We start from the raw sequence: 44,484 nt of genomic DNA, 5'->3' as shown, positions 1-44,484 counted from the left end.
GTGCGCAGCGTGATGTGCGGCGGCTCCACGCTCCGGCGCGAGCTGGGACTGTTCTTCACCGGCGCCGGCCTCCAGCTGTACGAGGGCTACGGGTTCCCGCGGCCTCAGCCGCAGAGGGCGGCCTCGACGGCGTCGGACATCCGCTGCCCGACGTCGGCGGACACGGTGGCGGTCACCGCGACGTCGGCGGCCCGGCCGTCCTCGGTGACGCCGCCACGGGTGGCGCAGCCCGGGAGGGAACCGCCCGGGCGCCCTGGAGGCGGCCCGGACGGCGCTCGACCGTGCACACCGCCCAGGGCATCACGCGCGGCCCGGGACGGTCGTCGGCGCGGAGGAGGAGAGGCCGCCGGGCGCCTGGTTCTGGCGGTGCACCACCGGCCCAGAGGGAACCCCGACGAGGCCTCCGGCCGGGGCCCGCCCGTGGTCGACGCCCAGCGGGTGCCGTCCGGTGTCAGCAGCTGATGTACTGCATGCTGAGGCCGGTGAAGCGGGCGCCCGAGGGGGCGCGGAGGGTGATGGCGCGGGACTTGCCCTTGCCGCCGGCCCAGTCGCTGTCGGCGTAGCCGCCGTTGGAGAGCCTGCCGCGCACGTAGGGACAGCGGCCGTCCGCCTTGGTGTCGTGCACCGTGCCGACGACCTTGGTGTCGTAGTTGCACCACTTCCCGTTCGCGTAGCCCTCACCGGAGTCGATGCTCCAGTTGTTGGTGCAGGAGTCGGCGGGCGGCGCGGCCTGGGCGCCGGCGGCCGGGAGGAAGAGGGCGGCGAGGGTCAGAGCGGCGACGGCGGCTCCGGGGACGGCGAGACGGCGCTTGGACATGGCGGTACCTCCATACGGGTGCGCAGTGGACATCCGGGCCGGTGCGGCGTGCGGCGTGCGGCGTGCGACACGCGCGGCTCGTCGGGCCGCCCGCCCCGGCGGTCCGACGAGCGTGACCCGGCCGAACGAGCTTCGTCAACGGCGGAGTGGGGCAGGGGCGTTGACATCCCTCACCGGGGGCACCGGGGCGGCACAGCCGCCCCAGGGACACGCCCAGCACCGCGGAGGCGAGGCCCGGCGGTCGCCCGCGCGCGCGAGCCCCGGCCCGGAGTTCGACAGCGGGGGTCCCGGGCCGGCCGTTGGTCGGAGCACCCGAACACATGCCGGTCGGGGCTCAGGGCCGCTCCTCCTTCCGCCCCCGGTGGGCGGCGACGCGGACGCGGGTGGCGCAGCGCGGACTGCGGAAGCGCTGGGGGGTGCGGCGACCGGTGTCGATGGAGAAGCGCTCGCAGCCCGGCGCCGCGTACTGTCCACTGTCCACGGAGGAGGGGGCGCTCCCCTCGGCGTAGTGCGAGGGCCCGTCTCCCGGGGCTGCCCTCGTACGGTGGTGGGCCTCAGAACCGGGCGTGCCGGATCTTCAGCCGGCCGAGGCCCGAGGTCCCGGTGATCCGGATCGTCGGGGTGCCCGCGGAGGCGCGGCGGGGCGGGGTGTAGCGCACGTCCTTCCAGCCGCCCTGGAAGCCGTCGATGTCGACGACGGCCCCGTGCGGGACGGTGATCCTGGCACTGCCCGTACCGAGCCCCAACTCGATCTCGATCACCGGGTGTTCGATGACCGCCTTCGACAGGTCCAGGCGCACCCGGCCGAAGGCGGACATCACCTTGAAGCTGCGCGGAACCCGCCACGCGCCCCGGCGCACCAGCCGCCCGCCGACGGCGGCGATGGTGGGGACGGTGTCCGGGGCGGGTTCGGGGAGCGAGGCCAGGGACGGTGCGAGGTCGGCGCGCGTCTTCGCGGTGAGCACCCCGTGGAGGCGGTCGTCCATCTCCTCGGAGGAGAGGAGCCCTTCGGTGAACGCCTCCTGCAGGCGTGCCACGGCCTCGTCGCGTTCGGCGTCGGTGATCGGTGACTCTTGCGGCGCGGCGGTCATTGCCTCACTCTAACGGCGCTCCGGGGACGGGTCACGGCGCGGCAGGAACTGCCCTCCGGCGGAAGACGTTTCGGCAATCGGCAATCGGCAGTCGGCAGTCGGCAGTCGGCAATCGGCAATCGGCGGCCGGCAGTCGGCGGAGAGCCGTCAGCGGCCGGTGGTGACGACCATGCGGAAGCGGGCCCGGCCGCTCGCCATCCTGGCCACCGCGGCGGCGGTCTCCTCCAGCGGCACCTCCTCGATCCACGCCCGCACGCCGGTGCGGGCCGCGAAGCGCAGGGTGTCCTCGGTGTCCACGGCAGTGCCCGAGGAGTGGCCGTAGACCCGACGGTCGTTGGTGATCAGTTGCAACGGGCTGATCGCCAGCGCGTCGACGGAGACGCCGATGACGACGAGCTCACCGCGCCGGCCGATCCCGTCGACGGTCGCGGACATGGCGTCGGCGTTGGTGACGGTCGACAGGACCACCTTGGCCCCGCCGAGCGCCCGCAGGGCCTGGGCGACGTCGACGGCGGTGCTGTCGACGTAGTGCTCGGCGCCGAGCTCGCGCGCCAGCGGCTCCTTCTCCGCGCCGCGGGCGATGGCCACGGTACGGAAACCCATCGCGCGGGCGAACTGGACCCCCAGATGGCCCAACCCGCCCAGCCCCAGGACGGCGACGGTGTCACCGGGCCCGGCGGCCGAACGGCGCAGGGCGTTGAAGACGGTGATCCCGGCGCAGGCCAGCGGGGCGGCCTCGGCGGCGGTCAGCTCGTCGGGGATCGCGGCCAGGGCCATGGCGGGGACGACGACGCTGTCGGCGTAGCCGCCCGGGTAGGCCGCGCCGGGCACCCGCAGCTCGGGGCAGTGGATGCCGTCACCCGACCGGCAGGCGTCGCAGCGCCCGCAGCTTCCGCCGTACCAGCCGACCGCGACCCGGTCGCCGGCCTTCCAGCCGTCCACCCCCTCGCCGAGGGCGTCGATGCGGCCGGCGATCTCGTGACCGGGGGTGACCGGGAAGGTCGTGCCCGGCAGGGCACCGCCGGCGATCAGCAGGTCCGAGTGGCAGACGCCGCACGCCTCCACGGCGATCCGCACCTCCCCCGGCCCCGGCTCGCGGGCCGGGACCTCCTCCAGCTCGGGCGCCGCGCCCGGGGCGGCGATCCGCACGGCGCGCTGCGGACCGCCGGAGGACGGGGACGGGGTGGCTGCCATGGCGGAACCCTTCTGTACGGACTACTGCCGGGTACGGACCTCTTCCGGCTGCGGCCTACTGCACGGGGCGGTGGCGGGACCGCGCCCGCCGCTCCCCCACCAGCTTGGTACGTCCGCCGCCGTTTGTCCTCGCACCGCCGGACCGAGGCTGCCGCGCCGCGGCAGCCTCGCGGCACCGGCCCGCCCCCGTTGGCGCCCGCATCCGCCGGCCGCTCCCCACATCCGCCGGTCGGTGCACGCCCGCGTCGGCCCGCGTCAGCCGGCGTCGGTCGCGCTGCTGACATGGAAGAGCGCGGCGCGCAGGTCGTGCACCGCCTGCTCCATGTCCACCAGGGCGTGCAGGGACAGCACGATGTCGTCGGGCACGCCCATCAGCCGGGCCGCCCGGAGGACCTGGGCCCGTTCCTCCGCCGCGTAGACACCGTCCGCACCGGACATCTTGATGGCGTGGTAGACGAGGTGCGGGGCGGCCTGCCAGGTCTCCACGTCGGTGCGGATGGCCGGGAGCAGGTCGTTGAGGTCGGCCGTGCGGAAGTCGAACTCCCGGTAGGCCTGGATGACGTCCTCCGGCGCGCCCATCCGCCGCTGGTGGTCGAGCAGCCAGTCGAGTTCCGGCGCGCTGACCTCGCCGTCGGCTCCGGCGATCACCATCAGGGCCTTGCCGTAGTTGAGGAAGGCCTCCCGGGTGGCGCCCGACAGGCCGTACAGCTCCTGGCACAGGTCGCTCATCGGCAGCAGTTCCGCTGGGTCCACGTCGTGTCCTCCCGATTCCGGCCGGTCCGGCCTCCGACGGCGTCCGGCTCACGGCACCCGATCCTCGGCGCTCCCGCGGTGCGCGGGCGGCCGAGTCCGGGCAGGTTCACTCCGTCAGGCGATGGGGCCCCGGCCGGAAGCCGGAACCACCCCGACCGGGCCGGCCCCGGGCGCTGCCGCACTGGTGGGCGGGCGCACCCCGGAGGGCGCCGGGGCCCAGCCTCCGGGGGCCGTCGGGGTCGGGCCCGTGCGCAGGTCGTAGCCGTTCGGCCGGACGGCTACGACCTGGTGGGGAGACGAGGTCGGCCCAGAGTCCGACGATCCGCCACCGGAACGCTGGGATGGTTTCAACCACCAGACCACGAACGGAAGTTGAGGACGACTTCCGGTGGAGATCACGGAGGTTGCCATGGTGAGGACGTCGACGAGCAGAGCCGTTCGGATGGCGGCGGTCGTGCTGGCGGGAGCGGGTCTGGTGGCCGGGGTGATCCCGGCCGCGAGCGCGCGGGACGCCGGCGGTGGGAGCGCCCGCGGTGGGAGCACCGGCGACGCGGCGGCGGCCACGGGGCGTCGGGTCGACCGGACGGCGCTGGACGCCGGACTGCGCGCCGTGGTGGCGCCGGGCGGTGCCACCGCCGCGATCGGCCGGGTCAGCGAGGACGGCCGCACCCTGTGGAAGGGCGCGGCCGGCACCGCCGACCTCACCACCGGCGAGCCCGCCGCGGCCCGCGACCGCTTCCGGATCGGCAGCGCCGTCAAGACCTTCGTGGCGACCGTCGTCCTCCAACTCGTCGCGGAACACCGGATCGGCCTGGACGACCCCGTCGAGCGGCACCTTCCCGGCGTCGTGCGCGGCGGCGCCGGCATCAGCGTCCGCCAACTGCTCAACCACACCAGCGGCATCTACAACTACACCTCGGACCCGGCCTTCGCCTACGCCGACGAGGCCTCGTTCCGGACCTGGCTCAGCACCGACCGCTGGAAGTCGTGGACGAAGGCGGAACTCGTCGCCGTCGCCGAGAGCCACCCCGAGTACTTCCCGCCGGGCCAGGACTGGCATTACTCCAACACCGGCTACATCCTGCTCGGCATGGTCGTCGAGAAGACCACCGGCCGCAGCTGGCAGCAGGAGGTCGACCGCCGGATCATCCGGCCCCTCGGCCTGAACGGGACCACCCTGCCGGAGAACGACCCCACCGTCCCCGGCCGTCACACCCGCGCCTACACCCCCCTGCCCGGCGGCCCGGCGGACATCACGCTGTTCGACCCGAGCGTCGCCGGTCCGTCCGGCACCGGCATCTCCACCACCGCCGACCTGGCCGCCTTCCTGTCCGCACTGCTCGGAGGGCGGCTGCTCGGGCCCGCCGAGCTCGCCGAGATGAAGCACACCACCGGCCTCGGCCGCGGCGCCGACTACGGCCTCGGCCTGGAGCGCACGCCCACCCCGTGCGGGGACTTCTGGGGCCACCGCGGCGACAGCATCGGCTACAGCAGCATCATGCTCAGCGACGACACCGGGCGCCGCCAGGTCGTCCTCTCCCGCAACCCGTACGACCCCGCCGGGATGCACGCCTCCGAAGCCGCCTTCACCGACCTGGTCACCGCCGCGGCCTGCGCCGGCCGACCCGCCTGACGCCGGCCCGGCCGCAACGCTCCCGGCGGCCGACGCCCGGGCGGCGATGTGTCCGGTCGGTCGTCCGTCGGCAGGCCCGCGCCCGCCGTGCTCGGGGTGAGCGCGGCGGGCGGGGGTCGGCCGCTCAGTGGCGGTGGTGGTTGTCGGGTTGGGCGGGGTCTCCGGGGTGCTCCAACCCCTCTACCAGGGTGAGGCGTTGGAAACGTTCATGGTCGAGCCAGCGGACGAAGGCCGCTCGGCGGGTGGCGTCCCGCAGGGCGGGGGTGGGGTCGTCGTCCGCAGGAGTCGTCGTGGTGGCGAGGAGGGCGGCTGTCCAGGGGCCGGCGGTGACCCACTCGCCCGGCGGCGCCGCGCGGAGGGCCTCGGCGAGGGCGACGGGGAGAGTGTCGGGGCCGGCCTCCAGCGCGCCGTCGGGGAGGGCGAGTCTCCAGCGTTCGGCCGCCGGGCGGGTGGTCATGGTGCGGTAGTGGGCGACGTCGGCGGGTGAGGGCTCGGTGTCGGCCGTCACCGACGCGTAGACGGCGCGGACGGCCGGGTTGCCCTCGTAGGCGGCCGCGGTGATCGAGCCGAGTTCGACGGCGGCCCGGTGGTCGAGCCGGGCGAGGCCGTCAGGGCCCGCGGGCAGGTCGCGTTCGGCGGCCACCGCCTCGCACAGGGCCTCGGTCAGCAGCACCTGGGCGACCCAGCGGGTGAGCTGGCGGTCCTCCGAACTCCCGGGCCGTGGAAGGGCGGTGGCGCGCGGGCCGGCGCGGAGGGCGGCGAGGCGGTGGTCGAGGGCCGTCCTGGGGACCGGGCGTCCGTCGAGCAGTCCGAGCGCGGTCATGCCTCCACCACCAGGGCCACGGTCGGGGCGTACTGGCAGCGGCCGAACCACATCACCTTGGCGAGGGCCCAGGACGAGCCGGGGTCGGCGGATTCGGGGACGGTGATGGGGAATTCGACCACCAGCGCACCACCGGCGGGGACGGTGAAGCCGCGCAGCGGGTCGGCGACGGCCTCCCACGCACCCCACGGGGAGACCAGCTGCAGCTCGCCGCGGATCTCGCCCCGGGTGCGGTTGGTCAGGGTGACGGCGAGGGCGGCCCGGCCGCCGGGGGCGATTCGCAGGGTCTCCTGCGCGACCTCGACGTCCAGGCCGGTGTCGCGGCCGGTGCCGGCCTTGGTGCCCTGGGCGATCGTCCAGTCCTCGGGGGCGTCACCGGGGACAGGAAGGAGGCCGGGCAGGTCGCCGACGGCGACGGTCACCACGTCCTCGATCCGCTGCCCGTCGTGCTCGATCCGGACGGCCGCGAAGTACAGCCCGGGCTCGGTTCCGGCCGGCGGAGTGAGGGTGACCGGGAAGCGCAGGTGCGCTCCGGCTTCGAGCCGGTACGGGCGGCTGCCGAGGCTGGTCGCCCAGCCCTCGGGCGGCAGCACCGCGGCGGTGCCCTCGACGGCGGTGTCCCGCAGCTGGGAGGAGAGGGCGACCGAGAGCTCCACCGGCTCGCCCGCCGTCCGCAGCAGTCCGGGCGAGGCGCCGACGGACACCGGCAGGTAGCCCAGTGGTGCGGGGCCCCGGTTGTGGAGCCAGTAGCGGGCGTGGACGGGCTGGGCGACCTCCGCCGTCGGGCCGAGTTCCGCCTCGCCCGGCGAAGCGGTGACGGCCGGGGTCGCGAGCAGGGTGGCGATCCGTGAACCGGCGAGGTCGAGGGCCGGCTCATCGGCGGGGAGCGGGCGTTCCAGCAGGTCGGCAGCCCGGAAGGAGTCGAGCCCGAGGGCGCCGCTGAGCCGCGCCGACCGTCCGAGGCCGGTCGCCTCGACCAGCCGGACGGTGAGTTCGGGGCCGACCGGAGCCGCCGAGCCCTGGGCGATCGGGTTGCCGGCCGGCTTGAGCGTCCCCAGCAGCACCTCGCGCTGCGGCTCGACCCGCAGCCAGGACAGCGCGGCCGGCAGCGGCCTCTCCTGCGCCGGGGTGATCCGGGCGTACAGCGGGTGGTTGAACTCCTGCCCCTGGGCGGGCAGTGCCTGGTCCCGCCAGTCGCCGTCACCGGCCACCAGGGCGTAGTCGAACTCATGGGTCCAGTGCTGGAGTTGGAAGGACGCCCCGTCGGGCAGGGTGCGCCGGGGCGGGTCGATCCAGACGCCCGAGGGCCAGCCGGTGCAGGAGCGCATCAGGGACAGGTGCAGCGCGCCGGTGGCGTCGACCGCGAAGCCGGGCAGGCCGAAGCTCAGCAACGCCACGGTGTGGTCGGCGAGTTGCTCCGACGGGGGGACGGCCGACGAGGGGACGGCCGACGGGCAGACGGCGGTGACACGCGCGTCGGCCAGGTCGTCGACCAGCGCCGCCACGTCGGTGACGACGAGGGCGGGCAGGGCCCGCAGGTCGCGCAGGTCGGCGTCCGGGCGCCAGACCTCGGCGAGCGGGGTCAGGGCGGGCACCCACACCGCGCCCCGCTCCTTCAGGACGGCCGCGTGCTCCGCCCCTGCCGAGGCGAGCAACTCCCGTGCGGCCTCGTTGACTTCCGGCCCTCCGACCACGACCCGGAAGTCCGGCAGGTTGGAGTCCACGTCCAGCCAGCCGTACCGCGCCCAGTCCGCCCCCGAGGTGGTGGCGGTGACCCCGACCCGGGCGAGGGCGACGACCAGCGGACGGGCGTCGGCCGCGTCGTCCAGGGCGGGGACGACGACCTCGGCCACACCGAGGGCACGCGAGCCGAGGGCCGTACCCGTGGGGTCGGTGAGGTCGACGCGCGCGGTGGCGCCGAGCCCGAACCAGGTGTTGGCCGGGTTGTCGAGGGTCCACGGCGCCTCCGCCGCGTCCACGTCCGGCATCGCGAAGCCGCGTCCGACGACCGCGCCCGCGACCTCGCTGACCGGCAGCCCGCCGGGGACGTCCACCGGGAAGCGCAGCCGCAGCAGCCGGTCGGCGCCGGAGTAGTCCAGCACCCGGGTGCGGCAGTCCACCCGGTCCAGGCCGCGCCAGAGCGTGACGGTCTGCTCGTAGCGGACGGAGTCGACGGTGCCCTCGATCACCAGGCGCTCACCGAGCGGCCCGGTCTCCCGGCGGACCGCCGCCCCGCCGGTTCCGGAGCCGACCACCGGGCCGCTGGGCACCAGGTGCCACGGGCCCTCGCCGAAGTCGGGGTGCTGCGGGTACTCCTCGTACACCCGCAGCTCGTTGCCGATCCGGCCGTCCTGGATCAACTCCCTTCCGTTCAGCAGGTCGTGGACGGAGGTGAGGCCGCCGCCGCGGGCCGGGTCGGCGGTGACCCGGTACCGCTCGCCCTCGATCGTGAAACCGTCGGCGGCCGTCCACGGCCGCTCCGCGACGCCGTCCACCAGCCGCCAGGTGCGCCAGCCGAGCGCCGGCACGTCGGCGGCCAGGAAGCGCAGCGTTCCCCGGTCGACGGCGCTGGGCACCGGCTCGCCCCGGTCGTCCAGCACCCGCACCGACCGTTCGCCGTCGGGAAGTTCGACCGTGACGAGGCCGGTCCGGTCGAAGGAGAGCGTGTTGGTCACCACGAGGGCCCGGCCCGCGCCCGTCGTGGAGATCTGTGCGCAGAGCGCGTCCAGTGCCGCGTCCCGCACGCCGGAGGCGAGGTCGTAGGCCTCCCGCCAGCCGCCGAGGAGGTCCAGGTACACCTGGTCGGACTCGGAGCCGGTGATCGCGTCGTGGTGCGCGCCGTAGGCGAGTTGGCGCCAGACCTTGTCCAGCGCGGCGGTCGGGTAGCGGCCGAGGCCGTGCACGGAGGCGAGCGTGGCGAGCTTCTCTGCGTCCACGGCCGCGACCTCACCGGCGCGTTGGGCCTGCTTGGTGTCGATGTACGACACGTCCTTGCCGGTGTACACCGGGTTCATGTCGCGGGTCTGCGGGCTGGGCCGACGACCGGTGGCGGCGAGTTCGGCGCGGACGGCGTCGAGGAAGTCGCGCGGGGTGGCGCAGACGAACCGGGGCCAGAGGTACTTGGCGGCCCAGGAGCGGTGGATCTCGGTGACCCACTTGTTCGGCGGGGTGTAGTCCGTCCCCACCGGCAGCAGCAGGTTCTTCGTCGCGCCGACCGGCTTGAGCTTGCGGAAGAGCTCGTGGACGGCCTGTTCGGCGGTGGCGAGGTCGGCCGAGGAGTCCATCCACCAGCCGGCCGAGTAGTGGTGCGGCATGTAGTGGGTGAGGACGCCCTCGCCGCCGGGGGCGATCCACTCGAACTCGCTCGGGAACTGCATCACCCGGGCGTCGTCCTTGGCCTCGCGGAAGTTCTTCTGGATCGGGCCCCACTGGTGGAACGGGCCGCGCGCCCAGGCGCTGCCGGTGAGGCCGGCCGCGGCGAGGTGGCCGGGGAACTGCGGGTCGTGCCCGAACACGTCGAGCTGCCAGGCCGTCCTGGGGTCGCCGCCGAGGATGTCCCGCTGGTAGCCGATGCCGTGGACGATGTTGCGGATGGTGGTCTCGGCGCCGGTGAGGTTGGTGTTCGGCTCGTTGTAGGTGCCGCCGACGAGTTCGACCTGGCCGCGGTCCAGCAGCTGCCGCAGGGTCTCGCGGCGCTCCGGGTGCTGGTCGAAGTAGGGCTTCAGGTAGTCGACTTCGGCGAGCACGAACTTGTACACCGGGTCCCGCAGGGCGAGGTCCAGGTGCGCGTCGACGAGGGCGAAGCCGTTGCGCTCCCACAGCGGCCGGGTGGTGGCGTCGGCGGAGAGCAGCTCCCAGGGGGAGGTGTAGGCGGCCTGGGTGTTCCACCAGACCGGGTCGTAGTGGAAGTGGGAGACCATGAACATCGTCCAGCCGGGCTCGGCGACCTCCAGGAGGGCGTCGGCGGTCGCGCCCTCGGCGCTGACGGTGACGGGCAGTTCGTCCCCGGGAGAGGCCCCGTCGATCTCCAGCGGGACGTCGACCGGCCCCGTGCCGGTCGCCTCGCCGCGGACGCCCGGGCCGCGGACGGTGATCCGGGCGGCCGGGCCCTCCAGCCGCACCCGCAGCACTTGGCGCGGGGCGTCCTCGGGGCCGACGAACAGGTCGGTGCTCTCGACGGCGGTGATGGTGACCGGCACGGGGGTTCCTTTCCTCTGGCACGGCGAGTGGCGCGGCGGGGCTCGGGCCCGGTCCTCGGGCTGCGCGCGGCGGGCCCGGGGCCCGGGCCCCGGCTCGTCGGGTTACGCGCCCCAGGCCTCGAACTCGTAGACGCGGGCGGCCGGATCGGTGGTCTGGGCGGGCGTGTCGACCACCAGCCGGACGTAGCGGGCGGTGGCGTTCACCGGGTGGCTCGTCGTGCCGGCCGTGTTGCCGGTGACGTCGGCGACGGTGGTCCAGGGATCGCCCGTGCCCGACCGGACCTGGATGGTGAAGTCGCGGGTGTTGTAGGAGGCGCTCTCGCCGCCGGCCGCGGCGTGCTTGACCACGAACTTCGACAGCTGCTTCGCCGAACCGAGGTCCACTTCGAGCCACTTGGCGGAGCTCAGGGTGCACCACTTGTCGCTCGTCCCGCCGCCGACGCTGCCGTTGACGGCCTTGGCCGGGCCCTCGTCGGCGTTGCACTGGCCGGAGGCGGTGGCCGGGCGGTTCAGCGCCAGGTTGGTGGAGGTCGGCGGGGTGCCGGTCCAACTCACGGTCGTGGAGGCGGCGGTGGAGCGCCCGTAGGTGGTGGACACCGCCTCGACGTCCACCGTGGTGGCGTTCTCGCCGCCCGCCCGGTCGAGCCGCCCGACGAAGTACGCGTCGTTGGGGGTGGCGCCGAGGAAGGTGCGGCTGCCGTCCGCGTTGCGCCGGTAGACCTCGTAGTGGTGCACGTTGCCGCCGGGCGCCGCCGTCCAGGACAGCCGCAGCGACTGGCTGGAGCCGGGCGTCACGTCGCTCGCGCCGAGGACGGTGAGGCCGGGCGGTGCCGCCGGGGTCTCCACCGAGCCGTCGTAGAGGGCGATCTGGCCGACGCGCAGGTCGTACGCCGGGTCGCTGCCCTCGACCCGCAGGGCGATCTGGGCGACGGTGCGGCCCGCGTACGGGGAGAGGTCGAGGGTGTGCCGCTCCCAGCCGGTGCCGGAGTCGGGGCCGACGTCGATCGTGGTGAAGCTGCCCGGGGCGTCGGTGAAGGAGAGCGCGGCCTTGAGCCTGGTGGGCCCGGCGGCCGGGGTCTTGACCACCACGTCCAGCTTGGTGTTCGCGGCGACCGCGAGCTTCGTCTGGTACAGCCGCACCGTGTTGGCGGCGTCCAGCTTTCCGCTCAGCCGCAGCGAGGAGCCGCCCTGGTAGGCGTCGGTGAAGTCGACGGACGGGGTGAGCCTGCTGCCGGCCGACTCGACGACCCAACGGTAGGTGGGCGGGACGTCCTGGAGCGAGAGGTTGTTCCAGCCGCCGGTGGCGACCCGGGTGCCGGCCGCGTTGTAGAAGTCGCCCTGCCCGGTGTCGAAGGTGGTGACGAAGGGCTTGGCGGTGATCGGCGAGGACTCGGCGACGTAGCCGGCCAGGCCGGGCCAGCTCGCCGAGAGGTCGATCCGGGAGGGGTCGTTGTTCGCGCCGATCCAGTAGCGGGCGTCCTTGGCGTAGAAGTCGGCGCGGTCGGTGGCGGACTTCCAGGTCCACTCCGGGCGGTAGAGGCCGAGCGAGGTGGTGTGCGGCTTCCCGGTCGGGAAGAGGGAGTTCCAGTCCACGCCGGTGTTGTAGCCGTTGGCCTCGGTGTCGATGCCGGTGTAGAGCTCGTACTCGCTGCGGCCGAGCCGGCGGGCCAGCGTCCGGGAGGAGTCCAGGCCGTTCGCCGACCAGCCGAAGTTCAGGAACATCGAGTCCGAGGTGCGCTTCGAACCATCCTGCAGGAACGGCGAGTTGGCGGAGGTGAGGGCGTTCTGCCAGTTCACCGCGCCGGAGGTGGTCATCGCGTCGTACCACATGAACTCGGTGCCGCTCTGCGCCTTGGTGTACTGCATCAGGTTGCGCACCTCGCCGGCCAGGGCCGAGTCCCCGCCGCCGGTCTCCTGGTTGATGAACCAGCCGTCGAAACCGTAGTACTGCGCGGCCTGGACGAGCTTGTCCGCGACGGGGTAGCGGCTGCCGGACTTCTGGACGAAGTCGCGCACCCACTGGAGTTGGCCGCCGTACGCGCCGGGCGGGAAGAAGACCGTGCCGTACACCTTGACGCCGTTGCGGTGGGCGGCGTCGATCACGGTCGGGTTGGGGGCGAGGATCAGGCCCTCGCCGGCCGAGCCGCCCCAGAAGACCAGCTTGTCGACGTACTGCCAGTAGCCGAAGGCGTAGTAGTTCGGGTCGGCGGACCCCTGGGAGGGGTTGTCGGAGGTGGGGCCGAAGGAGACCAGCGAGGCGATCTTTCCTTCGCCGGTGCGGGCGTTGGGGTTGGCCCGCAGGGCCGGGTCGCTGGTGCGCGGCTGGAGCGGGACGCGGGAGCGGTTGAAGCGGGCGTCCGGGTCGGTGGCCGGGTCCCAGGTCAGGATGCTGTTGGGGTACCAGTACGAGGCGAAGGGCTGGGTGCCCGGGCCGGCGGTGGCCGCGGGTCCGGGGGCGGGTGCCCCGGCGGGTATCGGGTCGGCCCGGGCCGCGGGGGTGGCGGTCAGGGCGGCCGTCGCGAGGACGGCGCTGAGCAGCAGGGGGAGGCGTCGTGACATGCGGTGGCTCCGATCGAGCGGAGGAGGGTGGGGGCGGGCCCGCCGTCGTGGACGGGGGCCGGCCGCATGCGGGCGTGCCGGTGCTGGGTCGGGTGGGGCGGCACCGCCGCCGGGTTCCCCCGGCGCGCACGGGAGCGGCGGGGAACGGAGGGGCGCGGCGGTGGGAGCGGCGGGACCGGCAGCGGGAGCCGGACGGGTGCGGCGGAGCGCGCCGAGCGGTGGCCGCTCGGCGCTGCGAGGCTAAACCGGTTCAGAACCGCTGTCAACGATGTGCGCAGCATCCACCCCGGAGCGGGAAACCGCGGCGAAAGCCGCCGAGGAGGCCGCGGAGGAAACCGCGGGGGGAACGGCCGGCCCGGCCCCCGGCGGCGAGGTGGACTCCCGCACCGTCAGCCGCGGCGTGGGCATCTGGAGGTCCCGCCCCGGCTCGGCGCCGTCCAGCGCTTCCAGCAGGCTGCGCGCGACCTGCTCCCCGAGCGCGAAGGTGTCGCGGCTGAGCGCGGTCAGCGGCGGGTGGACGATCCGGGCGAGCACCGAGTCGTCGAAGGAGACGATGGACAGCTCGCCCGGGACGGCGACGCCCATCTCCCCCGCCACGCCGAGCCCGGCGACGGCCATCACGTCACTGTCGTAGACGATCGCGGTGGGCCGCCGGGCCCGGGACAGCAGGGTCCTGGTGGCGGCCGCGCCCTCGGCGTCGCTGAAGTCGGTGGGCACCGACACCGCCTCCTCCAGCCCGAGCCGGCGCGAGGCGTCGCGCAGCGCGCGGATCCGCCGCTGGGTGTGCTGGAAGTGCGGCAGCCCGGCGAGGTGGGCGATCCGGCGGTGGCCGATGGCGGCCAGGTAGTCGACGATCGAGAGCATCGCCTCCCGGTCGTCGGCCCAGATCCGCAGCTGGTTGCCGCCCTTGCCGGGCCCGCCCAGCACCACCGCGGGCAGCCCCAGTTCGTCCAGCACCGGCAGGCGCGGGTCCCTGACCTGGAGGTCGACCACGATGAAGCCGTCCACCCGGTGCTCGGAGGCCCAGCCCCGGTAGACCTCGATCTCGGCGGCGGTGTCCTCGACCACCATCAGGTGCAGCGCGATCGAGCCGGCCGAGAGCACCGCCTGGAGACCGGACAGCAGTTGGCTGAAGAACGGCTCGACACCGATGGTGCGGGCCGGCCGGGCGATCACCAGGCCGACGGCGTCGGACCGGGCTCCACCCAGGGCCCGCGCGGCGCTGTGCGGGCGCCAGTTCATCTCCTCGGCGACCCGCAGGATCCGGGCCCTGGTCGCCTCGCTGACGCCCGGGCGGCCGTTGAGCGCGAAGGACACCGCGCCCTTGGAGACACCGGCCTGGCGGGCGATGTCGGCGATCGTCGGTCTGCCCACAGAATCCGACTCCTCTCTTGACATCCAAGTTTAGGCGGGAGCATAGTCCCTGGCATAGCTAGACCGGTTTAGTAAGTCAGGTTGCGGAATCCGACACAACCCCGAGATCCGGCCACCCCCGCGGTCCCGGGACGACACCCCGAAGCTCGGCACGATCCCCCACCCACCCCCAGGACCGGGAGACCCTCATGCGAAGAATCTGGGCGGCACTGACCACGACCGCGCTCACCGCCGCCGCCCTCACCGGCTGCGGACTCGGCTCCGGCGACACCAAGGACAGCGACGCGGTGGCGAGTGCGGCCGCCACCGGCGACGTCAAGGGCAGGGTCTCGCTCCAGACCTGGGCGCTCAAGCCGAAGTTCACGGACTACATGCAGGGCGTGATCGACGGCTTCAAGAAGAAGTACCCGGGCGTCGAGGTCGAGTGGCTCGACCAGCCCGGCGAGGGCTACTCCGACAAGGTGCTCAGCCAGGCCGCCGCCGGCACCCTGCCCGACGTGGTCAACCTCCCGCCGGACTTCGCCTTCCCGCTGGCGAAGAAGGACGTCCTGCTGGACGTCGCCAAGGCCGACCCGAAGCTCGCCGAGGAGTACGTGGCCGGCGGTGTGGACGCCTACCGGTTCAACGGCCACCAGGGCACCTTCGGCTACCCCTGGTACCTCAACACCGATGTGAACTACTGGAGTTCGGAACTCCTGAGCAAGTACGGCCTGGACCCGCAGAAGCCCCCGACGGGCCTGGACGAGCTGATCGCCCAGGCCCGCACGATGAAGGAGAAGTCCGGCGGCCAGGCCTACCTGATGAGCCGCAAGCCCGGAATCGGGGACTTGTACAACATCGGCGTGAAGATCATGTCCGAGGACGGGAAGAGCTTCACCTTCAACACCCCCGAGGCCGCCGCGCTGCTCGACAAGTACCGCGACGCCTTCAAGGAGGGCCTGATGCCGAACGGGGTGCTCACCGACACCTACGCCGGCAACTCCAAGCTCTTCAGCTCCGGCACCGCGGCCTGGACCACCGGCGGCGGCAACTTCATCACCAGCCTCGCCACCGACAACCCGACCCTCGCCCCGAAGGTCGTCCCCTCCCCCGCGATGGCCACCCCGCCGCTGTACGTCCAGGGCCTGTCCATCCCGAAGAACACCAAGAACCCGGCCGCCGCCGTGGCCCTCGCCCGCTGGGTGACCAGCCCGGAGAACCAGGCCGCCTTCGCCCACCTGACCAGCGTCTTCCCCTCCACCAAGGCCTCCGCGAACGACCCGTTCTTCAGCAAGAGCGACGGCACCAACGCGGGCGACGCCAAGGTGATCGCCTTCACCTCGCTCGCCAAGGCCCAGCTGATCCAGCCCGTCGAGGTGGACGACGCGATGGGCACCATCATCAAGCAGCAGTTCGCGCTGGCCATCAGCGGCGAGACCGGATCCAAGCAGGCGCTGGACTCCGCCGTCGAGCAGTGCAACAAGCTGCTCAAGGGCTGATCCCACCGGGCACAGCGCGGCCCGTCACGCCCCACGGGGCGCAGCGCGGCCCGCCACGCCCCCACCGGACGCAGCCCGGCCCGCCACGCCCCACCCGTACCGGCGCACAGCGGCGGGCCCTCCCCCACGCCCGCCGCTCCCCGCCCCACCACCGCCTCCGGCGGCGGGCATCCGCCCCCTCACCGCACCCCCGGCAGGCACCCGCACCGCCCCCAGGCCCCAGGAAGGCAAGGCATGACCCACCGGCGCTGGTTCACCCCCTGGCTGCTCGCCGGGCCCGCGATACTCTGGCTGGCCGTCTTCAACCTCTGGCCGGCCGTCAACACGGTGATCCTCTCCTTCACCAACGCCAAGCCCCTGGGCGGCGGGCAGTTCACCGGCCTGGAGAACTACGGCCGGCTGCTGGACGACGACCAGCTCGCCGACGCCCTGCTCAACAGCATCGTGTTCATGCTGGTCTGCCTGCCCCTGCTGACCGTCCTGCCACTGCTGCTCGCCCTGCTGGTGCAGCGGAAGATCCCCGGCATCACCTTCTTCCGCACCGCCTTCTACACCCCGGTGATCGCCTCCGCCGTCGTGGTCGCGCTGATCTGGGGCTGGGTGCTGGACGACCGCGGCCTGGTCAACGGCCTGCTGGGGCAGAGCGGCCTGGCCGACTCCCCCGTCCCCTTCCTGACCGACCGGTGGCTGCTGCTGTTCAGCGCGATCGCCCTGACCGTCTGGAAGGGCCTCGGCTACTACATGGTCATCTACCTCTCCGCCCTCGCCAACGTCCCGCGCGAGCTGCACGAGGCGGCGGCCGTGGACGGCGCCGGCCCGCTGCACCGGTTCTGGCACGTCACCCTGCCCGGGGTGCGCCCGACCATGATCCTGATCTCCGCGCTGATCTCGGTGAGCTCGCTGCGCGTCTTCTCCGAGCTGTACGTGCTCTCCAACGGCCAGGGCGGACCCGGCGGACGGGACATGTCGGTGGTGATGCTGATCCAGATATACAGCCGCGGCTTCAACGGCCACCTGGGCTACGCCTCGGCGCTCAGCCTGCTGCTGTTCGTCATCACCCTCGGCCCGATGCTGTTCCTGATGCGGCTGAACCGGAAGGCGGCCTGAGCCCATGACCACCGTCCGTACCTCCGACCACGCCCCCGCGGACTCCGCACAGCCCGGGAACTCCGTGAAGCCCGGGAAGCAGAGGAAGCCCGCCCGCGGCTTCAACACCCCCTCCACCGCGCAGACCGCCGCCCGCTACCTGCTCCTGGCGCTGGTCCTGCTGCTGGTGATCGGCCCCTTCCTGTGGCAGCTGTCCACCTCGCTCAAGGGCCCCGCCGAGGACGTCTACACCCGCACCCCGAGCTTCCTGCCCGACCAGCCCACCCTGGACAACTACGGCAAGGTCGCCGAGGTCATCCCGGTGTGGACCTACGCGCTCAACTCGGTGATCGTCGCCGTGGTCTGCATCACCGGCAACGTGGTCGGCTGCACGCTGGCCGGGTACGCGCTCGCCCGGCTGCGCTTCCGCGGCGCCAAGCTCGTCCTCGGTCTCTTCCTCGCCACCCTGATCCTGCCCGGCGAGGTCACCATCGTCTCCCAGTACGTCCTGGTGCGCAGCCTCGGCCTGGCCGACAGCCTGGCCGGCGTCGCCCTGCCCGGCGCGATCGCGATGCTCAACGTGCTGCTGATGCGCACCGCCTTCGCCGCCGTGCCGGCCGAGCTGGACCAGGCGGCGCTGGTCGACGGCGCCAACGTCTGGCAGCGGCTGTGGCACATCGGTCTGCCCAACGTGCGCGGCATGCTCAGCGTGATCGTGATCTTCACCTTCATCGGCGCCTGGGACGACTTCCTGTGGCCGCTGATCGTGCTCAACGACCCCCAGAAGTACACCCTCACCGTCGGGCTCCAGTACCTCAACGGCACCTTCTCCGCCAACCCCCGGCTGATCGCGGCGGGCACCATGATCGCCTTCCTGCCGATCGTCGTGGTGTTCGGCGTCTGCCAGCGCTTCTTCTTCAAGGGCGTCGAGGAGGGAGCCGTCAAGGGATAGCCCGGCCAGGGAAGCCCACCGACCGTACGCCCCGAACCCGTTGAGGAAGCCCCCCCGATGACCACCGCTCCCCGCTTCGGCGTCAACTACACCCCCAGCGCCGGCTGGTTCCACCACTGGCTCGACTTCGACCTCGACGCCGTGCGCGCAGACTTCGACTCCATCGCCGGCCTCGGCCTGGACCACGTCCGGGTGTTCCCGCTCTGGCCGGTCTTCCAGCCCAACCGCACCCTGATCCGCCCGCGCGCCGTCGAGCAGCTGACGGCCCTGGTGGACGCGGCCGGCGAGCGCGGGCTGGACGTCGCGGTGGACGGGCTGCAGGGCCACCTGTCCAGCTTCGACTTCCTGCCGTCCTGGACGCAGACCTGGCACCGGCGCAACATCTTCACCGACCCCGAGGTGCTCGACGGCCAGGCCTCCTACCTGCGGACCCTCGCCGGCGCGCTGCGCGAGCGGCCCAACTTCCTCGGGATGACGCTCGGCAACGAGATCAACCAGTTCTCCGGCGGCCCGCACCCCGACCCCGACCGGGCCACCCCCGCCGAGGCCGAGGCCTGGCTGCGCCGGATGCTCGACGCCTGCGAGCAGGGCGCCCCCGGCGGGCTGCACCTGCACGCCTCCTACGACGCGGCCTGGTACCTGGACGAGCACCCGTTCACGCCCTGGCACTCGGCCCGGCTCGGCGCCGTGACCGCCGTGCACTCCTGGGTGTTCAACGGCACCGCCCAGCGCTACGGCGCCCACTCCACCGCCACCGCGCAGCACGCCGCGTACCTGGTCGAGCTGTCCAAGGCCTGGGCCGACGACCCGGCCCGCCCGGTCTGGCTGCAGGAGGTCGGCGCGCCCGCCCCGCACATCACCGCCGAGGACGCGGCCCGCTTCACCGGCGCCACCGTCGAGGCCGTGCTGGACTGCCCCGACGTGTGGGGCGTCACCTGGTGGTGCTCGCACGACGTGGACCGCTCGCTCGCCGACTTCCCCGAACTGGAGTACAGCCTCGGGCTGTTGACCACCGACCGCGCCGTCAAGCCGGCCGGTGCCCGGCTCGCCGAGGCCGCCGCCGAGGCCCGCCGGTCCTGGCAGCCGCCGAAGCCGCGCGGCACCGCCGTGGTGGTCGCCACCGGCGACGAGCTCACCTCGCCGAACCGCTCGGTCTGCGGCCCGGGCGGACCGGTGTACGAGGCGTTCATGCGCCTCGCCGAGGACGGCGCCCGACCGACGGCGGTGCTCGCCGAGCGCGCCGAGGACCGCGCCCACCTCGCCGCGCGCGGCATCACCGAGGTGGTGCGCCCCGCCGACGCACGTTCCCGCTAGCCCGCCCCCCTTCGCAACCCCCGCCCCGCCCACCTCAGCCACGCAACGGAGCCCGCTGACATGCACGATGACCGCACCCTGGTCGAGTCCCGCCTCAAGCGCGTCCTGGACGAGCGCATCCGACCGGCCGTGTACCCCGAGTCCGTCCCGCTGGAGGTCGGCATCTGGACGGCGCCCGGCGAACCCGTCCCGGTCGCCGAGGGCCTGGCCGCCCCGCGCACCCCGATCGCGGTGGGCGACGCCTGGGGCGCGCCGTGGGGCACCAGCTGGATCACCGTGACCGGCACGGTGCCGCGGGCCTGGGCCGGGCGCACCGTCGAGGCGCTGATCGACCTCGGCTTCGACGCCAACATGCCCGGCTTCCAGTGCGAGGGCCTGGTCTACCGCCCGGACGGCTCCCCGGTGAAGGGCCTCAACCCGCAGAACCAGTGGGTGCGGATCGCCGCCCCGGCGGCCGGCGGAGAGCAGGTGCTGCTGCACGTCGAGGCCGCCTCCAACCCCGTCATCCTGGACTACCACCCCTTCCTGCCCACCGAGTTGGGCGACAAGGAGACGGCCGGCGAGCAGCCGCAGTACAAGCTGGCCCGGATGGACCTCGCCGTCCTCGACGAGACGGTCTGGCAACTGGTGATGGACCTGGAGGTGCTCGGCGAACTGATGGCCGAGCTGCCGGTGGACGGCCCCCGGCGCTGGGAGATCCTGCGCGCGGTCGAGCGCTGCCTCGACGCGATCGACCTCCAGGACGTCAACTCCACGGCCGGGAAGGCCCGTTCCGAGCTCACGGCGGTACTGGCCGCGCCCGCCGTGCCCTCCGCGCACCGGATCAGCGCGATCGGCCACGCGCACATCGACTCCGCCTGGCTGTGGCCGCTGCGCGAGACCGTCCGCAAGGTGGCCCGCACCACCGCCAACATGACGGCGCTGCTGGAGGACGAGCCGGAGTTCCGCTACACCATGTCCCAGGCCCAGCAGTTCGCCTGGATCAAGGAGCACCGCCCCGAGGTGTACGCGCGGGTCCGCAAGGCCGTGGCCGAGGGCCGGTTCGTCCCGGCCGGCGGCATGTGGGTCGAGTCCGACACCAACATGCCGAGCTCGGAGGCGATGGCCCGGCAGTTCGTGCACGGCAAGCGGTTCTTCCTGGACGAGTTCGGGGTGGAGAACCACGAGGCCTGGCTGCCGGACACCTTCGGCTTCACCGGCGGCCTGCCGCAGATCATCCGCAACGCGGGCTCCAAGTGGCTGCTGACCCAGAAGATCTCGTGGAGCCAGGTGAACCGGTTCCCGCACCACACCTTCCTCTGGGAGGGCATCGACGGGACCCGCATCTTCACCCACTTCCCGCCGGTGGACACCTACAACTGCTCGATGAAGGGCAGCGAGATCGCCCACGCGGCGAAGAACTTCAAGGACAAGGGCGTCGCCCGGCACTCGCTCGCCCCGACCGGCTGGGGCGACGGCGGTGGCGGCACCACCCGCGAGATGGTCGCCAAGGCGGCCCGGATGAAGGACCTGGAGGGCTCGGCCACCGTCCGCTGGGAGAACCCCGCCGAGTTCTTCGCCAAGGCCGAGGCCGAGTACCCGAACCCTCCGGTCTGGGTCGGCGAGCTCTACCTGGAGCTGCACCGCGCCACCCTGACCAGCCAGGCCAAGACCAAGCAGGGCAACCGGCGCAGCGAGAACCTGCTGCGCGAGGCCGAGCTCTGGTGCGCCACCGCCGCCTCGCGCACCGGCTTCGCCTACCCGTACGAGCAGCTGGACCGGATCTGGAAGACGGTGCTGCTGCACCAGTTCCACGACATCCTGCCCGGCTCGTCCATCGCCTGGGTGCACCGCGAGGCCGAGGCGACGTACGCGGCGCTGGCCGGCGAGCTGGAGGGCCTGATCGGGGCGGCCCAGCAGGCGCTGGCCGGGGCGGCCGAGGGCGGGCGCGAGCTGGTGTTCAACGCGGCGCCGCACACCCGCTCGGCGGTGCCGGCCGGCGGGGCCGCCGCGCTCGCCGCACCGGCGGGCCACTGCGAGGCGGTCGAGCGCCCCGAGGGCGGCTTCACGCTGCGCAACGGCCTGGTGGAGGCCGTCGTGGACGCCGACGGCCTGCTCGTCTCGGTGGTCGAGCTCGCCACCGGCCGGGAGAGCGTCGCCCCCGGCAGCCGGGCCAACCTGCTCCAGCTGCACCCCGACTTCCCCAACATGTGGGACGCCTGGGACGTGGACCAGTTCTACCGCAACACCGTCACCGACCTGACCGGCCTGGACTCGCTCACCGCCGAATCGTCCCCGGCCGGCGCCTCGGTGCGGATCGCCCGCTCCTTCGGCTCCTCCACCGTCGTCCAGACCCTCACCCTGCCGGCCGGCGAGCAGCGCCTGGACATCGACACCGAGGTCGACTGGCACGAGACCGAGAAGTTCCTCAAGGCCGCGTTCCCGCTGGACGTCCACACCGAGCGCTACGCCGCCGAGACCCAGTTCGGCCACCTCTACCGGCCCACCCACACCAACACCAGCTGGGACGCCGCCAAGTTCGAGGCCTGCAACCACCGCTTCGTCCACCTCGACGAGCCCGGCTGGGGCGTCGCCCTGGTCACCGCCTCCACCTACGGCCACGACGTCACCCGCGCGGTGCGCGCCGAGGACGGCGGGACCACCACCACGGTCCGCTTCTCGCTGCTGCGCGCGCCGCGCTTCCCCGACCCGAAGACCGACCAGGGGCTGCACCGCTTCCGGCACGCCCTGGTGCCGGGCGCGGCGATCGGCGACGCCGTCCGCGAGGGCTACCGGATCGGCCTGCCGGAGCGGACCGTGACCGGCAGCGCCGAGCGGGTCGCCCCGCTGGTGGAGCTGGACAACGACGCCCTGGTGGTGAGCGCCGTCAAGCTCGCCGACGACCGCAGCGGGGACCTGGTCGTCCGGGTCTACGAGGCGGGCGGCGGCCGCGCCCGGGGCCGGCTCACCACCTCCTTCCCGCTGGCCGACGCCGTCCCGTGCGACCTGCTGGAGCGGCCCTGGGACGGCACCCGCGGCGAGGTGGCGGTGGAGGACGGCGCGGTGCGCCTGGCGCTGCGCCCCTTCGAGCTGGTCACCCTGCGCCTGCGGGCGACGGCCTGACCCCTACGCTGTTCGGCGCCCCTGCCCCCGCGGCCGGGGCGCCGCCCGCCCCTCGACCCCTGGAGCCCGCCGTGCCCGTCACCCCGCTGTTCGCCGCCCTCGACATCGGCGGCACCAAGATCGCCGGGGCGCTGGTCGACGCCGACGGACGGCTGCGGCACCGGTTCCAGCTGCCCACTCCGGCCGCCGAGCCGGGCGCCGCGGTCCTCGCCGTGGTGCACCGGGTGCTGGAGCGGCTCGCCGGGACGGCCGACTGGGCCGCCGTGACGGCCCTCGGGATCGGCAGCGCCGGCCCGGTCGACCTCGCGGGCGGCACCGTCAGCCCGGTCAACATCCCCGGCTGGCGCGGCTTCCCGCTCGTCGCGGCGGTCTCCGCCCACCCGGCGGTGGCGGCCCGCGCACTGCCCGTCCGCCTCGCCGGGGACGGTGTGGCGATGGCCGCCGCCGAGCACTGGCAGGGCGCCGCCCGGGGCGCCGACAACGCGCTCTGCCTGGTCGTGTCGACCGGCGTCGGCGCCGGGCTGGTGCTCGACGGCGCGGTGCGCCCCGGCCCCAGCGGCAACGCCGGCCACCTCGGTCACATCACCGTCGACCTGGACGGCGAGCCCTGCCCGTGCGGCTCCCGCGGCTGCCTGGAGGGCCTCGCCAGCGGCACCGCGATCGCCCGCCGGGCCCTCGCCACGGGCTGGCAGCCGGTGGACGGCGACCGCACCGCCCGGGCCGTCGCCGCCTCCGCCGCCGCGGGCGACCGGACCGCCCTCGCCTCCTTCGACCGCGCCGCCCAGGCACTGGCCGCCGGGATCGCCGCCACGGCCGCCCTGACGGACCTCTCCCGGGTCGTCGTCGGCGGCGGCGTGGCCCTGGCCGGGGACGTGCTGTTCACCCCGCTCGCCCGCCACCTGGACCGCTACGCCACCCTCTCGTACATCCGCGGCCTGGACGTGCGCCGCGCCGAACTCGGCACCGACGCCGGGCTGATCGGCGCGGCCGCGCTCTGCCGCTGAACCTCCCCGGAGCCGCCCGCATGCCGCCGTTCTCCCTCCTGCGCAACCCCGTCCGCCGCTACGCCTGGGGCTCGACCACCGCCATCCCCGCGCTCACCGGCACCGCGCCCGACGGCACCCCGCAGGCCGAACTCTGGCTGGGCGCCCACCCGTCGGCGCCGTCCCTGCTCCTCGGGGACGGCGCCCCGCGGCCGCTGGACGAACTGATCGACGCCGACCCCGACGGCCTGCTCGGAGCGGACACCGTACGGCGGTTCGGCCCGGCGCTGCCCTTCCTGCTCAAGGTGCTGGCCGCCGACCGGGCGCTCTCCCTCCAGGTCCACCCCACCCGTGCCCAGGCCGAGGCCGGGTACGCGGCCGAGCAGGCCCGGGGCCTGGCGCCGGACGCGCCGGAGCGGGTGTTCAAGGACCGCGGCCACAAGCCCGAACTCCTCTGCGCGCTCGGCGACTTCGAGGCGCTCTGCGGATTCCGGCCGGCCGCCGCCACCGCACGGCTGCTGGACGCCCTCGGGGTGCTCCCCTCCTGGGCCGCCGCCCTGCGCGCCCGGCCCGCCGAGGCCGTGCTGCCCGAACTGCTGCGCGCCGGGCTGGACGCCGACGCCGCCGGACTCGCCGCCGCCACGGCGGCCCTGCGGCGCACCGCGGCCGGCGGCGGACCGCACGCCGCGACCTGCGCCGCGTACGCCCGCGTCGCCGAGGAGTACCCGGGGGACCGCGGACTGCTCGCCGCACTGCTGCTCAACCACGTCCGGCTCACCGCCGGACAGGCGCTGTACCTGGACGCCGGGGTGCCGCACGCCTACCTGCGGGGCGTGGGTGTGGAGTTGATGGCCAACTCGGACAACGTGCTGCGCTGCGGGCTCACGCCCAAGCACGTCGACGTGGACGGCCTGCTGGCCGTCACGTCCTTCCGCCCCGCCGAGCCCGAGGTGCTCGCACCGCGCCCGGCGGCGAACGGCGTCGAGGAGGAGTTCCGCTCCCCCGCCGAGGAGTTCGGCCTCTCCCGGCTGCGCCCCGGCGCCGCCTCCGTCCGGATCGACCTGCCCACCCCGCAGATCCTGCTCTGCGTCCGCGGGCGGGCCCGGCTGCGGGCCCCCGGCGGCGCCGAACTCCCGCTTCCGGCAGGCGCGTCAGCCTACCTCCGCCCGGGCGCCGGGCCGGTCGGGCTGACCGGCCCGGGGGCGGAGCTGTTCCGGGCCACCACGGGGTGACGGCGCCCGGCGCAGCTCCGGGCGGGGCGTCCGCCCGGGGCTCAGGCCGGTGCCGGGTGGCCGAACAGCAGGTCGTAGCCGTCCGGGAGTTGCTCGACCACCCGGTCCAGCAGCTCCCCGGGGACCAGATCGGCGACGGTGCTGAGCACGGCCCCGATGTCCCACTGCGCCGTCGCCGGGGTCGCGCCGTCGATCCACCCCACCACGGCCTGCACGAAGCGCTCGGCGGTCAGCGGCTCGGCCGCGGGCCCGGCGTCGCGCAGCAGCGGGGCGTAGGTGGCGGGCAGCGCGTCCGCGAGCTCGGCCCGGTCGGCCCCCACCAGGTGCTCGCCGAGCAGGGCGAGCACGACCCGGGCGGCGTGATCCGCCTCGGCCTCGCCCCGGTACTCGCCGCGCTCCACCACACGGGCGAGGAAGTCCTCCCAGGAGATGGTCATCGCGTCCTCCTTCCGGTCAGCGGCGCCGGCCGGACCGACGGCGGCCCGCTCGCCCTGGACCAGGAGGGGGGTCGCAGCCCGTGACCACCGCGGAACGTACCGGTGCCCGTGCTGCTCAGCGTAACTCGCCCCGGCGCCTCCGGAACCGGCCCGCTGTCAAGGAACCGTACGGACTCCGGGCGGGACCGGTGCCGGCGCCGACCACGCCACCGGCCCGGGTCGGCGGTTCACCCCGCCGAGGCGCGGCACCGCCTGCGCGGCCGCCGGGCCGGCATCAGCCCCTTGCCGACCGGACCGGCCGGTACGCGCTGCGCGGGGGGCACCGCGACCACCGGCGCCGTGCCCGCCGGTGCCGCGACCACGGCCGGAGCGGCCACCGTCGCGGCGGCACCGACCGCCGCGGCCGTCGCCGACGGCACCGCGGCCACCGTCGTCGCCGCGGTCACGGTCGTGGCCGCCAGGGCCGCCTGGGCGCGGGCCGGGTCCGTCATGAATGCCGCGAGAAAGCTCCGCTCGGCCTGGCTCAGCGCCCGCGAACGGCCGGATTCGCGATCCCGCGCGACCACCACCGTCCGTGCCCGCATAAAGGTCAGCCGATCCCGGCAGACCTTCACCTCGACCTGCGCGGAACTCCGCCCGAGCCGTTCCACGGTGAGTCGCACCGAGAGCGGCTCGGGCCGGTGGTGCAACTGCTCCAGGTAGTCGATCTCGTGCCTGGCGATAAGGAATCCGTGCGGGAACAGCGATTCCCGTACGGCGGTTTCGTGGTGGCAGAACAGGTCGTAAATCCCCTCCTGGACGTAGCCGACCAGACGGGCGTTGTTGATGTGCCCGTTCTCGTCGACGTCGCTCCACCGGGTGGGGCAGGACAGCGCGTGCACGCCCGGCTGCACCGCGCTCACTGCCGGGTCATCCCGGCACCGGCGGGGAGCAGCGCGCGCTGCAACCTGGCGTAGTAGCCGGAGTGTTCGGCCGCCATCCGGGCCGCGGTCCACCCCTCCTCGGCCGCCTCGGCGGCCGCCTGGACGACCAGGCTGTCCAGCACCGCGTCGACCGCGCGGCACAGGTCGTGGACGGCGGCGAGCCGTTCCGTCACGTCCGCCCCGCTTCCCGCGTTCCGGGACGGGAAGGCTGCCAGAGATTCCATCGCGAGCTGAAGATCGTCAACTCCGTCCGGCCGGTTTTCCGCAGGGAAATTCCGCATGTTTTTCTCCATGACTCATTCGGCCGCTACGGCCCAGTAGCTAGCGTTCGATTACACCGGATCGGTGTCGACCCCCCGACCCCACGACGCTATCCCAGCCGACCGGGGTCGACTGTTGGTTTCCGGACCGCGACGGGAAACTGACCTCCATCGGAGTAGTTTGTCGGTACACACAATATGCCCCATCATCCGAATGCCGTCCGCAATTCGGGTGGTATCCCCGACGCGCGCCCCGGAATCGGTACCCCGGAGTCCGGGATCTGCTACCAGACACTCCACCACCTCGCCTTGTACAGGTGCGTGCCGCGCAGCGACCGCTCGCCCTCCGGCCGGTGCAGGGTGATCACCGAGGTGCACCAGTCGCACGGCGCCTCGTGCTCCGGCGCCACGGTGAGCAGCCGGCCCGTACCGGGCTCGTCCCCGACGCTCTTGAGGTCCCGCTCGGCGGCCGGATCGGCCAGGCGCACGGCGGTGAAGCGGTCGGCGGCCGGGTCGAAGCGCCACAGGCCGGCCAGCGTGGAGACCCAGAAGTGCCCGGGAGCCGCCAGGACGGCGGCCAGGTCGTGCCCGCCGCGGTCCGGCAGCGGGCTGCTCCGCACCGCGGTGAGGGTGGGCGCGGCCGCGGTGCCGCCGACCCGCAGCGCGGTCAGCGCCGTGTCGCCCAGCACCCAGAGCAGGCCGGTCCGGCCGTCCCAGTGCACCCCGTGCGCGCCCGGCAGCGGGAACTCCGCGTGGGCCGCGGCCCGGGCGCCCTGCGAGGCCGCGTACAGCCGCACCCAGCCGCCCGCGCTCGCGGCCACCGCCACGTTGCCGTCCGGCAACAGCTCGATGCTGTGCGGATTGACGGACGCCCCCAGGTCCGCCGCCCAGTGGATCCGGCCGGTGGCCACCTCCACGACCGCCGCCAACCCCCCGGAGGCCGTCGTCAGGAGGTACCGACGGCCCTGCCGCACACGGGACTTCGCCTCGTCCGGATTCGTCCAGCTGCGCGCGGGGGCCAGGTCCGCCAACTCCGGTACCCGGTCGGCACTCCAGCCCCAGACCACCGGCAGCCGGCCCGGCCCGCGGTAGGCCATCAGCTCCTCGGCGCTCTGCAACACCAGCACACCGCGCGAGGCCTGGTCCACGACCGCCACCTGCCAGCCCGGCGACCTGGCCCACGCGCCGCCGCCGGGCGCGCAGAGCAGCAGGGCGACCGCGAGGGCCGGCAGTGTTCTCCTCAGCACGCCTTCACCGTCGTTGCTGCGGGCCGACTCCGCTCGGCGGCACGTCCGAACGGACCATCGGCGCGACGGCTCGGGCCGGCCGGCATCGGCGGCGGGACCGCCTCGTTCACTGTCATCCCGCCATCCTGGCGGGCCGGCCGCAGCGGCGGGCGGCGCAACGCGGTCCGGCACGCCGAGCCGTCAACCCGGCGTTCCCACCGGGCCCGTTCGGCGACCGCGGGTTCGGTGGTGGCGGGCTCGGTGATGGCGGGTTCCGTGGTGGCGGGCTCGGTGATGGCGGGCTCGACGGCCCCGGGTCCGGTGCTCCCGGTGCGGGCGCTCCGAAGGCTCAGCGCCCGGAGACTCGGTGCCCGGAGACTCAGTGCCCGGGGACTCGGCGCCCGGCGAATCAGCGCCCGGCGACGAGGTCCGCGACCCGGGCGATCGGCGAGGTGGTGGCCCGGCCGGCCGCCTCCTGCCGGTCGGCGGCGTGGTACGCGGCGTACATCGCGTGCACCCCGAGCCAGCGCAGCGGCTCCGGCTCCCAGCGCCGCACGGTGTGCCCGACCCAGGGCAGCCCGGTCAGCTCGGTGTCGCGGCCGAGCACCAGGTCCCGCAGGGTGCGGCCGGCCAGGTTGGCGGTGGTCACCCCGCTGCCGACGTACCCGCCCGCCCAACCGAGCCCGCCGGCCCGGTCCAGCTCGACGGTGGCGCACCAGTCCCGGGGGACGCCGAGCACGCCCGCCCAGGCGTGGTCGATCCTGGCGTGCGCGGCGGCGGGGAAGAACCGGTCGAGGATCTGCCGGAGTTGGCGCACCGTCTCCACCTGGGTGGAGCCGTCCGAGTCCGTCCGCGAGCCGAACCGGTACGGCACGCCCCGCCCGCCGAGCGCGATCCGGTCGTCGGCGGTGCGCTGGGCGTACATGTAGGCGTGGGCGAAGTCGCCCAGCACCTCGCGCCCCTCCCAGCCGGTCTCCGCCCAGAACTCGGCGGGCAGCGGCTCGGTGGCGACCATCGCCGAGTTCATCGGCAGCCAGGTGCGCCTCTCCCCGCGCAGCCCGGCGGTGAACCCCTCGGTGGCGCGCAGCACCCGGTCCGCGGTGACGGTGCCGTACGGGGTGACGGCGCGCGGCCGGCGGTGGCCGGAGCCGGGCAGGATCGCGGTGACGGGCGTGCCCTCGAACACCTCGACGCCCGACTCCCGTACGGTGCGCGCGAGTCCCCGGGCGAGCCTGGCGGGCTGGATGCGGGCGCCGTACCGGGTCCAGCAGCCGCCGAGGGTGCCGGCCACGTTGACGCGCGCGGCCGCCTCCTCGGCGCCCAGCAGCTCGACGCGGCCCTCGCCGTAGGCCCGCTCGCCCTCGACGTGTTCGCGCAGGCGCTCCAACTGCGGCTTGCTGCGGGCGACTTCGAGGACACCTCCGCGAACGATGTCCGCCTCGATGCCCTCGGCCGCGGCGACGTCGACGACCTCGCCGACCGCCGCGTCCATCATCCGCTGCATCGCCGCCGCGCGCTGCGGCCCGTACCGCTTGGCGAACGCGCCGCGACCCGCGAAGCCGTTGTACAGCCAGCCGCCGTTGCGCCCCGAGGCGCCGTAGCCGCAGAAGCGCTGTTCGAGGAGGGCGATCCGCAGGGTCGGGTCGGCCTTCTTCAGGTAGTACGCCGTCCAGAGGCCGGTGTACCCGCCGCCGACGACGCACACGTCGGCGTCCCGGTCGCCCGGCAGGGCCGGGCCCGCCCCGGGCACCCCATCCGCCGCGTACCAGAACGACACCCCGCCGTTGACCGCCGCCACCGGAAACCTCCCGTACCCTCGCTGACCTGCCCGGACGCTACCCGGGCCGCCCCGGTCGGCATACCCTCCACACTGCCAGGATCGCCGCTCCCGATCAGCCACCCTGTCAGTCCCGCAACAGCTCCAGGGCCCGGGTCCAGCTGTACGAGCCGGGCGTGAAGTCAGCGATCCGCACCCCCATCCGCCGCAGCTTCGCCAGGCTCTCCGCGTACGCCGGGTGCGCCGCCTGGGCGGCACTGAGGCACGGCTGGACGGCCACCGGAACACCCCAGCCGTACGACTCGCAGAGGATGCCGAGGGCCAGGGTGTCCGAGATGCCCAGGGCCCACTTGTTGATCGAGTTGAAGGTGGCCGGGGAGACCACGATCGCGTCCGGGTCCGGCAGCGGCCGGGGCTCGCCGGGCTTCCGCCAGGCCGAGCGGATCGGATGGCCGGTCTGCGCGGCGATCGCCTCGGCGTCGATCATCGGCATCGCGTCGGGCGTCGCCACCACCCCGACGTCCCACCCCTGCCGCCGTGCCTCGGCGATCAGCTCCCCGACCCCGCCCGCGACCCCGCCCGCACAGACCACGACGTAGAGCATCGGCGCCTTCATCCCGCTGACTCCCCCTCTCGGTGCGGACACTCCGCGCCGCCGTCACCCACCGTGCCGGATCCGAAAGGCCCGCGCACCCGGTATCCACGCACCCGACGCCCGCCGGAACGGGCGGCCAGGAACCGCCCGCCCTCGCCCCCGGCGGGGGCGGGCGGCTCCCCGATCACCCCACCAGGTCCGCCGCGGCGTCCGCGCAGCCCCAGCTGAGGGTGACACCGGCGCCGCCGTGGCCGTAGTTGTGGACGATCCGGCCGCCCGGCTCCGCTTCGAGGCGGGGGCCGCCGTGACGGGCGGGGCGCAGGCCGACGGCGTGGCCGAGGACGCGGGCCTCGCGGAGTTCGGGTATGCGGGCGGTGCAGCGGGCGAGGATGGCCTCGGCGGTGGCCGGGTCGGGGGTGGTGTTCCAGTCGTCGGGCTGGAAGGTGCCGCCGAGGACGACGTCGGCGCTGCGCGGGTGGATGTAGGTGTAGCCGGCCGGGTCGTCCTGGATCCGGGTCGAGCTGGGCAGTCCGGGGTTGCCGACCAGGACGAGTTGGCCGCGCACCGGGTGCACCGCCCGGTCGTCGCAGAGCTGCCGGGCGCCGATCCCGGTGGCGTTGACGGCGACGGGCGCCCAGGCCAGGGCCTGGTCGAGGGCGTCGAGGCGGCGCTGGACGACCTCGCCGCCGCGGTCGATGAACCGGCCGAGCAGCCAGGGCAGGTAGAGCGGCATCTCCACGGCGGGGGCAGTGAACGACCAGCCGTCCGCGCAGTCCGCTCCGCGCTCGGCGGCGCTCAGCCGGCGCAGGTCCGGGACGGCCCCGCCCCACCAGGGCAGGCCCTCCGACGTCCGCTCGCGCTCCAGCATGCGGGTGCTGCGCATCGAGACGCCGGGGACGCCCTGCTCGGCCTGGCGGGCGAACTCGGCGAAGGCGGTCGCGGACCAGTCCGCGACCCGCTTGTCGGTGCCGGTGGCGACCGGGAACCAGACGGCCGCGGCGACGGCCGAGGTGGTCGACAGCAGGCCGTCCGCCGTCACCACGACGACCCGAAGCCCCTTCTCCTGCAGGCGGATCGCTGTGGTGAGCCCGATGATCCCGCTTCCGACCACGACGACGTCCATCGTGAACTCCTCCCTCGAAGGGCGGCCCACCGGGTGTCGGCGGCCGTCTCCAGGAAAGCCTGTCCCGCCGGAAGCCGTCCAAGACCGGACCTGTCCGGAGGCGATAAGCCGCGCTTATCATCGCCGGATGGATCGCCGGACGGACCCGCGAACGGCCCCGCGAACGGACCCGCGGACCGGCCCGCGGATGGACCTGCGCCGCATGCGCTGCTTCGCCGTGCTGGCGGAGGAGTTGAACTTCACCCGGGCCGCCCGCCGGCTGCACGTGGCGCAGCCGGCGCTGAGCCAGCAGGTCAAGGCGTTGGAGCGGCAGCTCGGGGTGCAGCTGGTCGAACGGACCAGCAAGGGCTGCGCGCTGACCCCGGTCGGGCGGGCGGTCGCCGAGGAGGCCCGGCGGGTGCTGCGGGAGGTGGCGGCGGCCGAGGAGCGGCTCGCCGCGGTGGTCCAGGGGCGGGAGGGACGCCTGCGGGTGGCGTACACCCGCTCCGCCCGCGGCGGGGTCTGCGACGCCCTGGTGACGGAGTTCCGCAACCGGTACCCGCAGCTGGACGTCGCGCTGCAGACCACCTGGACCTCGCACAGTGTCGCCGAGCTGCTCGCGGGGCGGCTGGACGCGGCGTTCGTCCGGCCGCCGCTGGACGTCCCGGAGCTCGCCTGCCGGATCATCGCCGAGGAGGAGCTGCTGCTCGCGGTGCCGGCCGGCCACCCGCTCGCCCGGAGCCGGGCCCGGATCGGCCGGCACCGGATCGTGGACGAGCCGGTGGTGCTCTGGCCGCGCGAGAACGGGCCCGGGATGCACGCGCTGATCACCGGACAGCTGTGGCCCGGCGGGTCGCCGCGGATCGTCCGGGAGGAGCCGGACGACGAGCAGCTCCTGCTGGCCGTCGCGGCGGGCTACGGCATCGCGCCGATCCCCGAGGGGCGGGCCCGGGTCTTCCGGATACCCGGCGTCTGCCTGCGCCGCCTCACCGCCCCGGTGCCGACCGTCACCCTGGGGCTCGCCCACGATCCGCGCACCGCGCCCCCGGCCGTCCAGCTGCTGCTCGCGATGGCCCCGCCGCTGCCGGACGGCGCCCTGCCGCCCGGCGGGGCGCGGCGGTAGCTCCGAAAGGTCGCGATTCCGTCCGCGGCGGCTGGAACCACCGGCCCCTGACGGGCCGGGTGCCCGCCCCCGCGAGCCGGGCGGGGGCGGGCGCCGTCGTCCGGGGGTGGCTCAGCCGATGGTGGAGCCGGCGATCGGGGCGGAGAGCTCGACCGTCTTGCCGTTCAGCGCGGTCTTGACGAACTGCCAGCTCAGGCCGGTGATGACGCCCTTGTCCAGCGGCGCCAGCTTGGCGAAGGCCGGCTGACTGAGGTCGATGTGGGTGGAGTCGCAGGACGGACACTGGTCCTTCACCGGCACGGTGATGGTCTTGCCCTGGTAGGTGACCTTGACCGAAATGCCCTTGCAGACCGGGTCGTTGTTCGGGTTGGCGGTGGTCCACCAGGTGTGCGAGACGGCGACCAGCATCTGGGTGGCGGCGTTGATCTGGGTGCCGCAGGCCCCGTAGCCGGCGTCGTTGTAGTAGGTGGCCTTGCCGGTCATGGGCTGGTTGACCGGTATCGCGGCGCTGGCGGAGCCGGCCGTGAGGGCGATGAGGGCGGCTGCGGCGAGCGGGGCGCCCGCGAGGATCCTGAGGTTCTTGCCGATGGCGCGCATGGTTCGTTCCCTCCGGTTGCCGTGCAGAAGACGGCTGGTCATGACCATGACATGCAGAACTCGACACGTTCGCACGACAGTTCGTCGACCGAATGCCCGTCCTTGTGAAGGAAAGGTATGCGCCCGCTCGCAAGGTGGTCCAGACCTCCGCAATGTTGGCATGAACACAAAGCAAGCATCTTTACCAATGCGCCCGAAGGGGCGAAGATGCGTGACCGCCCCGGCACACAGGGTGTTGACAGACCGTCACCCCCACCCCTCCGGAGGCCCCCTCAGATGCGCACCTCGCTCGTCGCCCTGATCCTCGGCACCGTCCTGCTCCCGGCCACCGCGCCCGTCGCCGCCGGTGCGGCGCCCCGCGAGGTGAACCAGGGCTACAGCATCCCGGTCGCCGGCGTGACCGACCTCGGCGCGCTGCCCGTCCTGGGCGGCCTCGGGCTGGACCTCGCCCGGCTGCTCGGGCAGTAGCGCCCGCCGAGCGATCACCGAACGTCACCGCCGCCCCGGATCCGGGCAGGCCTCGGCCCCGGGGCGGGAACCGCCCGCGCCGGCCCGGATTACTTCCGCTCCGAAAATTAGTAACCCCGCCCCCGGGCGGCAAGCCCGAGCGCCCGCCCGCAGCACGCCCGCCATCCCCGCGCCATCCGCCGCAACACGCGGCAAGGAGCCGCAAGCGGCCGAAACGAAGCCGCAACACCTGCTCCCACCAGGCAGGATGACGATTGACAGGGGCCGCGCGGTTCAGCACGATGAGGCCCGAGCCCATCCGCAGCGACCAGGAAGGAGGGCCGATGCACACCGCCGTCCGCCCCGTCCCCTGCCGCTGCCGCTGCCCGCGCCGCTGTCGTCGCGGCGCGCTCGCCCGCTGAACGTCCGCCGAGCCCGGACCGCCACGCCCGTACGCCGCTCGCCGCTCGCCGCACCGCGGAGCCGTACGCCCGCAGCTGCCCGAACGCCGCTGCGCGCACCCTCGATTCGTCACTGAAAGTCACCACCTTCGTCCCGGAAGGGCCCCGCCATGACCACCACCACCGCCCCCACCGCTCTGCGCCTCACCCCCGTCGCCGGCCGGATCGGCGCGACCGTGCACGACATACGCCTCGGCGGCGACCTCCCCGCCGAGACCGTCGCCGCCCTGGAGGCCGCCCTGTACGAGCACAAGGTGCTCTTCTTCCGCGGCCAGCAGCACCTGGACGACGCCGGGCAGGAGGCCTTCGCCCGGCTGCTCGGCCACCCGGTCGGCCACCCCACCGTGCCCAGCGCCGACGGCCGCTACGTCTTCGAGCTGGACGCCACCAAGGGCGTGCGCGCCAACAACTGGCACACCGACGTCACCTTCGTCCCGTCCTACCCCAAGGCCTCGATCCTGCGTGCCCTGGAGGTCCCCCCGGCCGGCGGCAGCACCGTCTGGGCCAACACCGCGGCCGCCTACCGGGACCTGCCCGCCCCGCTGAAGGCGCTCGCCGAGAGCCTGCGCGCCGTCCACACCAACGACTACGACTACGCCGCCCGGCTCGCCCTGCGCCCCGAGCTGGCGGACAACGCCGAGGTCGCCAGGCTGTTCCGGGACGTGTTCGTCTCCACCGCGTTCAAGACCGAGCACCCGGTCGTCCGGGTCCACCCGGTGACCGGCGAGAAGACCCTGCTGCTGGGGGCCTTCGCCCAGCGCATCCAGCAGGTCTCGGGGGACGACAGCAAGGCCCTGATCGACCTCTTCCAGCGTTACGTGGAGCGGCTGGAGAACACCGTCCGCTGGGACTGGCAGGTCGGCGACGTCGCGATCTGGGACAACCGCGCCACCCAGCACTACGCGGTCGCCGACTACGGCGACGAGCCGCGCCTGGTGCGCCGGATCACCCTGGACGGGGACCTGCCGGTCGGCCCGGACGGCACCCCGAGCCGGCTGCTGGAGCCCGCCGACCCGCCGCGGGTGCCGGGCCTCGTGCCCGCCGAGGAGCTCGAAGCGGCCAACTGATCGGAGAGCCGGGGGATCGACGGCTGAGCCGCACCCATGACCACGCCCGCGACCGTTCCCGTGACCACGCCCGTGACCACGCCCGCGCCCGCGCCCGGGGCCACGCCCACCGCCCCACGCGCCGGCGACGACCGCCGGGACGCCAACGCCTCCGCCGTCCTGCGCACGGTGCTCGACCACGGGCCGATCGCCCGCAGCCGGGTCGCCGCGCTCACCGGGCTCAGCGCCTCGGCCGTCTCCCGGCAGACGGTGGACCTGCTCCGGCTCGGACTCCTGCGCGAGCGGCCGGAGTTGGCCGGCGCCGGACCGGGCGCGCTGGGCCGCCCCCAGCTGCCGCTCGACCTGGACCCGGACCGACTCGCCGTGGCCGGGCTGCACGTCGGCCTGCCGTTCACCACGGTCGCGCTGCTCGATCTGCGCGGCCGGGTGCTGCGGCGCAAGGAGGTCCCACACCGCGGCCGCACCGGCCCGGACCTGCTGAAGCCGCTGCTCGCGCGGCTGCCCCGGCTGCTCGCCACCCTGGGCGGCGGCCGTACGGTGGTCGGGCTGGGCGCCGTCACCGGCGGCTCGGTCGACCCGGAGCGCGGGGTGATCGCCCGTCACGACCCCTTGGACTGGCACGACCTGCCGCTCGGCGAGCTCCTGGCGGGCGCCACCGGACTGCCCGTCCAGGTGGACAACCACGCCCGGGCGCTCACCCAGGCGGAGATCCTCTTCGGCCACCCGGCGGCCCGCCGCAGCATGGTGCAGCTGTTCGTCGGCCACGTGGTGGACGCGGCGCTGGCGGTCGCGGGCACGGTCCACCTGGGCCCGCCCTCGGCCACCGGCGACCTCGGCCACCTCCCGGTCTCCGGGACGGTGACGGACCCGGACGCGGACAGCCGGGCGCGCTGCCACTGCGGCCGGCTCGGCTGCCTCTCGGTGGCCGCCTCGGACACCGCGCTGTTCGCGGCGGCCACCGCCGAGGGGGTCACCACCGGGCCGGACCGGGCCCAGCTGATCGCCGCCGTGCGGCGCGGCGATCCGACGGCGCACCGGCTGGTCCGCAACCGCGCCCGGCTGATCGGCCGGGCGCTCGCCCTGCTCGCCGACGTGGTCAACCCCGACCTGCTCGTCCTGACCGAGCACTTCACCGCCCTCGATCCGGCCCATCTGGACGTCGTCCGCGCCGAGTTCGCCCTCCGCTCGCACCTGCACCGGGACGCCGGACTGCTGATCGCCCAGCAGCGCGGCCCGGACGTGCTCGCCGTCGCCGCCGGGGCACCGGTGCTCGGCGAGCTGTACGCCCGGCCGGTCCGCGCGCTCACCGCGGACCGGGCCGCAGCCCACCGCCCGTAGCCGCGTCCACGCCCACCGCACGCGTCCCCGCACACGTCCTCGCTCGGATCCCCTCGCCGCCCACCGCACGCGTCCCCGCGCACGTCCCCACCCGGATCCCCGCGCCGCCCACCGTCCGCAACCGCCCCGAAGGACCGCCATGACCGCGCTCCCCCGTCCCCCCGCCGCCCCGGGCCGCCGCACGCTGCTGCGCGCGGGCCTCGCCGGCGCCGGCCTGCTGACGCTCGCGGGCTGCCGGTCGGCCGTCGAGCACGCCCGGAACGCGGCCGCCGCCGTGGACGCCGGTTCCCCGCGCCGGGGCGGCGTGCTGACCGTCTCCACCGGCGTCGACGTCACCCCGAGCCTGCTCTTCGCCGTCAGCGCCAACACCCTCGTCCAGCGCCTCGCCTTCAACACCCTGACCCGCTACGACGACCGGCTGCAGCCCCAGCCCGAACTCGCCACCGGCTGGGAGCTCGCCCCGGACGGCCTGAGCGTCACCCTCAGACTACGCGAGGACGTGCGCTTCCACAGCGGCCGCCCGTTCACCGCCGACGACGTCGTCTTCGCCGTCCGCAACCTCCAGAACCCGGCCCGCTCGGCCCAGTTGCGCTCCACCGCCGCCGCCGTCACGGACTTCCGCAAGAACGGCGACTTCGAGCTGACCCTGGTGCTCGCCCACCCGGTGAGCAACCTCTTCGACCTCTTCGAGTTCATGATCGTCCCGGACCGGGAGAGCATCGAGGACGCCGTCGCCGGCACCCGGCTGGTCGGCACCGGCCCCTTCGTCCTCACCGAACGCAGGCCCGGGTCCTCGCTCTCCTTCATCCGCAACGAGCAGTACTGGAACCCCGGCCGCCCCCACCTCGACGGGGTGGAGATCCGGATCATCCCGCAGGCCGAATCGCTGCTCTCCTCCCTGCGGACCGGCCAGACCCACCTCTCCTACAACGTCCGCGGCAAGGACGCCGCCGCCCTGCGCGGCGACCCACGGTTCCGGATCAAGCAGTACGACACCGGCTCCGGCGCCCTCTACATCGGCGTCGACGTCACCGCCGAGCACGTCCGCGACAAGCGCGTCCGCCAGGCCATCGCCTGGGCGGTCGACCGCGACCGCCTCGTCCAGCAGGCGCTCGGCGGCTACGGCACCGTTTCCTCGGTGCCCTGGCCCAAGTCCTCCCCCGCCTACACCGAGGCCGACGCCACCCACTACCGGCACGACCCGCAGCGCGCCCGGGCGCTGCTCAAGGAGGCCGGCGCGGAACACATCACCCTGCCCTTCGCCCACTCCAACGAGGCCGGCGCGACCGCCATCGCGCAGATCCTCCAGTACGACCTGCGGCAGGTCGGCATCGAGACGGTGCTCCAGCCCGCCGACTCGCCGACCATGCAGAAGCAGCTGATCTCCCAGTCCATGCCCGCCCTGTGGACGCTCAGCCACGGCTTCGCCCAACTCCGGCCCGCCACCCTCGCGGTGAGCGCCTACCCGTTCAACGAGGCCAGGAACAGCTCCCGCTTCGGCTCCCCCGACTACACCGACGTGGTGCGGCGGGCCTGGAACCGCGCCGACGGCGACGGCCCCGAGGCCGCGGCGCTCCACCGGCGGATCACCGAACTGCTGCTGGACGAGGAGTTCGTGATCGACCTCGCCATCACCGGACTGGTCGAGGTCGCGGGCAGCCGGGCCCGCGGCGTCACGCTCAACAAGTTCGGCTACCTCAACCTCGACGACGCCTACCTCACCGCCTGAGCAGGACGGCCCACGACCCCATGCGCACCTTCCTCCTGAAACGCCTCCCCAGCGGACTGCTCGTCCTGGTCCTCGCCTCCTTCCTGGTCTTCCTCATCCTCCGGCTGATCCCCGGCGACCCGGCCACCACGCTCGCCGGCCCGGACGCCGCACCCGCCACCGTGGAGGCCGTCCGCGACCGGCTCGGGCTCGACCGGCCACTGCTCGGCCAGTACCTGAGCTGGCTCGGCCGACTGCTGAGCGGCGACCTCGGGCCGAGCTACGCGATCGGCGGCCAGGTCTCCGACCTGATCGGCAACGGCCTCGGCGCCACCGCCCAACTCACCCTCGGCGCCCTGCTGCTGGTGGTGCTGATCGCCCTGCCGCTGGCGGTGGTCGGCGCCACCACCAGGCGGCGCCCGGTCGCCGCCGCCGTCCAGGCCGTCACCACCGGTGTGCTGGCCGTCCCCCCGTTCGTCACCGGCGTGCTGCTGGTCCTGCTGTTCGCCGTCTCCTTCGAACTGCTCCCGCCCGGCGGCCACGAATCCCTGCTCGCCGAACCGGACCTGGCCGTGCAGTACCTGGCGATGCCCGCCCTCTGCCTCGCCCTGCCCAGCGCCGCCGTGCTGGCCCGCTACCTCAAGGACGGCATCGAACGCGCCCTCGCCGAGGACTACGTCCGCACCGCGACCGCGCTCGGCGTCTCCCGGCGGCGGATCGTCTGGCGCCACGCGCTGCCCAACGCCCTGCCCTCCGCCGTCACCGTCCTCGGCCTCCAGATCGGCCACCTCATCGCCGGGGCCGTCCTGGTGGAGCGGATCTTCGCCTGGCCCGGCCTGGGCCAGCTGATCGAACAGGGCGTCATCCGCCGGGACTACCCGGTGGTGCAGGACCTGCTGCTGCTCGTGGTCGCGGTCTACGTGGCCGTCCAACTGCTCACCGACCTGGCCTACACCTGGCTCGACCCCCGGATCCGCTGGGAGTGACCCGATGACCACCACCGCTCTTGCCCTCAAGTCGTCCGCACCGAGGGGACGTTACCGCTCGGCACTGCTCGGCCCACGCGGCCTGGCCGGCCTCGCGCTGGTCGGCACCGTCGCCCTGGCCGGACTGCTCGCGCCGCTGCTCACCGGTACCGACCCGAACGCCCAGAGCGCGCTCGCCCTGGCCGGACCCAGCGCCGCACACCCCTTCGGCACCGACGACCTCGGCCGCGACCTGTACAGCCGGGTGCTGCACGGCATCGCGACCGACCTCGCGCTGATCGCCACCGCCGTGCCGATCGGCGCCCTGCTCGGCTGCTCCGCCGCCCTGCTCGCGGCCACCTCCCGGTGGGCCGACCTCGCCGTCCAGCGCGCCTTCGACCTGCTGCTCGCCTTCCCCGGGCTGATCCTCGCCCTGGCCGTGACCGCCGTCCTCGGCCCGGGGCGCTGGCCGGTGGTGATCGTCGTCGCACTCGCCGAGATCCCCGGCTTCGGACGGCAGTTGAGGGCCGGGATCCTGGTCCAGAGGGAACGCGAGTACGCCCTGGCCGCCCGGGTCGGCGGCGCCTCCCGGGCCCGGGTGCTGCTGCGGCACGTCCTGCCCAACGCCGTCGACCCGCTGATCGTGCAGACCGCGGTGGCACTCTCGCTCGGCGTCTTCATCGAGGGCGCGATGAGCTTCCTCGGCCTCGGGGTGCGCCCGCCGGAGCCCACCCTGGGCAGCATCCTCAGCCAGTCCGTCGCCTACCTGGCCACCGACCCGGCCTTCGCGGCCGCCCCGCTGGCGGCCACCACCGCCCTGGTGCTCGGCTTCACGCTGATCGCCGAGGCCCTGAACCGGGGGATCCGCCGATGACCGCCGTGCTCCGAGTCACCGACCTCACCGTACGGTTCGAAGGCCCCGGCTCCCCGGGCGCCGCCATCGACCACGGCACCGCCGCCGTCGACGGCGTCTCCTTCGACCTCGCCGCGGGCGACACCCTGGGCATCGTCGGCGAGTCCGGCTCCGGCAAGTCCACCACCGCACTGGCCCTGCTGCGGATGCTGCCGCCCGGCGGCCGGATCACCGCCGGCTCGGTCGAGCTCGCCGGGCAGGACCTCGCCGCCCTCCCCGAGGACGCCCTGCGCGCCCTGCGCGGCCGGCGGATCGCCATGGTCTTCCAGGACCCGATGTCCTCGCTCAACCCTGTGCTCACCGTCGGCCGCCAGCTGGACGAGGCGCTGCGCGCCCACGGCGGCCCGTCGCGCAAGGCCGAACGGCGGGAACGCGCCGCCGAGTTGCTGGACCTGGTCGGCATACCGGACGCCACCGGCCGACTGCGCGACCACCCGCACCGGTTCTCCGGCGGCCAGCGCCAGCGCATCATGATCGCTCTCGCGCTGGCGCACGACGCCGAGGTGCTGGTCGCCGACGAGCCGACCACCGCCCTCGACCCGACCGTCCAGCAGCAGATCCTGCGCCTGCTGACCCGGATCAACCGGGAGACCGGCACCGCCCTGGTGGTGATCAGCCACGACCTCGGGGTGATCGCCCGCACCTGCCGCCGGCTGCTGGTGATGCGGCACGGCCGGGTCGTCGAGCGGGGCGCCGCCGCCGACCTCCTCACCCACCCCGAACACCCCTACACCCGCGAGCTGTTGGCCGCCGTACCGAGACTGGAGGAGCCCTCCCGGGCGGCCGCCAACAGCACCCCCGGGGCCGAGCCGCTGCTCACCGTCCGCGGCCTGACCAAGACGTACGGATCGCGGCGGCGCACCGTCACCGCGCTGCACGGCGTCGACCTCGACCTGCACCCCGGCGAGACGCTGGGCCTGGTCGGCGAGTCCGGGTCCGGGAAGTCCACCCTGGCCCGCGCCCTGGTCCAGGCGCAGGCCCCGTCCGCCGGCAGCATCCGCTTCCGCGGTGAGGAGCCTTCGAACCGCGCACCGGGGCGTGACATCCAACTCGTCTTCCAGGACCCGTACTCCTCGCTCAACCCCCGGATGACCGCCGGGCAGATCATCGCCGAACCGCTGATCGCCCACCGCCTCGGCGACCGGGAGCAGCGCGCCGCCCGGGTCGCCGAGCTGATGGCGCAGGTCGGGCTGGACCCGGCCACGGCCGACCGCCATCCCCGCGCCTTCTCCGGCGGCCAGCGCCAACGGATCGGCATCGCCCGGGCGTTGGCACCCGAGCCGAGCGTGCTGATCTGCGACGAGCCGGTCTCCGCGCTGGACGTCTCGGTGCAGGCCCAGGTGATCGACCTGCTCGCCCGACTCCAGCGCGAACTCGGCCTGGCCGTCCTGTTCATCGCCCACGACCTGGCGGTGGTCCGCCGGGTCAGCCACCGGATCGCGGTGATGCACCGCGGCCGGATCGTCGAGACCGGCCCGGCCGACCGGGTCGTCACCGCACCGGAACACCCCTACACCGCCGAGCTGTTGGCCGCCGTTCCGAGCCTGGAGCCCGCGGCGTCCGCCGTCTGAACCCGTCGCCCGAGCCACCCCTGCGGAGCCTCACATGAGCACACTCGAACCCGACCCGACGCGCCCCGATCCGTCGCACCCCGGCCCGACGCGCCCCGATCCATCGCGCCCGGACCCGCACCGCCGCGACCCGTACGCCGGCTTCCCCGGCACCGTCGGCCGCACCTTCGCCGAGTCCACGCCCGCCTGGCCGCGGCCGGTCCGCCCGCGCGAGGGCGCGCCCAACATCGTGGTCGTGCTGATCGACGACATGGGCTACAGCGACATCGGCCCGTTCGGCGCCGAGATCCCCACCCCGACCCTGGACCGCCTCGCCGCCACCGGCGTCCGGCTCACCAACTACCACACCATGCCGCTCTGCTCCCCCGCCCGGGCGGCCCTGCTCACCGGACTCAACCCGCACCGGGTCGGCTACTCCTTCGTCGCCAACGCCGACCCCGGCTTCCCCGGCTACGGCATGGAGGTCGCCGGGGACATCCCCACCCTGGCCGAGCTGCTGCACGACGCCGGATACGCCACCTACGCGGTCGGCAAGTGGCACCTCACCCGGGACTCCGCCTCCGGCGCCGCCGACGACCGAGCCAACTGGCCGCTGCAGAAGGGCTTCGACCAGTACTACGGCGTCCTGGAGGGCCTCACCAGCCTCTTCCACCCGCACCAACTCGTGCGCGACAACAGCCCGCTGGACATCGACGAGTTCCCCGACGGCTACTACTACACCGACGACCTCACCGACCAGGCCGTCAAGATGGTCAAGTCGCTGCGCGCCCACGACGCCGACAAGCCGTTCTTCCTCTACCTCGCCCACAACGCCGTGCACGGCCCGCTCCAGGCCAAGCCCGAGGACGTCGCCCGCCACCGCGGCCGCTACGACGGCGGCTGGGACGAGCTGCGCCGCACCCGCTTCGCCCGCCAGCTGGCCGCCGGCCACTTCCCGCCCGGCACCGAGCTGCCCGAGCGCAACTCCGAGGCCGGGTACGAGGTCGGCCCCTGGGACGAACTCACCGACGTCCAGAAGGAGCTGTACGCCCGCTACATGGAGGTGTACGCGGCGATGGTCGACAACGTCGACCAGAACCTCGGCCGGCTCACCGACACCCTGGCCGCGCTCGGCGAACTCGACAACACCGTCATCGTGTTCACCAGCGACAACGGCGGCACCGGCGAGGGCGGCACCGAGGGCACCCGCAGCTACTTCAGCCGCTTCGTCCACCACCCCGACCTGCCGGCCGACTGGAACCCCGACGTCCGGCGCGAGATCGACCTGATCGGCGGTCCGCAGAGCCTGGTCCACTACCCTCGCGGCTGGGGCATGGCCTCCAACACGCCGTTCCGCCTCTACAAGGGCCAGACCCACGCGGGCGGCGTCCGCGTCCCCTTCGTGCTCTCCTGGCCGGCCGGCCTGCCGCGCGCCGAGGGTGACAGCGGCGTCCGCACCCAGTACCAGTACGTCACCGACATCCTCCCCACCCTGCTCGAACTCGCGGGCGTGGAAAGGCCGTCGGAGCGCCGGAGCCAAGCCGTCCAGGAGCTCGACGGCATCAGCTTCGCCCCGGTGCTGCGGGACGGCGCCGCCCCCAGCACCCACCACGAGCAGTACTGCGAGATGACCGGCAACCGCAGCTACTACCGCGACGGCTGGAAGCTGGTCACCCTGCACCGCCCCGGCACCCCGTACGACGACGGCGAGTGGGCGCTGTACGACCTGCGCACCGACCCCACCGAGATCCACGATCTCGCCGCCGAAAACCCGGGACTGGTCAAGGAGTTGTCCGCCGCCTGGGAGGCCGCCGCCTGGCGGAACGGGGTCTTCCCGCTGGCCGACGGCAGCGGCGCCCTCGCCCTGCGCGGCCCCGAGGCCGAGCGGCTGCGCCGCCCGGTCACCCTGCTGGCGGGCACCCCCGAGCTGGAACGCTACCGCTCCTCCCGGCTGGTCTCCTTCCGCTCCTTCACGGTCGAGGTCGCGCTCGACGGCTACCGGCCGGGCGACCAGGGCGTCCTGGTCTCGCACGGCGACCAGGGCGGTGGCTACAGCCTCTACGTCGAGGACGGCCGGCTGCGTCTCGCCTACAACCAGTACGGCGAACTGCTGGAGGCCGACGGCGGCCCGCTGCCGGCCGGCGCCCGGCTGGTCACCCTGGAGGCCACCGCGGTCGCCGACCTCAAGTGGGAGTTCCGGCTGCTCGTGGACGGCCTGCCGCTCGACGAGGCCGGGGGCGGCCGGCTCGGCCCGGTCCACCAGCTGATCGGCATGGCGCCGTTCCAGGGCATCAGCGTCGGCATCGACCGCAAGTCCCCCGTCTCCTGGCCGCTGTACGAGCGCCACCGCTCCTTCCGCTACACCGGCGCCCTGCACTCCGTCACCTACCTGCCCGGCGCGCCGGCGCCGTACGACCCGGAGACGGTCGTCCGGGCGCTGCGCGAGGCGGCGGCCGCCTTCGAGTAACGGGGACCGCCGGCGGCGGGCCCCCGGCGGCGGGCCCTCGGCAGCGGGCCCTCGGTGCCGGGTGCCCGGCCGTGGGTCCCCGGCCCCGTACCAAGATCCGCCCACCCGGGTTACCCTCGTCCCGCGCGGCGACGGCCCGCGCAGCCGACCGAGGGGGGAACGGATGATCGGGGACCTGCTGCCGGACGTCGTGGTGACCGAGGTGGCCTACGACGACCCGCCGGAGGCACGGCTGGAGCCCGAGGAGGAGCCGGCCGTCGCCCGGGCCGTCGACAAGCGCCGCCGCGAGTTCACCACCGTCCGGCACTGCGCCCGGGTGGCCCTCGCCCGGCTGGGCGTCCCGTACCGGCCGCTCGTCCCGGGCCTGCGCGGCGCCCCGAGCTGGCCGGACGGCGTGGTCGGCAGCCTCACCCACTGCGACGGCTTCCGCGCCGCGGCCGTGGCCCGGGCCGGCACCCTCGCCTCCGTCGGCATCGACGCCGAGCCCGCGCTGCCGCTGCCGGAGGGCGTCCAGGAGGCCGTCGCCCTGCCGGTCGAGCAGCAGCGACTGGCCGAGCTGGCCGCCGAGCACCCGGACGTCCCGTGGGACCGCATCCTGTTCAGCGCCAAGGAGTCGGTGTACAAGGCCTGGTTCCCGCTGACCCAGCTCTTCCTGGACTTCAGCGAGGCCGAGCTGGACCTCTCCCCCGACGGCACCTTCACCGCCCGGCTGCTCGTGCCCGGCCCGGTGGTCGGCGGCCGCCGGATCGACGGCTTCGACGGCCGCTGGGCGGTCCGCGACGGGCTGCTCGCCACCGCGATCGCCGTCACCTCCTAATGACGTTGTCAAGCCGCAGCTACTACGGGGAGTCCACGTTGGAAGCACTGTCCGTCACGGATCAGGGCCCACAGGACGTTGACGCGTCGGCGGGCCAGGGCGAGGACGGCCTGGGTGTGGC

At 74.2% G+C, this 44,484-nt stretch carries 36 protein-coding genes; 18 read left to right on the top strand and 18 right to left on the bottom strand.

From position 1 onward, the window contains the following. Positions 1 to 104: 104 nt before the first annotated feature. From ACWD4P_RS26820 to ACWD4P_RS26795, 6 genes are all read right to left on the bottom strand, one after another. Positions 105 to 287 carry a hypothetical protein gene (locus ACWD4P_RS26820; protein WP_449781342.1) on the bottom strand — a complete coding sequence of 61 codons (183 nt, stop codon included), beginning with the start codon at positions 285 to 287 and terminating at the stop codon, positions 105 to 107. Positions 288 to 451: 164 nt separating this feature from the next. Further along, positions 452 to 817, bottom strand: a complete 366-nt coding sequence (locus tag ACWD4P_RS26815; RefSeq protein ID WP_449781341.1) for a hypothetical protein — start codon at positions 815 to 817, stop codon at positions 452 to 454. A gap of 334 nt (positions 818 to 1,151) precedes the next feature. Continuing rightward, a complete protein-coding gene (locus tag ACWD4P_RS26810) occupies positions 1,152 to 1,298 on the bottom strand; it encodes a CGNR zinc finger domain-containing protein (RefSeq protein ID WP_449781340.1) in 147 nt (48 codons plus the stop codon). 73 nt (positions 1,299 to 1,371) lie between these two features. Next, a complete protein-coding gene (locus ACWD4P_RS26805; RefSeq protein ID WP_449781339.1) occupies positions 1,372 to 1,908 on the bottom strand; it encodes a DUF1707 SHOCT-like domain-containing protein in 537 nt (178 codons plus the stop codon). Positions 1,909 to 2,055: 147 nt separating this feature from the next. Further along, positions 2,056 to 3,102: an alcohol dehydrogenase catalytic domain-containing protein gene (locus tag ACWD4P_RS26800; protein WP_449781338.1), complete on the bottom strand. Its 1,047-nt coding sequence runs from the start codon at positions 3,100 to 3,102 to the stop codon at positions 2,056 to 2,058. Positions 3,103 to 3,357: 255 nt separating this feature from the next. After that, positions 3,358 to 3,855 (bottom strand): TerB family tellurite resistance protein, encoded by a 498-nt coding sequence (locus ACWD4P_RS26795; protein WP_359825195.1) that lies wholly within the window; start codon positions 3,853 to 3,855, stop codon positions 3,358 to 3,360. Between the two features lie 409 nt (positions 3,856 to 4,264). On the opposite strand from ACWD4P_RS26795, the gene ACWD4P_RS26790 reads away from it, so the two are divergent. Further along, complete coding sequence (locus tag ACWD4P_RS26790) at positions 4,265 to 5,488, top strand: serine hydrolase domain-containing protein (protein ID WP_449781337.1); 1,224 nt, start codon at positions 4,265 to 4,267, stop codon at positions 5,486 to 5,488. Between the two features lie 124 nt (positions 5,489 to 5,612). Here ACWD4P_RS26790 and ACWD4P_RS26785 read toward each other — a convergent pair whose 3' ends face one another. The 4 genes from ACWD4P_RS26785 to ACWD4P_RS26770 form a co-directional block, all read right to left on the bottom strand. Beyond that, positions 5,613 to 6,311: a DUF7158 domain-containing protein gene (locus ACWD4P_RS26785; RefSeq protein ID WP_449781336.1), complete on the bottom strand. Its 699-nt coding sequence runs from the start codon at positions 6,309 to 6,311 to the stop codon at positions 5,613 to 5,615. Continuing rightward, the gene (locus tag ACWD4P_RS26780; RefSeq protein WP_449781335.1) at positions 6,308 to 10,510 is read right to left on the bottom strand and encodes a glycoside hydrolase family 38 N-terminal domain-containing protein; all 4,203 of its coding nucleotides are present in this window, start codon (positions 10,508 to 10,510) and stop codon (positions 6,308 to 6,310) included. Before ACWD4P_RS26780 ends, ACWD4P_RS26785 begins: the two co-directional genes overlap by 4 nt. A gap of 102 nt (positions 10,511 to 10,612) precedes the next feature. Further along, positions 10,613 to 13,069: an endo-beta-N-acetylglucosaminidase gene (locus ACWD4P_RS26775; protein WP_449781334.1), complete on the bottom strand. Its 2,457-nt coding sequence runs from the start codon at positions 13,067 to 13,069 to the stop codon at positions 10,613 to 10,615. Between the two features lie 240 nt (positions 13,070 to 13,309). Further along, the gene (locus ACWD4P_RS26770) at positions 13,310 to 14,443 is read right to left on the bottom strand and encodes a LacI family DNA-binding transcriptional regulator (RefSeq protein ID WP_449781333.1); all 1,134 of its coding nucleotides are present in this window, start codon (positions 14,441 to 14,443) and stop codon (positions 13,310 to 13,312) included. A gap of 188 nt (positions 14,444 to 14,631) precedes the next feature. Here ACWD4P_RS26770 and ACWD4P_RS26765 point away from each other — a divergent pair, with 188 nt between their 5' ends. From ACWD4P_RS26765 to manA, 7 genes are all read left to right on the top strand, one after another. Continuing rightward, positions 14,632 to 15,921, top strand: a complete 1,290-nt coding sequence (locus ACWD4P_RS26765) for an ABC transporter substrate-binding protein (RefSeq protein WP_449781332.1) — start codon at positions 14,632 to 14,634, stop codon at positions 15,919 to 15,921. 234 nt (positions 15,922 to 16,155) lie between these two features. Next, positions 16,156 to 17,028, top strand: coding sequence for a carbohydrate ABC transporter permease (locus tag ACWD4P_RS26760; RefSeq protein WP_449781331.1), 873 nt, complete (start codon positions 16,156 to 16,158; stop codon positions 17,026 to 17,028). Positions 17,029 to 17,032: 4 nt separating this feature from the next. Then, positions 17,033 to 17,959, top strand: coding sequence for a carbohydrate ABC transporter permease (locus ACWD4P_RS26755; protein ID WP_359825215.1), 927 nt, complete (start codon positions 17,033 to 17,035; stop codon positions 17,957 to 17,959). 57 nt (positions 17,960 to 18,016) lie between these two features. Then, the gene (locus ACWD4P_RS26750) at positions 18,017 to 19,273 is read left to right on the top strand and encodes a glycoside hydrolase 5 family protein (protein ID WP_449781330.1); all 1,257 of its coding nucleotides are present in this window, start codon (positions 18,017 to 18,019) and stop codon (positions 19,271 to 19,273) included. 60 nt (positions 19,274 to 19,333) lie between these two features. Continuing rightward, positions 19,334 to 22,375, top strand: coding sequence for an alpha-mannosidase (locus ACWD4P_RS26745; RefSeq protein WP_359825219.1), 3,042 nt, complete (start codon positions 19,334 to 19,336; stop codon positions 22,373 to 22,375). Positions 22,376 to 22,446: 71 nt separating this feature from the next. Beyond that, positions 22,447 to 23,379 (top strand): ROK family protein, encoded by a 933-nt coding sequence (locus ACWD4P_RS26740; protein ID WP_449781329.1) that lies wholly within the window; start codon positions 22,447 to 22,449, stop codon positions 23,377 to 23,379. A 20-nt stretch (positions 23,380 to 23,399) separates the two neighbouring features. Beyond that, positions 23,400 to 24,590, top strand: coding sequence for a mannose-6-phosphate isomerase, class I (manA, locus tag ACWD4P_RS26735; RefSeq protein WP_449781328.1), 1,191 nt, complete (start codon positions 23,400 to 23,402; stop codon positions 24,588 to 24,590). A 41-nt stretch (positions 24,591 to 24,631) separates the two neighbouring features. Here manA and ACWD4P_RS26730 read toward each other — a convergent pair whose 3' ends face one another. The 7 genes from ACWD4P_RS26730 to ACWD4P_RS26700 all read right to left on the bottom strand — a co-directional run bounded on the left by ACWD4P_RS26730 (position 24,632) and on the right by ACWD4P_RS26700 (position 30,931). Then, on the bottom strand, positions 24,632 to 25,027 hold the full coding sequence (locus tag ACWD4P_RS26730; protein WP_449781327.1) for a DUF2267 domain-containing protein: 396 nt from the start codon (positions 25,025 to 25,027) through the stop codon (positions 24,632 to 24,634). Positions 25,028 to 25,254: 227 nt separating this feature from the next. Next, positions 25,255 to 25,929 carry an acyl-CoA thioesterase gene (locus tag ACWD4P_RS26725; RefSeq protein ID WP_449781326.1) on the bottom strand — a complete coding sequence of 225 codons (675 nt, stop codon included), beginning with the start codon at positions 25,927 to 25,929 and terminating at the stop codon, positions 25,255 to 25,257. After that, complete coding sequence (locus tag ACWD4P_RS26720; protein WP_359829425.1) at positions 25,926 to 26,174, bottom strand: hypothetical protein; 249 nt, start codon at positions 26,172 to 26,174, stop codon at positions 25,926 to 25,928. The genes ACWD4P_RS26725 and ACWD4P_RS26720 overlap by 4 nt, the downstream gene beginning before the upstream one ends. A gap of 320 nt (positions 26,175 to 26,494) precedes the next feature. Further along, a complete protein-coding gene (locus tag ACWD4P_RS26715) occupies positions 26,495 to 27,457 on the bottom strand; it encodes a DUF6528 family protein (RefSeq protein WP_359829426.1) in 963 nt (320 codons plus the stop codon). Between the two features lie 388 nt (positions 27,458 to 27,845). Next, positions 27,846 to 29,234 (bottom strand): NAD(P)/FAD-dependent oxidoreductase, encoded by a 1,389-nt coding sequence (locus ACWD4P_RS26710; protein ID WP_449781325.1) that lies wholly within the window; start codon positions 29,232 to 29,234, stop codon positions 27,846 to 27,848. A gap of 106 nt (positions 29,235 to 29,340) precedes the next feature. After that, the gene (locus ACWD4P_RS26705; protein ID WP_449781324.1) at positions 29,341 to 29,829 is read right to left on the bottom strand and encodes a flavoprotein; all 489 of its coding nucleotides are present in this window, start codon (positions 29,827 to 29,829) and stop codon (positions 29,341 to 29,343) included. Positions 29,830 to 29,992: 163 nt separating this feature from the next. Further along, positions 29,993 to 30,931, bottom strand: a complete 939-nt coding sequence (locus tag ACWD4P_RS26700) for an FAD-dependent oxidoreductase (RefSeq protein ID WP_359829429.1) — start codon at positions 30,929 to 30,931, stop codon at positions 29,993 to 29,995. Positions 30,932 to 31,058: 127 nt separating this feature from the next. Between ACWD4P_RS26700 and ACWD4P_RS26695 the strand changes: the two genes are divergently transcribed. Then, entirely contained in the window at positions 31,059 to 32,033 is a 975-nt protein-coding gene (locus tag ACWD4P_RS26695) for a LysR family transcriptional regulator (RefSeq protein ID WP_449781323.1), read from the top strand. Positions 32,034 to 32,144: 111 nt separating this feature from the next. On the opposite strand, the gene ACWD4P_RS26690 is transcribed toward ACWD4P_RS26695, so the two are convergent. Then, positions 32,145 to 32,672 carry a cysteine/serine endopeptidase inhibitor gene (locus ACWD4P_RS26690; RefSeq protein WP_449781322.1) on the bottom strand — a complete coding sequence of 176 codons (528 nt, stop codon included), beginning with the start codon at positions 32,670 to 32,672 and terminating at the stop codon, positions 32,145 to 32,147. A 234-nt stretch (positions 32,673 to 32,906) separates the two neighbouring features. Between ACWD4P_RS26690 and ACWD4P_RS26685 the strand changes: the two genes are divergently transcribed. The 9 genes from ACWD4P_RS26685 (at position 32,907) to ACWD4P_RS26645 (ending at position 44,363) form a co-directional block, all read left to right on the top strand. After that, the gene (locus ACWD4P_RS26685) at positions 32,907 to 33,098 is read left to right on the top strand and encodes a hypothetical protein (protein ID WP_359829432.1); all 192 of its coding nucleotides are present in this window, start codon (positions 32,907 to 32,909) and stop codon (positions 33,096 to 33,098) included. Positions 33,099 to 33,648: 550 nt separating this feature from the next. Next, positions 33,649 to 34,605, top strand: a complete 957-nt coding sequence (locus ACWD4P_RS26680) for a TauD/TfdA dioxygenase family protein (RefSeq protein WP_449781321.1) — start codon at positions 33,649 to 33,651, stop codon at positions 34,603 to 34,605. A 36-nt stretch (positions 34,606 to 34,641) separates the two neighbouring features. Further along, positions 34,642 to 35,943, top strand: coding sequence for an ROK family protein (locus tag ACWD4P_RS26675; RefSeq protein WP_449781320.1), 1,302 nt, complete (start codon positions 34,642 to 34,644; stop codon positions 35,941 to 35,943). Positions 35,944 to 36,082: 139 nt separating this feature from the next. Further along, positions 36,083 to 37,672, top strand: coding sequence for an ABC transporter substrate-binding protein (locus ACWD4P_RS26670; protein ID WP_449781319.1), 1,590 nt, complete (start codon positions 36,083 to 36,085; stop codon positions 37,670 to 37,672). Between the two features lie 20 nt (positions 37,673 to 37,692). Beyond that, entirely contained in the window at positions 37,693 to 38,637 is a 945-nt protein-coding gene (locus ACWD4P_RS26665) for an ABC transporter permease (protein ID WP_359829757.1), read from the top strand. A gap of 4 nt (positions 38,638 to 38,641) precedes the next feature. Next, positions 38,642 to 39,490 (top strand): ABC transporter permease, encoded by an 849-nt coding sequence (locus tag ACWD4P_RS26660; protein WP_359829756.1) that lies wholly within the window; start codon positions 38,642 to 38,644, stop codon positions 39,488 to 39,490. Next, positions 39,487 to 41,100, top strand: coding sequence for an ABC transporter ATP-binding protein (locus ACWD4P_RS26655; protein WP_449781318.1), 1,614 nt, complete (start codon positions 39,487 to 39,489; stop codon positions 41,098 to 41,100). Before ACWD4P_RS26660 ends, ACWD4P_RS26655 begins: the two co-directional genes overlap by 4 nt. Positions 41,101 to 41,134: 34 nt before the next feature. Further along, positions 41,135 to 43,546, top strand: coding sequence for an arylsulfatase (locus tag ACWD4P_RS26650; protein WP_449781317.1), 2,412 nt, complete (start codon positions 41,135 to 41,137; stop codon positions 43,544 to 43,546). A gap of 163 nt (positions 43,547 to 43,709) precedes the next feature. Further along, on the top strand, positions 43,710 to 44,363 hold the full coding sequence (locus ACWD4P_RS26645; RefSeq protein WP_449781316.1) for a 4'-phosphopantetheinyl transferase family protein: 654 nt from the start codon (positions 43,710 to 43,712) through the stop codon (positions 44,361 to 44,363). The last annotated feature ends 121 nt before the right edge of the window (positions 44,364 to 44,484 follow it).

The sequence above is a fragment of the Kitasatospora sp. NPDC002543 genome (assembly GCF_053594915.1).
This window is presented reverse-complemented; position numbering and strand designations above follow the sequence as displayed.

Excerpts from the sequence above, each read along its gene's own strand:
- ACWD4P_RS26815 (WP_449781341.1), bottom strand. The coding sequence starts at position 817 with ATGTCCAAGCGCCGTCTCGCCGTCCCCGGAGCCGCCGTCGCCGCTCTG.
- ACWD4P_RS26805 (WP_449781339.1), bottom strand. The coding sequence starts at position 1,908 with ATGACCGCCGCGCCGCAAGAGTCACCGATCACCGACGCCGAACGCGAC.
- ACWD4P_RS26800 (WP_449781338.1), bottom strand. The coding sequence starts at position 3,102 with ATGGCAGCCACCCCGTCCCCGTCCTCCGGCGGTCCGCAGCGCGCCGTG.
- ACWD4P_RS26790 (WP_449781337.1), top strand. The coding sequence starts at position 4,265 with ATGGTGAGGACGTCGACGAGCAGAGCCGTTCGGATGGCGGCGGTCGTG.
- ACWD4P_RS26785 (WP_449781336.1), bottom strand. The coding sequence starts at position 6,311 with ATGACCGCGCTCGGACTGCTCGACGGACGCCCGGTCCCCAGGACGGCC.
- ACWD4P_RS26775 (WP_449781334.1), bottom strand. The coding sequence starts at position 13,069 with ATGTCACGACGCCTCCCCCTGCTGCTCAGCGCCGTCCTCGCGACGGCC.
- ACWD4P_RS26765 (WP_449781332.1), top strand. The coding sequence starts at position 14,632 with ATGCGAAGAATCTGGGCGGCACTGACCACGACCGCGCTCACCGCCGCC.
- ACWD4P_RS26760 (WP_449781331.1), top strand. The coding sequence starts at position 16,156 with ATGACCCACCGGCGCTGGTTCACCCCCTGGCTGCTCGCCGGGCCCGCG.
- ACWD4P_RS26755 (WP_359825215.1), top strand. The coding sequence starts at position 17,033 with ATGACCACCGTCCGTACCTCCGACCACGCCCCCGCGGACTCCGCACAG.
- ACWD4P_RS26750 (WP_449781330.1), top strand. The coding sequence starts at position 18,017 with ATGACCACCGCTCCCCGCTTCGGCGTCAACTACACCCCCAGCGCCGGC.
- ACWD4P_RS26745 (WP_359825219.1), top strand. The coding sequence starts at position 19,334 with ATGCACGATGACCGCACCCTGGTCGAGTCCCGCCTCAAGCGCGTCCTG.
- manA (WP_449781328.1), top strand. The coding sequence starts at position 23,400 with ATGCCGCCGTTCTCCCTCCTGCGCAACCCCGTCCGCCGCTACGCCTGG.
- ACWD4P_RS26730 (WP_449781327.1), bottom strand. The coding sequence starts at position 25,027 with ATGACCATCTCCTGGGAGGACTTCCTCGCCCGTGTGGTGGAGCGCGGC.
- ACWD4P_RS26720 (WP_359829425.1), bottom strand. The coding sequence starts at position 26,174 with ATGGAATCTCTGGCAGCCTTCCCGTCCCGGAACGCGGGAAGCGGGGCG.
- ACWD4P_RS26705 (WP_449781324.1), bottom strand. The coding sequence starts at position 29,829 with ATGAAGGCGCCGATGCTCTACGTCGTGGTCTGTGCGGGCGGGGTCGCG.
- ACWD4P_RS26700 (WP_359829429.1), bottom strand. The coding sequence starts at position 30,931 with ATGGACGTCGTCGTGGTCGGAAGCGGGATCATCGGGCTCACCACAGCG.
- ACWD4P_RS26695 (WP_449781323.1), top strand. The coding sequence starts at position 31,059 with ATGGATCGCCGGACGGACCCGCGAACGGCCCCGCGAACGGACCCGCGG.
- ACWD4P_RS26690 (WP_449781322.1), bottom strand. The coding sequence starts at position 32,672 with ATGACCAGCCGTCTTCTGCACGGCAACCGGAGGGAACGAACCATGCGC.
- ACWD4P_RS26685 (WP_359829432.1), top strand. The coding sequence starts at position 32,907 with ATGCGCACCTCGCTCGTCGCCCTGATCCTCGGCACCGTCCTGCTCCCG.
- ACWD4P_RS26680 (WP_449781321.1), top strand. The coding sequence starts at position 33,649 with ATGACCACCACCACCGCCCCCACCGCTCTGCGCCTCACCCCCGTCGCC.
- ACWD4P_RS26675 (WP_449781320.1), top strand. The coding sequence starts at position 34,642 with ATGACCACGCCCGCGACCGTTCCCGTGACCACGCCCGTGACCACGCCC.
- ACWD4P_RS26670 (WP_449781319.1), top strand. The coding sequence starts at position 36,083 with ATGACCGCGCTCCCCCGTCCCCCCGCCGCCCCGGGCCGCCGCACGCTG.
- ACWD4P_RS26665 (WP_359829757.1), top strand. The coding sequence starts at position 37,693 with ATGCGCACCTTCCTCCTGAAACGCCTCCCCAGCGGACTGCTCGTCCTG.
- ACWD4P_RS26660 (WP_359829756.1), top strand. The coding sequence starts at position 38,642 with ATGACCACCACCGCTCTTGCCCTCAAGTCGTCCGCACCGAGGGGACGT.
- ACWD4P_RS26655 (WP_449781318.1), top strand. The coding sequence starts at position 39,487 with ATGACCGCCGTGCTCCGAGTCACCGACCTCACCGTACGGTTCGAAGGC.
- ACWD4P_RS26650 (WP_449781317.1), top strand. The coding sequence starts at position 41,135 with ATGAGCACACTCGAACCCGACCCGACGCGCCCCGATCCGTCGCACCCC.
- ACWD4P_RS26645 (WP_449781316.1), top strand. The coding sequence starts at position 43,710 with ATGATCGGGGACCTGCTGCCGGACGTCGTGGTGACCGAGGTGGCCTAC.